Source organism: Paractinoplanes durhamensis (genome assembly GCF_016862175.1).
GTDB classification, from domain to species: domain Bacteria; phylum Actinomycetota; class Actinomycetes; order Mycobacteriales; family Micromonosporaceae; genus Actinoplanes; species Actinoplanes durhamensis.
Genome location: NZ_BOML01000048.1, coordinates 56,652 through 113,672, shown reverse-complemented (window position 1 = coordinate 113,672; position 57,021 = coordinate 56,652). Strand labels below are relative to the sequence as shown.

At 70.4% G+C, this 57,021-nt stretch carries 52 protein-coding genes, 1 tRNA gene, 1 other RNA gene and 1 pseudogene (2 of these 55 running past the window's edge); 34 read left to right on the top strand and 21 right to left on the bottom strand.

Annotation, left to right across the window (positions count from 1 at the left end):
• Positions 1-670, bottom strand: partial view of a pyruvate dehydrogenase (acetyl-transferring), homodimeric type gene (gene aceE / locus Adu01nite_RS29620; protein WP_203731503.1) — the 5' portion only. 2,069 nt of this gene lie to the left of the window's left edge; the window shows 670 of its 2,739 coding nt (coding positions 1-670); its start codon is at positions 668-670; the stop codon falls past the left edge of the window.
• Positions 671-834: 164 nt separating this feature from the next.
• Positions 835-1,239: a YjbQ family protein gene (locus Adu01nite_RS29615; protein ID WP_203731501.1), complete on the bottom strand. Its 405-nt coding sequence runs from the start codon at positions 1,237-1,239 to the stop codon at positions 835-837.
• A gap of 232 nt (positions 1,240-1,471) precedes the next feature.
• On the opposite strand from Adu01nite_RS29615, the gene Adu01nite_RS29610 reads away from it, so the two are divergent.
• The 5 genes from Adu01nite_RS29610 (at position 1,472) to Adu01nite_RS29590 (ending at position 10,345) form a co-directional block, all read left to right on the top strand.
• On the top strand, positions 1,472-6,715 hold the full coding sequence (locus Adu01nite_RS29610; protein WP_203731499.1) for a fibronectin type III domain-containing protein: 5,244 nt from the start codon (positions 1,472-1,474) through the stop codon (positions 6,713-6,715).
• A gap of 217 nt (positions 6,716-6,932) precedes the next feature.
• Positions 6,933-9,203 (top strand): thiamine pyrophosphate-dependent enzyme, encoded by a 2,271-nt coding sequence (locus Adu01nite_RS29605; RefSeq protein ID WP_203731497.1) that lies wholly within the window; start codon positions 6,933-6,935, stop codon positions 9,201-9,203.
• 101 nt (positions 9,204-9,304) lie between these two features.
• A complete protein-coding gene (locus Adu01nite_RS29600) occupies positions 9,305-9,736 on the top strand; it encodes a DUF3052 domain-containing protein (protein ID WP_203731495.1) in 432 nt (143 codons plus the stop codon).
• Between the two features lie 61 nt (positions 9,737-9,797).
• Entirely contained in the window at positions 9,798-10,265 is a 468-nt protein-coding gene (locus Adu01nite_RS29595) for a peroxiredoxin (protein ID WP_203731493.1), read from the top strand.
• Between the two features lie 8 nt (positions 10,266-10,273).
• A tRNA-Val gene (locus Adu01nite_RS29590) sits at positions 10,274-10,345 on the top strand.
• A gap of 62 nt (positions 10,346-10,407) precedes the next feature.
• On the opposite strand, the gene Adu01nite_RS29585 is transcribed toward Adu01nite_RS29590, so the two are convergent.
• Entirely contained in the window at positions 10,408-10,668 is a 261-nt protein-coding gene (locus Adu01nite_RS29585; protein ID WP_203731491.1) for a hypothetical protein, read from the bottom strand.
• Between the two features lie 71 nt (positions 10,669-10,739).
• Positions 10,740-11,255 (bottom strand): ribonuclease FAU-1 family protein, encoded by a 516-nt coding sequence (locus Adu01nite_RS29580; protein WP_239132783.1) that lies wholly within the window; start codon positions 11,253-11,255, stop codon positions 10,740-10,742.
• Positions 11,256-11,513: 258 nt separating this feature from the next.
• Here Adu01nite_RS29580 and Adu01nite_RS29575 point away from each other — a divergent pair, with 258 nt between their 5' ends.
• Together Adu01nite_RS29575 and Adu01nite_RS29570 are read left to right on the top strand one after the other, a co-directional pair.
• Positions 11,514-12,371: a hypothetical protein gene (locus Adu01nite_RS29575; protein WP_203731489.1), complete on the top strand. Its 858-nt coding sequence runs from the start codon at positions 11,514-11,516 to the stop codon at positions 12,369-12,371.
• The gene (locus Adu01nite_RS29570; protein WP_203731488.1) at positions 12,368-12,964 is read left to right on the top strand and encodes a helix-turn-helix domain-containing protein; all 597 of its coding nucleotides are present in this window, start codon (positions 12,368-12,370) and stop codon (positions 12,962-12,964) included. Before Adu01nite_RS29575 ends, Adu01nite_RS29570 begins: the two co-directional genes overlap by 4 nt.
• Before the next feature lie 187 nt (positions 12,965-13,151).
• Here the strand turns inward: Adu01nite_RS29570 and Adu01nite_RS29565 are convergent, their stop codons facing one another.
• Positions 13,152-13,799 carry a bifunctional DNA primase/polymerase gene (locus Adu01nite_RS29565; protein ID WP_203731486.1) on the bottom strand — a complete coding sequence of 216 codons (648 nt, stop codon included), beginning with the start codon at positions 13,797-13,799 and terminating at the stop codon, positions 13,152-13,154.
• 252 nt (positions 13,800-14,051) lie between these two features.
• Here Adu01nite_RS29565 and Adu01nite_RS29560 point away from each other — a divergent pair, with 252 nt between their 5' ends.
• From Adu01nite_RS29560 to Adu01nite_RS29530, 7 genes are all read left to right on the top strand, one after another.
• Positions 14,052-15,281: a helix-turn-helix domain-containing protein gene (locus Adu01nite_RS29560; RefSeq protein ID WP_203731484.1), complete on the top strand. Its 1,230-nt coding sequence runs from the start codon at positions 14,052-14,054 to the stop codon at positions 15,279-15,281.
• Between the two features lie 91 nt (positions 15,282-15,372).
• Entirely contained in the window at positions 15,373-15,957 is a 585-nt protein-coding gene (locus Adu01nite_RS29555; protein WP_203731483.1) for a flavoprotein, read from the top strand.
• Between the two features lie 19 nt (positions 15,958-15,976).
• Positions 15,977-16,819: a Nif3-like dinuclear metal center hexameric protein gene (locus tag Adu01nite_RS29550; protein ID WP_203731481.1), complete on the top strand. Its 843-nt coding sequence runs from the start codon at positions 15,977-15,979 to the stop codon at positions 16,817-16,819.
• A complete protein-coding gene (locus tag Adu01nite_RS29545) occupies positions 16,816-17,550 on the top strand; it encodes a zinc ribbon domain-containing protein (RefSeq protein WP_203731479.1) in 735 nt (244 codons plus the stop codon). Before Adu01nite_RS29550 ends, Adu01nite_RS29545 begins: the two co-directional genes overlap by 4 nt.
• Positions 17,547-18,650 carry a bifunctional RNase H/acid phosphatase gene (locus Adu01nite_RS29540; RefSeq protein WP_203731477.1) on the top strand — a complete coding sequence of 368 codons (1,104 nt, stop codon included), beginning with the start codon at positions 17,547-17,549 and terminating at the stop codon, positions 18,648-18,650. Before Adu01nite_RS29545 ends, Adu01nite_RS29540 begins: the two co-directional genes overlap by 4 nt.
• Before the next feature lie 127 nt (positions 18,651-18,777).
• Complete coding sequence (locus tag Adu01nite_RS29535; RefSeq protein WP_203731475.1) at positions 18,778-19,587, top strand: polysaccharide deacetylase family protein; 810 nt, start codon at positions 18,778-18,780, stop codon at positions 19,585-19,587.
• Positions 19,588-19,590: 3 nt separating this feature from the next.
• Positions 19,591-20,421: a 1-aminocyclopropane-1-carboxylate deaminase/D-cysteine desulfhydrase gene (locus tag Adu01nite_RS29530; protein ID WP_203731473.1), complete on the top strand. Its 831-nt coding sequence runs from the start codon at positions 19,591-19,593 to the stop codon at positions 20,419-20,421.
• Here the strand turns inward: Adu01nite_RS29530 and Adu01nite_RS29525 are convergent.
• Positions 20,418-20,993: a TetR/AcrR family transcriptional regulator gene (locus Adu01nite_RS29525; protein ID WP_203731471.1), complete on the bottom strand. Its 576-nt coding sequence runs from the start codon at positions 20,991-20,993 to the stop codon at positions 20,418-20,420. The two genes, Adu01nite_RS29530 and Adu01nite_RS29525, sit on opposite strands and share 4 nt — an antisense overlap.
• A 46-nt stretch (positions 20,994-21,039) precedes the next feature.
• On the opposite strand from Adu01nite_RS29525, the gene Adu01nite_RS29520 reads away from it, so the two are divergent.
• The 5 genes from Adu01nite_RS29520 to Adu01nite_RS29500 all read left to right on the top strand — a co-directional run bounded on the left by Adu01nite_RS29520 (position 21,040) and on the right by Adu01nite_RS29500 (position 24,628).
• Positions 21,040-22,209: an MFS transporter gene (locus Adu01nite_RS29520; RefSeq protein ID WP_203731469.1), complete on the top strand. Its 1,170-nt coding sequence runs from the start codon at positions 21,040-21,042 to the stop codon at positions 22,207-22,209.
• A 9-nt stretch (positions 22,210-22,218) separates the two neighbouring features.
• Positions 22,219-22,674, top strand: coding sequence for a MarR family winged helix-turn-helix transcriptional regulator (locus Adu01nite_RS29515; RefSeq protein WP_203731467.1), 456 nt, complete (start codon positions 22,219-22,221; stop codon positions 22,672-22,674).
• Between the two features lie 24 nt (positions 22,675-22,698).
• Complete coding sequence (locus tag Adu01nite_RS29510) at positions 22,699-23,457, top strand: hypothetical protein (protein ID WP_203731465.1); 759 nt, start codon at positions 22,699-22,701, stop codon at positions 23,455-23,457.
• Positions 23,458-23,467: 10 nt separating this feature from the next.
• Complete coding sequence (locus Adu01nite_RS29505; protein WP_203731464.1) at positions 23,468-24,028, top strand: GNAT family N-acetyltransferase; 561 nt, start codon at positions 23,468-23,470, stop codon at positions 24,026-24,028.
• 93 nt (positions 24,029-24,121) lie between these two features.
• Complete coding sequence (locus tag Adu01nite_RS29500) at positions 24,122-24,628, top strand: hypothetical protein (protein ID WP_203731462.1); 507 nt, start codon at positions 24,122-24,124, stop codon at positions 24,626-24,628.
• A 181-nt stretch (positions 24,629-24,809) separates the two neighbouring features.
• On the opposite strand, the gene mctP is transcribed toward Adu01nite_RS29500, so the two are convergent.
• The 4 genes and pseudogenes from mctP to Adu01nite_RS49175 all read right to left on the bottom strand — a co-directional run.
• A complete protein-coding gene (mctP, locus tag Adu01nite_RS29495) occupies positions 24,810-26,453 on the bottom strand; it encodes a monocarboxylate uptake permease MctP (RefSeq protein WP_203731461.1) in 1,644 nt (547 codons plus the stop codon).
• Between the two features lie 4 nt (positions 26,454-26,457).
• The gene (locus Adu01nite_RS29490; protein WP_203731459.1) at positions 26,458-26,682 is read right to left on the bottom strand and encodes a DUF3311 domain-containing protein; all 225 of its coding nucleotides are present in this window, start codon (positions 26,680-26,682) and stop codon (positions 26,458-26,460) included.
• A 158-nt stretch (positions 26,683-26,840) separates the two neighbouring features.
• The gene (locus tag Adu01nite_RS29485) at positions 26,841-28,121 is read right to left on the bottom strand and encodes a glycoside hydrolase family 18 protein (RefSeq protein ID WP_203731457.1); all 1,281 of its coding nucleotides are present in this window, start codon (positions 28,119-28,121) and stop codon (positions 26,841-26,843) included.
• A gap of 49 nt (positions 28,122-28,170) precedes the next feature.
• Positions 28,171-28,353: pseudogene (locus Adu01nite_RS49175) on the bottom strand (tetratricopeptide repeat protein); the annotation flags it as partial.
• 41 nt (positions 28,354-28,394) lie between these two features.
• Here Adu01nite_RS49175 and Adu01nite_RS29480 point away from each other — a divergent pair.
• From Adu01nite_RS29480 to Adu01nite_RS29465, 4 genes are all read left to right on the top strand, one after another.
• Positions 28,395-29,342, top strand: a complete 948-nt coding sequence (locus Adu01nite_RS29480) for an aliphatic sulfonate ABC transporter substrate-binding protein (RefSeq protein WP_203731456.1) — start codon at positions 28,395-28,397, stop codon at positions 29,340-29,342.
• Positions 29,339-30,154, top strand: coding sequence for an ABC transporter permease (locus Adu01nite_RS29475; protein WP_203731454.1), 816 nt, complete (start codon positions 29,339-29,341; stop codon positions 30,152-30,154). Before Adu01nite_RS29480 ends, Adu01nite_RS29475 begins: the two co-directional genes overlap by 4 nt.
• Before the next feature lie 125 nt (positions 30,155-30,279).
• Positions 30,280-31,770 (top strand): GGDEF domain-containing protein, encoded by a 1,491-nt coding sequence (locus tag Adu01nite_RS29470; RefSeq protein WP_203731452.1) that lies wholly within the window; start codon positions 30,280-30,282, stop codon positions 31,768-31,770.
• 56 nt (positions 31,771-31,826) lie between these two features.
• On the top strand, positions 31,827-33,317 hold the full coding sequence (locus Adu01nite_RS29465; protein WP_203731450.1) for a flavin monoamine oxidase family protein: 1,491 nt from the start codon (positions 31,827-31,829) through the stop codon (positions 33,315-33,317).
• A gap of 1 nt (position 33,318) precedes the next feature.
• On the opposite strand, the gene Adu01nite_RS29460 is transcribed toward Adu01nite_RS29465, so the two are convergent.
• The 3 genes from Adu01nite_RS29460 to rnpB all read right to left on the bottom strand — a co-directional run bounded on the left by Adu01nite_RS29460 (position 33,319) and on the right by rnpB (position 35,630).
• Positions 33,319-34,146 carry a hypothetical protein gene (locus tag Adu01nite_RS29460; RefSeq protein ID WP_203731448.1) on the bottom strand — a complete coding sequence of 276 codons (828 nt, stop codon included), beginning with the start codon at positions 34,144-34,146 and terminating at the stop codon, positions 33,319-33,321.
• Positions 34,147-34,149: 3 nt separating this feature from the next.
• The gene (locus Adu01nite_RS29455; RefSeq protein WP_307836658.1) at positions 34,150-34,644 is read right to left on the bottom strand and encodes a SigE family RNA polymerase sigma factor; all 495 of its coding nucleotides are present in this window, start codon (positions 34,642-34,644) and stop codon (positions 34,150-34,152) included.
• A gap of 583 nt (positions 34,645-35,227) precedes the next feature.
• Positions 35,228-35,630, bottom strand: an RNA gene (gene rnpB, locus Adu01nite_RS29450) — RNase P RNA component class A.
• A gap of 52 nt (positions 35,631-35,682) precedes the next feature.
• On the opposite strand from rnpB, the gene Adu01nite_RS29445 reads away from it, so the two are divergent.
• Positions 35,683-36,447: a sulfite exporter TauE/SafE family protein gene (locus Adu01nite_RS29445; protein ID WP_203731445.1), complete on the top strand. Its 765-nt coding sequence runs from the start codon at positions 35,683-35,685 to the stop codon at positions 36,445-36,447.
• 241 nt (positions 36,448-36,688) lie between these two features.
• On the opposite strand, the gene Adu01nite_RS29440 is transcribed toward Adu01nite_RS29445, so the two are convergent.
• From Adu01nite_RS29440 to Adu01nite_RS29430, 3 genes are all read right to left on the bottom strand, one after another.
• Positions 36,689-37,609 (bottom strand): threonine/serine dehydratase, encoded by a 921-nt coding sequence (locus tag Adu01nite_RS29440; protein WP_203731443.1) that lies wholly within the window; start codon positions 37,607-37,609, stop codon positions 36,689-36,691.
• Between the two features lie 9 nt (positions 37,610-37,618).
• A complete protein-coding gene (locus tag Adu01nite_RS29435) occupies positions 37,619-38,677 on the bottom strand; it encodes a type I glyceraldehyde-3-phosphate dehydrogenase (RefSeq protein ID WP_203731441.1) in 1,059 nt (352 codons plus the stop codon).
• A 389-nt stretch (positions 38,678-39,066) separates the two neighbouring features.
• A complete protein-coding gene (locus Adu01nite_RS29430; RefSeq protein WP_203731439.1) occupies positions 39,067-40,263 on the bottom strand; it encodes an MFS transporter in 1,197 nt (398 codons plus the stop codon).
• 82 nt (positions 40,264-40,345) lie between these two features.
• On the opposite strand from Adu01nite_RS29430, the gene Adu01nite_RS29425 reads away from it, so the two are divergent.
• Genes Adu01nite_RS29425 through Adu01nite_RS48570 form a run of 4 tightly spaced genes read left to right on the top strand, consistent with a single transcriptional unit; the run spans position 40,346 to position 43,741 of the window.
• Positions 40,346-41,230 (top strand): LysR family transcriptional regulator, encoded by an 885-nt coding sequence (locus Adu01nite_RS29425; RefSeq protein ID WP_203731437.1) that lies wholly within the window; start codon positions 40,346-40,348, stop codon positions 41,228-41,230.
• Between the two features lie 50 nt (positions 41,231-41,280).
• Positions 41,281-42,429: an ABC transporter permease gene (locus Adu01nite_RS29420; protein ID WP_239132781.1), complete on the top strand. Its 1,149-nt coding sequence runs from the start codon at positions 41,281-41,283 to the stop codon at positions 42,427-42,429.
• Positions 42,430-42,460: 31 nt separating this feature from the next.
• Positions 42,461-43,069, top strand: a complete 609-nt coding sequence (locus Adu01nite_RS29415) for a GTP cyclohydrolase II (RefSeq protein ID WP_203731435.1) — start codon at positions 42,461-42,463, stop codon at positions 43,067-43,069.
• Positions 43,070-43,117: 48 nt separating this feature from the next.
• Positions 43,118-43,741, top strand: coding sequence for a M15 family metallopeptidase (locus tag Adu01nite_RS48570; RefSeq protein WP_203731433.1), 624 nt, complete (start codon positions 43,118-43,120; stop codon positions 43,739-43,741).
• On the opposite strand, the gene Adu01nite_RS29405 is transcribed toward Adu01nite_RS48570, so the two are convergent.
• On the bottom strand, positions 43,731-44,528 hold the full coding sequence (locus tag Adu01nite_RS29405) for a class I SAM-dependent methyltransferase (RefSeq protein ID WP_203731432.1): 798 nt from the start codon (positions 44,526-44,528) through the stop codon (positions 43,731-43,733). The genes Adu01nite_RS48570 and Adu01nite_RS29405 overlap by 11 nt on opposite strands.
• A gap of 112 nt (positions 44,529-44,640) precedes the next feature.
• On the opposite strand from Adu01nite_RS29405, the gene Adu01nite_RS29400 reads away from it, so the two are divergent.
• Positions 44,641-45,666 carry an aspartate-semialdehyde dehydrogenase gene (locus Adu01nite_RS29400; protein WP_203731430.1) on the top strand — a complete coding sequence of 342 codons (1,026 nt, stop codon included), beginning with the start codon at positions 44,641-44,643 and terminating at the stop codon, positions 45,664-45,666.
• 27 nt (positions 45,667-45,693) lie between these two features.
• Here the strand turns inward: Adu01nite_RS29400 and Adu01nite_RS29395 are convergent, their stop codons facing one another.
• The gene (locus Adu01nite_RS29395; protein WP_203731428.1) at positions 45,694-46,470 is read right to left on the bottom strand and encodes a hypothetical protein; all 777 of its coding nucleotides are present in this window, start codon (positions 46,468-46,470) and stop codon (positions 45,694-45,696) included.
• Positions 46,471-46,945: 475 nt separating this feature from the next.
• On the opposite strand from Adu01nite_RS29395, the gene Adu01nite_RS29390 reads away from it, so the two are divergent.
• Positions 46,946-49,150, top strand: a complete 2,205-nt coding sequence (locus Adu01nite_RS29390; RefSeq protein ID WP_203731426.1) for a hypothetical protein — start codon at positions 46,946-46,948, stop codon at positions 49,148-49,150.
• 241 nt (positions 49,151-49,391) lie between these two features.
• Complete coding sequence (locus tag Adu01nite_RS29385; RefSeq protein ID WP_203731424.1) at positions 49,392-50,810, top strand: RNB domain-containing ribonuclease; 1,419 nt, start codon at positions 49,392-49,394, stop codon at positions 50,808-50,810.
• Positions 50,811-50,962: 152 nt separating this feature from the next.
• On the opposite strand, the gene Adu01nite_RS29380 is transcribed toward Adu01nite_RS29385, so the two are convergent.
• Together Adu01nite_RS29380 and Adu01nite_RS29375 are read right to left on the bottom strand one after the other, a co-directional pair.
• Positions 50,963-51,388: a DUF350 domain-containing protein gene (locus Adu01nite_RS29380; RefSeq protein ID WP_203731422.1), complete on the bottom strand. Its 426-nt coding sequence runs from the start codon at positions 51,386-51,388 to the stop codon at positions 50,963-50,965.
• Positions 51,389-51,443: 55 nt separating this feature from the next.
• A complete protein-coding gene (locus Adu01nite_RS29375) occupies positions 51,444-52,796 on the bottom strand; it encodes a glutamine synthetase family protein (RefSeq protein ID WP_203731420.1) in 1,353 nt (450 codons plus the stop codon).
• Positions 52,797-52,930: 134 nt separating this feature from the next.
• On the opposite strand from Adu01nite_RS29375, the gene Adu01nite_RS29370 reads away from it, so the two are divergent.
• Positions 52,931-54,712 (top strand): NAD+ synthase, encoded by a 1,782-nt coding sequence (locus tag Adu01nite_RS29370; RefSeq protein ID WP_203731418.1) that lies wholly within the window; start codon positions 52,931-52,933, stop codon positions 54,710-54,712.
• Between the two features lie 101 nt (positions 54,713-54,813).
• Complete coding sequence (gene panB, locus Adu01nite_RS29365; protein ID WP_203731416.1) at positions 54,814-55,644, top strand: 3-methyl-2-oxobutanoate hydroxymethyltransferase; 831 nt, start codon at positions 54,814-54,816, stop codon at positions 55,642-55,644.
• 154 nt (positions 55,645-55,798) lie between these two features.
• Here the strand turns inward: panB and Adu01nite_RS29360 are convergent, their stop codons facing one another.
• The gene (locus Adu01nite_RS29360) at positions 55,799-56,953 is read right to left on the bottom strand and encodes a low temperature requirement protein A (RefSeq protein WP_203731414.1); all 1,155 of its coding nucleotides are present in this window, start codon (positions 56,951-56,953) and stop codon (positions 55,799-55,801) included.
• A gap of 48 nt (positions 56,954-57,001) precedes the next feature.
• Here Adu01nite_RS29360 and Adu01nite_RS29355 point away from each other — a divergent pair, with 48 nt between their 5' ends.
• Positions 57,002-57,021: the beginning of a helix-turn-helix transcriptional regulator gene (locus Adu01nite_RS29355; RefSeq protein WP_203731412.1), read on the top strand. Its footprint extends 676 nt past the window's final position; the window shows 20 of its 696 coding nt (coding positions 1-20); it begins with the start codon at positions 57,002-57,004; its stop codon lies beyond the right edge, outside the window.

The following is a 57,021-nucleotide window of genomic DNA, read 5'->3' as shown; positions in this document are numbered from 1 at the left end:
AGCGGTTGTAGCGCGCCTGGTAGATCGCGTTCAGCGGGCCGAGGCCCATGCTGACCGTCGGGAACTCCCAGAAGTTCGGCATCAGCCGGGGGTGCGGGTACGACGGGAGGCCGCCGCCCGGGTGGGACAGCTCCTGACGGAAACCGTCCAGCTCATGGGTGCTCAGCCGGCCCTCGAGGAAGGCGCGAGCATACATGCCGGGGGAGGCGTGGCCCTGATAGAAGATGTGGTCGCCGCCGCCGGGGTGGTCCTTGCCGCGGAAGAAGTGGTTCATGCCGACCTCGTAGAGGCTGGCGCTCGACGCGTAGGTCGAGATGTGGCCACCGACCCCGATTTCCGGGCGCTGCGCACGGTGCACCAGCATCGCCGCGTTCCACCGGATGTACGCCCGGATGCGGCGCTCGACGAACTCGTCGCCGGGGAACCAGGGTTCCTGCTCCGGCGGGATCGTGTTGATGTAATCCGTGGAGGTCAGCGGGGGCACGCCGACCTGTCGCTCCCGGGCCCGCTCGAGCAGGCGCAACATAACGTAACGGGCTCTCTTGGCGCCGCGTTCGTCGATGACTCCGTCGAGGGACTCGACCCACTCGTTTGTTTCCTCAGGGTCGATGTCCGGAAGCTGGCTCGGCAGGCCATCGCTGATTACCGGGCGCTTGCGCTCCGTGGCCACAGGCAATCCTCTTGATCGGGTGGAAGGAACCGGGCGGCTCATTGTGTGAGTCGCTCGGAGTTGACTCCATCCTGCCCCCTCGCGGTGGGCATCGTCACGCGTACCCGGGGTGTCCGCGATCCGGGACACACGTACTGAGCAGTAACTTTCGGCGCATCGATGAATCAGCCGGCGATGAAGCTGAACCTCACCTGGCGGGTCGGGTTGTCGCCGTTGGGGTCGACCAGGCAGATGGACTGCCAGGTCCCGAGCGCTATGCGGCCGTCGATCACGGGGAGTGTCGCGTACGGCGGGATCCAGGCCGGGAGCACATGGTCGCGGCCGTGCCCGCGGGAACCGTGCCGGTGCCGCCACTTGTCCTCGGCCGGCAGCAGGTCGTCGATCGCGGTCAGCAGATCGTCGTCGGAGCCGGCTCCGGTCTCGATGATCGCGAGGCCGGCCGTGGCGTGCGGGACGAAGACGTGCAGCAGTCCGTCCGCTTCGGACCGCACGAAGTCGGCGGCCTCGGCCGTGATGTCGCGGACGACCGGCGACCCGCCGGTCCGGACGGTGATCACTTCGGTGCGCATGGGCCGAGTCTGCCAGCCGCATTAGCACACAGGTCCGGGCGGGCGGCACCCCATTAGCCGGTTCGAGCCTGATTTACCCCTGAAATGGCTACCTTGTGGGGGAATCAGTCTTGCCCGGGCCGTCAGGTCTTCGGGACTAACCGCGGGGGTGGAAGTAGTGCAAGTAGTAGCGCCGCAACAGCGGCGAAAAGTCTCCAGGTGGGCAACAGCGGCTGCGGGCGGCCTGCTGGCGGTGGCCGGGGTTCTGGCGAACCCCAGCCCCGCGGCGGCCGCGGCGCCCGGAACGCCGACCGCCGCCAACGCGGTCGCCGGACGCCGCGCGATCCTGGTGTCCTGGACCGCGCCGGCCGGCGGGGCCGGCCACTACGTCGCCGCGGCCGGTGGCCAGACCTGCGCCACGGCCTCGACCAGCTGTTCGATCCCCAATCTCACCGCGAACCAGGCGTACACCCCGACGGTCATGGCCTGTACGAGCGCGACGCTCACCGACAACACCGAGTGCTCGGCCGCGGTCAACGCCACGTCGGCCACGCCCGGCCCGCCCGGAACTCCGGGTGCGCCGACCGTCGCCTTCAACGGCGACCCCACCAAGGTGACGCTGAAGTGGACCGCGCCGGATCCCGGCGCCGGTATCGACTCGTACCGGATCACCGCGTCGCCGTCGGACGGGCTCACCGGGTCGTGCGGCTCGCTCGTGTCCGCGACCACCTGTGATTTCGCCGGTCTGACCGCCGAGTCGTCGTACACGTTCAAGGTGACCGCGATCGGTGTGAACACCAGCGCGGGAACCACCGGAACGTCCGCGGCGGGGGCCTCCTCGGTGGCCAAGGTCGCCGGTAAGCCGCACACGCCGGCCAAGCCGGCCGTGGCCCGGGCCGGCGACAACGCCGTCACGGTGAGCTGGAGCAAGCCCTCGGGCAACCAGGCGCTCTCCGGTTACATGGTGACCACGGCGACGACCAACGGCGCGAAGCTGCCGACCGTGTCGACGTGTATCCCCGGCCCGGCCGACACCGAGTGTGTCGTCGGCGGGCTCGATCTCGGCGGGTCCTACACCTTCACGGTCACCGCCAACGGGGAGAACCCGGGCGGCGGCTCGTCCGAGCCCAGCCCGGTCTCGGATGCGATCGTCCCCGGCAAGCCGGGCACGGTTGCCATGCCGACCGTGGAACTCGGTGCCGTCGCCGGTGCCGTCACGGTCTACTGGGACGCGCCCGAGGGCGGCACCGTGGCGAGCTACACGGTGAGCTCCCAGCGGACCGACAACGGCGCGGCGCTGCCGGACTGCACCACGACCACCAAGACCAGCTGCGACTTCACCGGTCTGGTGAACGGCAAGGCCTACCAGTTCCAGGTGAAGGCGACCAACGCCGCCGGCACGACCACCTCGGAATGGAGCGCTGCGATCGTCTCGCAGCTGCCGGACAAGCCGGCCACGCCGACCGCCGCGCTGGGTGACGCCACCGGCAAGGTGGTCCTCAGCTGGGCCGCGAACAGCACCGGTGGGCCGGTCATCTTCTACCGGGTGACCGCGACGCCGGCGACCGGCACCAAGTACGGCACCAACGCCGCCGGGTGTGGCTTCAACCTGACCACCCCGAGCTGCACGATCACCGACCTGGACCCGGCCGTGTCCTACACGTTCAAGGTGACCGCCGTCGGTGACCTGGGATCGGTGGACTCGGACGCCAGCACGGCGATCATCCCGAACAAGCCCGGCGTCCCGACGACGGTGGCCGTGGCCCTGGGCGGCATGCCCACCGATGCGGACGTCACCTGGGCCGCCCCGGCGGCCGGTGCCGGTGCCGTGGCGAGCTACACGGTGACCGCGACCCCGTCCGACGGCAGCGCCGCGGTCGTGGGCTGCCCGGCGACGTCGTCGGCCACCACGACCTGCTCGTTCAGCGGCGCGACCGCGCTGGACCCGGCCAAGTCGTACACGTTCAAGGTGACGGCCAAGAACACCGCCGGCACCACGGACGCCACCGCGACGCCGCTGGCGTCGGACGTTCCGAGCGCGCCGCTGACGCCCAGCGTCGCCCTGCAGGCCGACACGCCGGGCGCGGTGGATGTGACCTGGACCGCGTCGGCCTCCGGCACGGTCACGCGTTACATCGTCAAGGCCACCCCGACGGACACGAGCACGGCACCCGCCGACTGCAAGACCGACGGGGTCACCCTGACCTGCGCCTTCACCACCCTGGACACGTCGAAGAAGTACACGTTCACGGTGCGGGCGGAGAACATGCTCGGTGGCACGAGCGCGGCCCCGACGGCCGCGGTGCAGCCGGACAAGCCGGGCGTGCCGACGTCGGTGTCGGCTGCCGCCTCCGCCGAGAACCAGGCGACGGTGACCTGGCTCGCGCCGATCACGGGCGGGGCGGTGGAGACCTACACGGTGACCGCCGTCGACTCCGGCGACGACGAGACCGTAGGCTGCGACGCGGTGTCGGCGGCCACGCTGACCTGCATCATCGCGGGCCTGGACCCGGGCGAGCTGTACACCTTCCGGGTCGACGCGACCAACAACTCCGGCATCAATTCGGCCGGCACCACCACGGCGATCCTGCTCGACAAGCCGGCCGCGCCGGGCGGCGTGACGGCCGTGCTGGGCGACGCGCCGGGCAAGGTGACGGTCAGCTGGACCGCGCCGGCCGACGCGGCGGTGACCGGCTACGAGGTGAAACCGGCCTCCACCGACGGCACCGCGGCGATCCCGACGACCTGCGCGACGGTGGCGGCGACCGCCCTGTCCTGCACGTTGACCGGGCTGAAGCTGACCGCGCCCTACACCTTCACCGTCGTGGCGACGAACAGCGTGGGCGCCGATGAATCGGGCCCGACGACCGCGATCGTTCCCGACAAGCCGGGCGCGCCGGCCACCGTCACGGCGGTCCGGGGCAACGCGGACGGCAAGGTGACGGTCAACTGGACCGCGCCGGGCTCCGGTGGCGCCGTGGCGACCTACACGGCCACCGCCACCCCGTCCGACGGCACTACCGCGACGGTCGGCTGCGACAAGGTCTCCTCGGCCACGCTGACCTGTGACTTCACCGGTCTGGTGACGACCAGGTCGTACATCTTCAAGGTCGAGGCGACCAACAATGCCGGCGGCATGTCGCTGGCCACCACCACGGCCCTGATCCCCAGCAAGCCCGACAAGCCGGCCAACGTGGTCGTCTCCGTGGGCTCGCCGGGCTCGGCCACCGTGACCTGGGGCGCGCCGACCGGCGCGAACCTCACCACCGGCTGGGTCGTCACGCCGACCTCGTCGGACGGCGGAGCCACGCCGAACCCGGCGACCTGCCCGGTGGCCGCGTCGGCCGACCGGACCTGCACGTTCACCGGGCTGACCACGACCGCCTCGTACACGTTCGTCGTTCAGGCGACCAACGAGGCCGGCTCCACCAACTCGGACACGACCGCTGCGGTCGTGGCGAACAAGCCGAACCCGCCCGCCGCACCGACCACCGAGGTCACCGCGGGGGACACGGTCCGGGTGACCTGGCTGCCGCCGTCCAGCGGCGGTCCGGTCTCGAAGTACAGCGTGAACGCCTACACGACCGGCGCGCCGGACACTGCCATCACGTCGCCGGCGTGCACCGACGTCACCGAGCTCACCTGTGACTTCGGTCAGCTGCTCGAGACGAACACGTACACGTTCCGGGTGGTTGCGAGTGGCACCGGCGGTGACACGCCGGGTGACCGTAGCAAGACCGTCACCACGGCCGGTCCGCCCAAGCCGGCTGCTCCCACCGTGGAGCTGAGCGGCACGAACGCAGTGAAGGTCACCTGGGTCGCGCCGACCGGCGCCGGTCCGGTGCGGAGCTACTCCGTCACCGCCTCGCCGGACATGAGCGCGCCGGCCCGTTGCACCAGCGTGCGCGTGCTGACGTGTGTCTTCGACCGGCTGCGCAGTGGCACGGCGTACACCTTCCAGGTGCTCGCCAACGGCACGGCCGACCGCTCCACCGCGAGTGACGCGTCCGTGTCGATCATCCCGGGCCCGCCCGGGATGATCGCGGCGCCGACCGTCGCGGCCACCAGCACCGCCGGTCAGGTGACCGTCAGCTGGGTCAAGCCGGCGACCGGTGGCGCCATCACCGGCTACAAGGTGCTGTCCAACCCGGGCGGCCTCGACTGCGCGGTGCCGGCCTCCGACACCGCCACCTCATGTGTGGTGTCCGGTCTTGACGCCAAGACCAGCTACACCTTCCAGGTCAAGGCCATCGGCAAGACCGGCGGCGGCGACTCGGAGTTCAGCCCGGCATCCGTGGCCATCGTGCCCGGTGCGCCGGCCGTCCCGACCGACGTCGTGGTGTCGGGCGGCGATCGTCAGATCGACGTGTCGTGGACCGCGCCGACGGACGTCACGCGGGTCGACCACTACAGGGCGGTGACCACGCCGGGGGGCTTCTCCTGCGAGACCACCATCAGCACCGACACCGAGTGCCTCATCAACGGCGTGTCGAACCTCGCGGTCTACACCGTGACGGTGAGCGCGGTCGCGAAGGACGGCACCCTCTCGCCGGCGAGCGTCTCCTCGCCGCGGGTGCGGCCCACCGCCGGACGGCCGGGCAGCCCGACCGCCGTGGCGGCGACCGTCGGTGACGGTCAGGCCGTGGTGACCTGGACGGCGCCGGCCATGGTCGGCAACGGCATCGCCCGGTACGTGGTCACCGCGGTCAACACGGCCGGCGATCGGAAGATCTGCATCACGCCGACCGGCACGCCGACGACCTGCACCGTCACCGGCCTCACCAACGGCGCCGCCTACACGGTGACCGTGGCGAGTATCGGCCTGGGGGCCAGCGGCTACTCGGACGCCAGCACGCCGATCACGGTCACCCCGAAGGCGCCGCCGGCCGTGCCGAGCGGCGTCACCGTGGTCGCGGGCGTCAAGGCCCTGACCGTGTCCTGGAAGGCGGCCACCTCCACCGAGGGGCTGGCCGGCTACACGGCCACCGCCACCAACGGCGCCACGTCACCGGCCTGCACCGCGGTGGCGACCGCCACCTCCTGTGCGATCACGGTCGCCGCGGCGGGCCCCTACACGGTGTCCGTGGTGGCGCGGGGGACGACGACCGGGCTCAACTCGGCGCCGAGCACCCCGATCGAGGCAACCGCCCTGACCGCGGTCGCGCCGGCGCAAGCGACCACGCTGCCGACCAGCGGGGGCACGCTGACCCTGTCGTCCAGCACTGTCAAGGTGGGCGGCACGGTCACGGTCACCGGCATCGGGCTCGCCCCGTACTCGGGGGTCAGCTTCGCCGTCTACACCCCGACGCTGACCCGGGTGACGACGACCGCGGTCACCGACTCGAAGGGTGGGTTCACCGTCGAGGTGGCGCTCCCGTCCACGGTCACGGCCGGGTCGAGGACGCTCGTGGCGGCCGCGCAGACGTCGGCCACCAGCACCACCACCAAGTATCTGACCGGCGCCATCACGGTGTCCGCGCCTCCGAGCACGCAGTAGGGAGGCAGATCTGACGGCGGGCCGGAAGGGGCAACCCTTCCGGCCCGTCACGTATACAGATCCAGGATCAGGAACGCCGTCGCCACCAGCGTCATCCACAGCATTGCCTGCAGCAGCGCCCGCAGGGCCACCCGCATCGTCATGTCGCGAGTAGAGCAAAGACCCCGGCGCCGTGCCCCGGAAACCGTGACGGATCAGTCTCGCGACACTCTCCGGCATGGCGGGCCTAGCGGCCTTCCGCGATGCTGGGCTGGTGACCACCCCGCAGAACCTCGACGAGCGTTTCCGCGACGCGATCTCGGCGCTGCAGCCGCCCGACAACCGACGGCCGGCCGAGGACGCCGTCCGCGACGGCGTCACCCTGACCGGGGCACGCGCACTCGAGCTGTTCGACGCCCAGTTGGCCAGCCGCCACCTCGACCTGGCCGCCCGCTGGTTGCGCAGCTTCAACGAGGGTTTTTACACCATCGGCTCGTCCGGCCACGAGGGCAACGCCGCGGTCGCCGCCGCCCTGCTGCCCACCGACCCGGCGCTGCTGCACTACCGTTCGGCCGCGTTCTTCTGCGCCCGCGCCAAGAGCCTCGCCGACGCCGCCCGGGACGTTCTGCGCGGCGTCGTGGCCAGCGCGCACGAGCCGATCGCCGGCGGCCGGCACAAGGTGTTCGGCAGCGCCGACCTGCACATCATCCCGACCACCTCGACGATCGCCTCGCACCTGCCGCGCGCCGTCGGGCTCGCGTTCTCGCTGGCCCGGACGCGTGCGGATCGCCGCTGGCCGGCCGACGCGATCGTGGTCGCCACCTTCGGCGACGCCTCGGCCAACCACGCCTCGGCCACCGCGGCGCTGAACGCCGCCGGCTGGTTCGAGCATTCGGACGTACGGCTACCGCTGCTCCTGGTGTGCGAGGACAACGGGCTGGGCGTCAGCGTGCCCACGCCGGACGGCTGGCTGGCCGCGATGCTGTCGTCCCGCCCCGGCCTGCGCTACTCGGCGGCCGACGGCTGCGACCTGGCCGCCACCTACGACGCCGCGGCCGAGGCGGCCGGCTTCGTGCGCCGCGAGCGCCGCCCGGCCGTGCTGCACCTGTCCACGGTGCGGCTGATGGGGCACGCCGGCGCCGACGCCGAGGTGGCCTACCGCTCCACCGAGGCGATCAACCGGGACCTCGAGCGCGATCCGGTGATCGGCACCGCCCGGATGCTGATCGAGGCCGGCCTGCTCAGCCCGGAGGAGGTCGTCACCCGCTACGACGAGATCGGCTGGCAGGTCCGCAAGGTCGCCGAGGAGGTGCTCGGCGAGCCCAAGCTGTCCTCGGTCGCCGAGATCGTCGGCCCGCTGGCCCCGCGCCGGCCGCTGCGGGTCGCCCACGAGATCACCGAGGTCGCCACCCGGGCGATCGGGCCCGGCGCGGCCGCCCGGCTGCAGGCCTTCGACGGCAAGCTGCCGGAGCAGGGCGGGCCGCTCACCCTCGCGCAGACGATCAACGCGACGCTCACCGACGCGCTGCTCGCCGACCCGGGTGCGCTGGTGTTCGGCGAGGACGTGGCCCGCAAGGGCGGCGTCTACGGCGTCACCAAGAAGCTCCACGAGCGCTTCGGGCCCGATCGGGTCTTCGACACCCTGCTCGACGAGACCACCATCCTCGGGCTGGCCCTGGGCGCCGGCCTGGACGGGCTGCTGCCGATCCCGGAGATCCAGTACCTGGCGTACCTGCACAACGCCGAGGACCAGCTGCGCGGCGAGGCCGCCACGATGTCGTTCTTCTCGTCCGGGGCCTACCGCAACCCGATGGTGGTGCGGATCGCCGGCCTCGCCTACCAGCAGGCCTTCGGCGGGCACTTCCACAACGACAACTCGGTGGCCGTCCTGCGCGACATCCCGGGCCTGGTGGTCGCCGTGCCGTCCCGGCCCGCCGACGCCGCCCCGATGCTGCGCACCTGCCTGGCCTCGGCCGCGGCGGACGGCAGCGTCTGCGTCTTCCTCGAGCCGATCGCGCTCTACCACACCCGCGACCTCTACGAGCAGGGTGACAACGAATGGCTCTCGCCGTACGCCGGGCCGGTCTCCTGGTCGGGGGAGCACGCTCCGGTCGGCCGGGCCCGCACCTACCCGGTCGGTAACGCCGCCGACCTGACCATCGTCACCTTCGGCAACGGCGTCCGGCTCTCCCTGCGGGTCGCCGCCCGGCTGGCCGAGCAGGGGTACGGATCCCGCGTGGTGGACCTTCGCTGGCTCAGCCCGCTGCCGGCCGCCGATCTGGTCCGGGAGGCCTCCGCGACCGGCCGGGTCCTGATCGTCGACGAGACACGTCGGTCCGGCGGGGTCGGTGAGGGTATTCTCGCGGCCCTGGTGGACGGCGGTTTCGTCGGTTCCGCACGGCGGATCGCATCGGCGGACTCGCTGATTCCGCTGGGACCGGCCGCACAACACGTGTTGGTAGGAGAGGATGCCATCACACAGGGTGCCCATGCCCTGCTGGCACGGTAAATTGCCACACACTCGGTGCGCCACTTGCGCACGGGGCGACAAGTGTGTGGACTACCCCCAGGTTTTAGGCAATTTCATTCTTGGCTAGGAGGACTTAGACAGTGAGCGCGACCGCTGGTCAGGCCGACGGCGTACGCAGCCTGGCGGACCGGTTCGGCTTCGAGCCGAACATGGTGGTCATGGAGATGGGCTACGACGACGATGTCGACGAAGACCTCCGTGACGCCCTGACCGAACGCGTTGGCGAGTTGGTCGACGAAGACACCGACGAGGTCGTCGATTCGGTGCTGTTGTGGTACCGAGACGGCGATGGTGACCTTTTCGAACTGCTCACCGATGCCCTTGGCCCTCTCGCCGAAAACGGCGTGGTGTGGCTGCTGACCCCCAAGGCCGGCCGTGACGGCCATGTCGAACCGAGCGAGGTCAGCGAGTCCGCCCCTACGGCGGGTCTGCAGCAGACCTCGACGGTCAACGCCGGCAAGGACTGGACGGGTGCTCGGCTCGTCTCCCCCAGGGGTGCCAAGAAGAAGTAGCTCGCTGTGACCTCCGTGCCGGCCGGCGTCCGTTGGCGCCGGTCCGGTTAAGGTTGTGCCCATGCCGCTGCCGGTGGGTGCTTCCGCGCCCGACTTCACCCTCAAAGATCAGAACAATCAAGTGGTACGCCTGAGCGGCTTTCAGCAGCGTAAGGCGGTCCTCCTGGTGTTCTACCCGCTGACTTTCACGGGAACCTGCCAGGGTGAACTGACCGGTATTCGGGACAACATCGACCGCTACGCCACCGGCGACCTCCAGGTCCTGGCGGTGAGCGTCGATTCCGTCTACAGCCACAAGGTCTGGTCGCTCCAGGAGAGCTTCGACTTCCCCCTGCTGGCCGATTTCTGGCCGCACGGGGAGGTGGCCAGCAGCTACGAGGTCTTCAACTCCGAAGCAGGCTTCGCCAACCGGGGCACTTTCCTCATCGACAAGACGGGCGTGATCCGTTTTTCCGAGGAGGCAGGCCCTGGCGAGGCCCGAGACCGGACGGCCTGGGACGCAGCCATCGCCGCCTTGCCGGTAGAGTGACCAATCACGGGCGCGTAGCTCAGTGGGAGAGCACTCGCCTTACAAGCGAGGGGTCGTAGGTTCGAAACCTACCGCGCCCACCGGCCCGGAGGCCCCCTGTCCGCGGAACACGCGGCTCAGGGGGCCTTTCCGCGCCCGGGTCTCAGTGGGGTGGTGGGGGCTGGGTCATGGCTATCAGGCCGGCCAGGGTTGAGGTCAGGACGGCGGTGACGTTGATCAGGTCGCCGGGGGAGAGACCGGCGCTGAGCTCGCTGATCACCTGGCCGTCGCGATCGCTGCTCACGATGCACAGGTCGATGCGGCAATCGTCGGCCGGGAACGCGGTCACCTGGTAGTCGGTGCCGCCCACCATGAGCCGGCGGTCGAGGGTGATGGGGGACAGCTGGAGCGCGGTGTCATTCATGGGAGCGACTTTAGGGTCACCCTCTGACAGTTTCGGGGCCGGCGGAGACGGCCGGCCCGGCCACCCCTCGCCTACGCGCGGCCCACCTGGGCGAGCCACTTGCGGTAGTGGTCGGTGAACGGCTCCTCGTTCTTGCTGAGGGCCTCGTGCAGCTCGGTCACGGCGCGCAGCGCACCCTCGACGATCTCGTCGGGGTAGCCGAGCGAGACCCGGTGCTCGGCGAACTCGTCCTCGTCCTCGACCTCCACCCGGCCGTCGGCGCGATAGCGGACCAGGTCGATGTCGAGGTCGACCACGGTGATCTCGGCCGGCCCGGTCCACTCGGCCGGGGTGGTGACGTCGCAATACATGTCGCGGACGTCCGGCTCGGCCAGGCACATCGCCATCCACCAGCCCTCGGCCGGGATCAGCCGCACCGCGTCGGCCCGGGTGAGACCGGTCGGCCGGCTGCCGTAGTGGTAACTGACCACGCTCCCACGCGGGGTGGCGAGCCACGTGCCGTACGCATCCTCGCCGAGCAGCTGCGCGGTGACCTGGCGATGCGGCGAACCGTCGAACTTGCGGAGGACCAGATCGACGGCAGTCACCCGGAGAGGCTACATCGATCATCATCGGCGGACATGCCCGCGGCGACATGGTCGGCAAGCGTTGCCGCATCGTTCACCGGAGCGGCAACCGGGAAGCAACACGGGAACCTTCAACTCGCCCCCGCCGGGAACCGATTCCTCTTGGTGCCGGCGGGGAGCACCCACCGGTGGGCGGGCCCCGGTCGGACATCCCCTCGGCGATCGGGCCCGCCCAGAAAACCCGGCAACGGGTAACTCGCGAAGCGGAGGGGTTTCGAGGTGGCGGAGCTGCACATCGGCGCGGATGCCGAGAAGACGGTGGTCTCGGCGTACCCGCTGAAGACCCGGACCGGCCGCGCCCGCCGCAACCGCACCGGAACCGTGACCGAATTCCTCCCGGTCACCCCGAGCGGGCGAAGCCGCGAGGTCCGCGTGACGTTCCTCGCCCGGGTCAGCCTTCCGCTGCTGCTCGTCTCGACGTTGATGTTCGCCGCCGGCGTGCCCGCGCTGCTGCTGGCCGGAATCATCCTCACCACCCTCGGCCTGGCCGGCTGGGACGACCGCCGCCGCGCGCAACGGACCACCTTCGCGATCCCGCGGACGGAGGGTGCCCGCGTCCTGCGTACCCCCGAGGAGCGTGCCGCCTACGGCCGTGCCCTCGCCGTCGCCCGCCGGATCCGCCGCGCCTGGCCGGCGCTTCCCGGCATGATCGACCCAGCGGAAGCCGACCGCACCCTCACCCATGCTCTCGACGATCTGGCATCGTTGCTGGTCCGGCGGCAGGAGATCCGCCGGCTGCGAGCCGGCCTCGATGGCGTACGGGTCGGCGACGTTCCCGCCGAGAGCCCGGCCGCGCTCGCCCTCGCCGAACAGCGGGAGCGCACCGAGGAGCTGTGGCTGACCTCCGCCGGGCAGGCGAACCGCATCCTGCGCAGCATCGAGGAGACCGCCCTGGCCGGCGAGACGTTCGTCCGCGAGCAGCGGATCGGCGCGACCGCCCGGCAGGCCGGGCTGGCGCTGGCCCGGCTCACCACCGGCGCGCCGCCCGCCGAGTCCGCGCCCGAGCTGGCCGATCGCACCGCCGTGGTGCTCGGTGCCTACCGGGAGCTCGCCGCTGCCGCATCATTGGTGCCGTGACGACCGATGACGTGCTCCGCGAGGTCGGCCCCCGGCTGAGGGCGCTGCGCCGCCGATCGGGGATCACGCTCGCCGCACTGGCCGAGACCACCGGGATCTCGGTCAGCACCCTGTCCCGCCTCGAGTCGGGGCAGCGCAAGGCCACCCTGGAGCTGCTGCTGCCGCTGGCCCAGGCCCACCGGGTGCCGCTGGACGAGCTGGTCGGCGCGCCGCCGACCGGGGACCCCCGGGTCTACGCCCGGCCGATCAAGCGGTTCGGCCAGCTGATCCTGCCGCTGAGCCGCAATCCGGGCGGGCCGCAGGCGTTCAAGCACGTGATCGCGGCGGGCGAGCGGCAGGAGCCGGAGCCGAAGACGCACGAGGGCTACGAGTGGCTCTACGTGCTGACCGGCCGGCTCCGGCTGATCCTCGGCCCGCACGACCTGATCCTGCCGGCCGGCGAGGCCGCCGAGTTCGACACCCGGGTGCCGCACTGGTTCGGCGCCGCCGGCGGCGAGCCGGTCGAGTTCCTCACGATCTTCGACAGCCAGGGTGCCCGGATCCATGTCCGGGCCCGCCCGTCAGCTCCGCCGGGGGGTTCCGGGGGGACGTGATCCGGTCGGGCGGGATCCGCGTGGCCGGGTGCCGGCCCCTCGATCACGCAGGTTCATTCCATTGAGTGACTCGACCGTCACCCATAATGCAACTACGTTGTCTGTCGACATGCGTGCCCCCGCCGATGCCCATGAACCGTCCGCTACCTGCGCTAACGATCCGGCGGTCGGTCGGACATCACTGTCCTCAGGCGGCCCGGCGGCTCGTCGACAACTGTCGCGGCACGATCAGCCGGGGCTCGCGGACGGTCCCGATCGCCTCGGCGAGCAGGCCCTGCACCAGCTCGGGCGCCGGCAGCATCCACTGTGTCTGCTCGGGCGACACGGCCCAGCGCACCGGGCCCTCCGGCATCCGGGTGGGCGGGGCCGGGATCCACGAGCCGCGGCCGTGCCGCACCACGTCCATCCGGCGGTCCAGCTCCGCGCGCAGTGGCAGGCCCGGCCGCACCAGGAACATCCAGCGGCCGGCCGCGGTCACCGCGACCGGGCCGGCGCCGGCCCGGTGCAGTCGGGTCGCGCCGAAGACGCGCAGGCCGAGCGAGGCCGGCACCTCGAGCGCGTCGAACCGCCGGCCGGTGGCCAGCAGTACGGCGTAGGGCCGGTGCCGCCACCAGCGGTGCACCAGGCCGGGGTCGGTGGAGGCGCTGTCCTCCCAGGACTCCATGGCCGGGTGGCCGGCCATGATCGGGCAGCCGGGCCGTCCACAGGCGAACCGGTGACCGGTCAGGAAGGCGCCGGGCGTCACCGCCCAGCCGTGCGCCGCGAAACGCACCGCATGACGGCGCATTCGCAACCGGTCAAGTGGGACAAACGGTCGATCGGTGGTCCACTGCATGGCTCCACTACCCCCGGTCTTGGAGGAAATCCGGGTGGACCGTCGGCCATATCAGTCGTCGGCACCGTATCCAAGCCCGACACACCTCGTTGGGCCATCAGATCCACCCTTTGCAAGTTGCACTGAAAACTACGAGCATCGGTGAGCAGGCGATCACACACGCTGTGCGACGCACGTGCGGGTGAACGGGTCAGGCTGCAAATGACACAAGGGCTCGCCGGCGGGGGTCGCCGGGGAGTCGGGGGAGGCACCGTGGACGAGCTGCCGATCGGCCGCCGCGTCGCCTATTGGCGCGGTCGACGAAAGATGTCCCAGCAGGTCTTCGCGGACCGGTTGGGAAAGTCCAAGAGCTGGGTCGACAAGGTGGAGCGCGGGGTCCGCCGACTTGACAAGTTCTCCGTCGTCTACGAGATCGCCGACGTACTCCAGGTCGATGTCCAGCTGTTGCTGGGCAAGGACGTGGAACGCCGGCCGGAAACGCAGAACTGCATCGATCAGGTGGAAGTTGAGGAGATTCGCGCCGCTCTGGAGCGTTATGACCAGATGAGCGCTTTCTTCCAGGCTGTGCCTAACTCGCCACCACTGTCGGAAATGCGCAAAGCGGTCAGCCATGCCTGGCTGACCTACCAGCACGCCAAGTACGGCGTTCTGGCCCGGACCCTGCCCAAGCTTCTGCGCGACGCGCAGGCCGCGGACAGCGCCCACGCCACCACGGCGGAGGCCAAGGACGCGGCGCACCTGCTCGGGCAGGTCTACCAGATCGCCTCCTCGGCACTGCGCAAGGTCGGCGAGCACGAGTTGTCCTGGCTTGCCGCCGACCGCTCCATCGCGGTCTCCCAGCGGGCCGGCGACCAGCTGCTCGCCGGGCTGGCCAGCTACCGGGTCGGCAGTGCGCTGCTGGCGCTCGGCCGGGTCCGTCCCGCGCTCGAGGTCAACGTCAACATCGCCAACCGGCTCGCACCGAGCCGCGAGCAGACGCAGGCCGACCGGCTCTCGGTCTACGGCATGCTGCTGCTCAACGGGGCCATGGCCGCGGCCCGCATCGGCGACAGCGCGACCGTGCGCGACCTGCTCTGCGGCGCCGAACAGGCGTCCCTGGAGCTGGGCGGCGACTTCAACTACTACTGGACCAGCTTCGGCCCGACCAACGTGCAGCTGCATCGCTGCGCCACGGCGGTCGAGCTGGGCGACGGCCGCACCGCGGTGGACACCCACGAGCGGGTTCTCGACCCGGTCGGGTTCAACGCGATGCTGCCGGAACGGCGGGCACACCACTTCCTGGACATCGCCCGTGGCTACACCCAGATCGGCAACATCGAGAAGGCCAGCGAGATGCTCCTCGAGGGCGACCGGCTCGCCCCGTCGGAGATCCGCTGCCGCCCGCTCGCCCACGAGGTTCTTTCCGACGTACTCCGCCGGACGCGGGGCACGCCGCCGGCTCCGATAGCGGAGTTGGCCGAGCAGATGGGAGTCGGCGTATGAGTGGAGCGGGGAGGCTACGGGCCGCGGCCACGACGGCGAATGATCGCCGAGTCGCGGAACGCAGGCCAGCTCGGCGGTGGGTCCGCCCGTGATGACCGGTAATCCCTCTTCAGGCGTGCTGTACATCCTGGTCTGTGGCTCGCCCATCGCCCGTGATGTCGGCATCCTGGTCGGCCTGGCCCAGCAAGAAGGCTGGGAGGTGTGTGTGATCACGACTCCCGACGGGCGCAAGTTCGTCGACGTGGCCGCGCTTCAGGCACAGACCGGACATCCGGTACGTACCTACTACAAGAGTCCCGGCGATCCGGACATGCTGCCCGCCGCCGATGCGATGATCGTCGCGCCGGCCACGGTCAACACGGTCAACAAGTGGGCCGCCGGGATCACCGACACGCTCGTCCTCGGCCTGCTGGTCGAGGGCTACGGCTACGGCGTGCCGACGGCCGTCGTCCCGTACACCAACAAGGTGATGGCCCTGCACCCCGCGCTGCATGACAGCCTGGCCAAGCTCCGCGACTGGGGGGTGCACGTCCTCTACGGCGAGGATGTGTGCCGGTTGGGCGGCCCCGGCCAGACGGATCGCTACCGCGGGCAGTTCCCATGGCGGCGGGCGCTGCAGGCGGTCAGCAACCCGGTGACGATGACAAGCCGAGTCGAGCCGGGCATGGCCACCTAGCCCGATAGAGTTGTCGGCCGTGACCGACAACGCCGCACCACCCACCGTCCTGGACGTGGTGAACGCCCTGGACCGGCGCTATCCCCGGGACTGGGCGGAGTCCTGGGACAGGGTGGGCCTGGTGCTCGGCGCGTTGGAACACCCGGTGGCCCGGGTCCTGTGCGTGGTCGACTGCGTCCCCGAGACGGTCGACCAGGCCCTCGCCGTGGGCGCCGACCTGATCGTGGCGCACCACCCGCTGCTGCTGAAGCCGGTGTCGACGATCGCCCCCGACACGTACAAGGGGCGCATCATCCACCGGCTCATCCGCGGTGACGTCGCTCTCTACACGGCGCACACGAACGCGGACGTGGCCAACCCGGGCGTCTCCGACGCGCTCGCCGCCCGCCTCGGCCTGGAGGACCTGCGGCCGCTGGTGCCGTCGGGCGAGGGCGGTCGTGGCATCGGCCGGATCGGCACCCTCCCCGAGCCGATGGACCTGGCCGAGTTCACCGGCTTCGCGGCGAACCGCCTGCCGGCCACCACCGCCGGGATCCGGGCGGCCGGCGACCCGGCCCGGCCGGTCCGGACCGTCGCGGTCTGCGGTGGCGCCGGCGACTCGTTCCTCCCCGATGCGACGCGAGCGGGCGTCGACGCGTACCTTTGCGCCGACCTGCGCCATCACCCGGCCAGTGAGCATCTCGCCGAGGACGGCCCCGCTCTGCTCGACGTCGCCCACTGGGCGACCGAGCGGCCCTGGCTGGACGAGGTGGCCGGGTGGTTGCGCGGCGAACTCGGTGTCGCGGTCACGGTGTCCGACGTGGACACCGACCCATGGACCGTTCATGCTTTCAGTTCCTCGGAGAAGGAGACCCAGCCGTGAAGGCCGCCCCGGAAGCCCAGCGTCGCCTGCTTGACCTGCAGGCCGTCGACACCGCCCTGGCCCAGCTGGCCCACCGGCGCAAGTCCCTGCCCGAGTTCGCCGAGATCGACACGGTGTCCCGGGAGCTGTCCGCGCTCGAGGACGAACGGGTCCGCGCGCAGGTCGCCGTCGACGACATCGACCGCGACATCAGCCGCTTCGAGAAGGACATCGAGCAGGTCCGCCAGCGCAAGGACCGGGACCAGAAGCGGCTCGACGCGGGCGGCGCGGTCCGCGAGATCGAGGGCCTGCAGCACGAGCTGGCCACCCTCAACCGGCGGCAGTCGGAGCTGGAGGACGCCGAGCTCGAGCTGATGGAGCAGCGGGAGACCGCCGAGGCCACGCTCAACGAGGTCCGCGGCCGCCTGACGTCCGCCGTCGAGCGCCGCGCGGCCGCCGAGCGCCGCCGCGACGAGGCCCTCGCCGACATCGTCAAGGAGGAGGAGTTCAAGTCGGCCAGCCGCGGCCCGCTCGCCGCCGACCTCCCGGCCGACCTGGTCACTCTCTACGACAAGATCCGCACCGACTCGGGCCTGGGCGCGGCGCTGTTCCGCTCGGGCCGCTGCGGCGGCTGCCGCATCGAGCTCTACGGCGCCGACCTCAACCGGGTCAAGACGGCCCCGGCCGACGACGTGGTCCGCTGCGAGGAGTGCCGCCGCATCATGGTGCGCACGGCGGAGTCCGGGCTGTGAGAGTCGCGATCGAGGCCGACGGCGGCTCCCGGGGAAATCCCGGCCCGTCCGGCTACGGCGCGGTGGTCCGGGCCCACCCGACCGGCGAGATCCTGCTGGAGCGGTACGGCTCGATCGGCGTCACCACCAACAACGTCGCCGAGTACACCGGCCTGATCGAGGGCCTGAAGGCGGCGTCCGAGCTGAACGCCACCGAGGTCGACGTCCGGATGGACTCGAAGCTGGTGATCGAGCAGATGTCCGGCCGCTGGCAGATCAAGCACCCCGGCCTGCGCCCGCTCGCGGCGACGGCGGCGGAGCTGGTCACCCGCTTCGAGAAGGTCACCTTCGAGTGGATCCCGCGGGAGCGCAACAAGGCCGCCGACGCCCTGGCCAACCGGGCCATGGACGAGGCGACCGGCAAGGTTCCGCGCTCGGCTCCCGAGGTCTCGGTGGCCGAGGACGCGGTCACCCCGGCCTCCTGGGCGCCGCCGTCGCTGGACAATGCCACCCGGATCATCCTGGTCCGGCACGGCGAGACGGCGCTGACCGCGCAGGGCCGCTACTCGGGCCGCGGTGACGTGCCGCTCTCCGACGAGGGCCAGGCCCAGGCGATGGCGGCCGGCGGCCGGGTCGCCGGCATCAGCCGCGACGTCACGGCCGTGCTGAGCTCACCCCTGGCCCGGTGTACGCGGACGGCCGAGCTGATCGCGGCCGAGGTCGGCGGGGTCGGCGTCACCGTGGTCCCCGACCTGATCGAGTGCGACTTCGGTGACTGGGAGGGCCTGACCTTCGCCGAGGTGCAGCAGCGCTGGCCGGACGAGATGCGCTCGTGGCTGTCCTCCCCGGCGGTGGCGCCGCCGGGTGGCGAGTCGTTCAAGGCGGTCTCGAAGCGTGTTCGGGGAGTCATGGCGACGGTCAAGGAGTCGTACCCGAGCGGGGTCGTGGTCCTGGTCTCGCACGTCTCGCCGATCAAGCTGATCCTGAAGGACGCGCTGGCGGCGTCGGACGCTTTCCTGCACCGCATGTTCCTGGACGCCGCCGGCGTCTCCACGATGGACGTGTGGCCGGACGGAAACATCGCGGTCCGCTCCGTGAACGAGACGTCCCACCTGCGCTGATCGCGGCCGGCTATGTCTTTCGGCCGATAGTGGTCGATCTCTTTCCGACCTCGGCGGGATGTTTGACCTTGCACTAATCAGTCACCGTAGGCGTTCTGACGCGAACACGGGGGACTGACATGGGGCTATGCGGAAGCTGAGCCGGCGGGGGCTGCTTCGCGGGGCGGGGCTGGCGGCGGCCGGGGCGGCGCTGGGGGCCGTCGGGGTGACCGAGGTGCCGCGGTGGTGCGGGTGGGATCATCCGCCGTTGAGTGGGGGATATGCGTCCGCGGCCGACAATCAGGACGCGGTCGGGTCGTCGTCGGTCAGCGTGCGGTATTTCGTGGAGACGAGCCGGCCGCTGGTGGCGCTGACGTTCGACGACGGGCCGGCGCCGAAATACACGCCGCTGTTCCTGGATGCGCTGGCGGACGCCGGGATCCCGGCGACCTTCTTCATGGTCGGGCGCAATGTCCGGGACAACTACGGACTGGTCAAGGACCGGCTGGCCGGCCACGAGGTGGGCAACCACACGTGGGCGCACCGCGACCTGGCGACGATGGACCTGCCGGCAATCCAGGACGATCTTCGGCGTACGCACGAGGTCATTCAGGAAAAGCTGGGGCGTACGCCGACCCTGGTGCGCCCGCCGTTCGGCCATTTCGGCGGTTCCACCGTGCTGGCCGCCGACTCGATGGCGTACGACCTGATTCTCTGGGACCGCCAGATGCACGAGCGGCGCTTCAAGGACGACCCGGCCGGCCAGGCCCGCGACATCGTGGACACGGTCCGCCCGGGCTCGATCATCCTGGCCCACGACGCCGGCGACCAGCGCCGACTGGTCGCGTTGAAGGCGCTGCGCGACATCGTGAGCGGCGTCAAGGCACGCGGTTTCGAGTTCGTCACCGTGTCGGATCTGATCGCGGACGGGGCCCGGCCCTCGGGCGAGGGACACTGAGGTGTGGATCTCCGGCTGCCGTCGCCGCTGCGGCGACTCGATGACGAGCGGCTCGGTGGGGTCACCCTTTTCCTGAAGCGGGACGACCTGATCCACCCGGATTTTCCGGGGAACAAGTGGCGGAAGCTGAAATACAACCTGCAGGCGGCCCGGGACGAAAACCACAGGACGCTGCTGACGTTCGGTGGTGCTTTCTCCAATCACCTGCAGGCGACGGCCGCGGCCGGGCACCATTTCGGCTTCCGGACGATCGGGATCGTGCGGGGTGAGGAGCACACTCCGCTCAATCCGGTGCTGGCGCGGGCCCGGGCTCTCGGGATGACTCTCGCCTACGTCGACCGGGCAAGATATCGCGATAAAAATGGCATTCAGGCTGAACTGCGCGAGCGGTACGGCGATTTCCATCTGATCCCGGAAGGTGGCGCCAATCGGCACGCGCTGCGGGGCTGCGCCGAACTCGTCGCCGAGATCGATCGGGACTTCGACGTTCTCTGCTTCTCCAGCGGCACGGGCGCGACCCTGGCCGGTGCCGCCACGGCCCTGGGCGAACATCAGCGGGCCGTCGGCTTCTCGGCGCTCAAGGGTGACTTCCTGGACGGCGAGGTGCGGCGACTGCAGGCGGAATACGGCCGGGCCACCGGGAACTGGGCGATCGACGGCCGCTTCCACTTCGGCGGCTTCGCCAAACGCGACAAAACCCTCACCGACTTCGTCGACGATTTCCGCGCGCGGCACGGGATCGCGCTCGACCCCGTCTACGAGGGCAAGATGATGTACGCGATCCTCGCCGGCCGGGTCTTTCCGCCGGGGACGACGCTGGTCGCGGTGATCTAGACGGTCAGCTGGGTTCGCAGGTGGGCGTCGATGGTGGCGGCCATGTCGACCGACGTGTCGTCGAGCAGCCACTGGAGCTGCAGCCCGTCCATCAGCGCGACCAGCTCACGAGCCGCCGCCGCCGGGTCCACCCCCGGCCGCAGGTCACCGGCGCAGAGCGCCTCCGCGTACGCCGTCTCCAGGCCCCGCACCAGCGCCCGGTACCGGTCGACGAAGAACGAGTGCGCCGGATGGTCGGCCGCCGTCGCCTCGGCCGACAGGACGGTGAACAGCTCGACGATGCCGCGCCGGGAGGCGTTCAGCGCCACCAGATCGACCAGCCGGCGCAGGACGGCCGCCCCGCGCGGGTTGCCCGCGGTGATCCGCTCCTGGTCGACCTCGTCGCGCAGCTCGAGCACCGCCAGCAGCAGCGACTCCTTGGTCGGGAAGTGGTGCAACAGCCCTGGATGGGAGATGTCGCACCGGGCCGCGATCTCGCGCAGCGACGTGCCCCGGTAACCGGCCTCGCCGAACAGCGCGGTCGCCTGATCGAGGATGTCCCGCCGCTTGGCGCGGCCTTTCGCGTAGCCCACCGGTAAATACTTACCAACTGGTCGGGATTCGTCTAGCGTCGATGCCATGGCCGTCACCCACCTCACTCCCGGCCCGACCCTGCGCCGGGCCCGGATCGCCACTTCCACGATCTTCGCGGTTCATGGCGCGGTGACCGGGACATTTGCCTCGCGTGTCCCCTGGGTGGCCGACCATGTCGGCACGGGTGCCGGCGGCCTGGGCCTGGCGCTGCTGATGCCGGGGCTCGGTGCGCTGCTCGCGATGCCGGTCTCCGGGCGGCTCGCGCACTGCTTCGACCTGCGGATGCTCATCCGGGTGCTGATCGTCGCGTGGGCCGCGGCCCTGATGCTGCCGGCGCTGCCGACGTCGCTGCCGCTGCTCTGCGTGACCCTGGTCGCCTACGGCGCGACCGCCGGGCTCGCCGACGTGGCGATGAACGCGCACGCCGTGGTGGTCGAGGAGGGTTACGGCCGGTCGGTGATGTCCGGCTTCCACGGCTGGTGGAGCCTCGGCGGCCTGGCCGGTTCGGTCGGCGGCGTGTTCGCGGCCCGCGCCGGGCTGGGCGCGCCGCTGCACTTCGCGCTGACCACGGCCGCGCTCGTCGTGATCGCGATCGCGGTGTCGTTCGGGCTGCTGGCGCATCGGCCCGAGCCGACCCTGGACGAGCCGCCCGCGTTCTCGCTTCCGTCGCTCGAGGTGCTGCCGATCGGCCTGATCGGGCTGTGCGCGGTCTTCGCCGAGGGCGCCAGCCTCGACTGGTCCGCGGTCTACGTGCGCGACCTGCTGGGCAGCCCGGCCTCGACCGCCGCGGCGACCGTCTCGATCTTCTCGGTCTGCATGGCGGTGGCCCGGTTCGGCGGCGACTGGGTGGTGCGCCGGCTCGGCCCGGTGATGGCGGTCCGGCTGTCCGGTGTGCTGGCCACCGTCGGTGCGCTGATCGTGGTGCTGGCCACGCCGGCCGCGCTGGTGATCGCCGGGTTCGGCCTGCTCGGCATCGGCATCGCGGTGGTGGTGCCGCTGGTCTTCGCGGCGGCCGGGCGGCTGCCGGGTCACCCGGGGCGCAACATCGCCGGGGTGGCCGGGATCGCGTACGGTAGTGGCCTGATCGCGCCGGGCATCATCGGCGGCATCGCGCACGTGTCCAGCCTCACGGTCTCGTTCATCGTGATCGTGGGCCTCGTCGCGATCATGGGCCTGGGTGCCACCGTTCTCCGGCCGCGCCGGGAGTCGCTGTAACATACAACTGTGAGTGACGACGCGGTGCTGGGCACGATCGAGACGCAGGTGGCGATGCTGATGCGGCTCGGCGAGGCCACCCGCCGCTCCACCGGGGTGCAGCCGCACCGGGCCCTCGACCGGGCCGCCTACGTGATCCTGCGCCAGCTCCAGCAGGACGGCCCGCTCAACGTCTCGGTCCTCGCCGCGGCGCTCAACCTCGACGGCTCCACCGTCACCCGTCAGGTCACCGCCCTGCAGAACGACGGGCTGGTCGACCGCGAGCCCGATCCGAAGGACGGCCGGGGCACGGTCATCGCGGCCACCCCGCTCGGGCTGACGCAGGTGGAGCAAGTGCGACAAGCACGCAAGATTTTGTACGGGACGGTGCTCGCGAAATACACCGACGAGGAGAAGTCGGCCCTGGCCGCCACGCTGGAACGCTTCACCGGGGCGCTCGCCGACCACATGCGGACCCGGGTGTAGCCGAAGCGCCATCGGGGAACTTCCATGCCCGTGAAAGCGCTGACCCGCCGGATGTCACGGCCCGCCCTGACCCTCGCCATCGCCCTGGCCGGCGTGCTGATCGTCGGCCTGGCCGCGATCCTGATCGGGCTGTCCTGGTCGGGCCGGGATGGGTCGGGCCGGGACGGGGGCGGCCCCACCACCGTGACCGGCCCGGTGGACGGCGCCCGGAACGCCACGTTCGAGCTGCTCGACGGCGCCACCTCGGTGCGGGTGCGGGCCGGCTCGCTCGGCGACGACCTCTACCGGGTCACCGTGCCCGACGGCGGCGGCTTCGTCCCGCACGCCGACCGCGACGACGACGTGGTGCGGCTGCACCTGAAGCCCGGCCCGGAGCAGGGTTCCGGCATCGTCGACGTCGTCCTCAACGCCGGCGTCGGCTGGACCGTGCGGCTGGACGGCGGCACCCGGGACGCCTCGGTCGACCTGAGCGGCGGCCTCGCCGACGGCGTGCAGCTGGCCGGTGGGTCGAGCCGCCTCGACATCGCGCTGCCGAAGCCGGGCAAGCCGGTCGCGGTGGAGATGACCGGCGGTGTCGACCAGTTCCGGGTGCGGCTGGCCGCGGGCACTCCGACCCGGGTGCAGGTCGGCTCGGGTGCCGGGCAGGTCGTCCTGGACGGGCAGACCCACCAGGGCATCGGGGCCGGGCAGAACTTCACCGCGAACGGCTGGCAGGACGGCGCGGCCGGGGTCGACGTGCAGGCCCGGGCCGGGGTGGGTGCCCTCATGGTGGGCACGCAGTAACTTCGGCTGCATGATTCCGACGACCAACGCGCTCACCGGCGCGCGGATCCGTTTCCGTGAGCTGCGCGAGGTGGACCTGGCCGACCTGGTGACCTGGTGGCAGGACCCGGATGTGCTGATCTCGCAGACCAACGGGCCGCTGCATCCGCGGCCGGCCGACGCGATCGCCGAGCAGTTCCGTGCCTGGAACCGCAACCAGGGCACCGACGCCGGGTTCATCGTGGTGACCCGGGACGGCGGCACGATGCTCGGGCACGTCTCGCTCTGGGGCGCCGATGTGCACAACCGGACGGCCACCTTCGCGATCATCATCGGGCCGCCGCATCAGGGACAGGGGTACGGCGGGGAGGCGACCCGGCTGATGGTGCGGTACGGATTTACCGAGCTGAATCTGCACCGGATCCAGTTGAGCGTCCTCGGCTACAACGAGCGGGCCCTGCACACGTACGCGAAGGCCGGTTTCACCGATGAGGGCCGCGACCGGGAAGCGGTGTTCCGCGGCGGCCGCTGGCACGACCAGGTGCGCATGGGAATCCTCGACCACGAATGGCACTCCGGTAATCCGGAGTAGATCACCCGTTCGCTGGACCCGCCGATTTCCACGGTGGACCTACTGTGGTGCACATCCCGGTCGAGGAGGTGCTCGCAGATGCAGGTTCCGCGCATGCGATTCCCGATCTTCGTCTCTTCGCCCAGCCCGGAGAACCTGAGCCCGGAGCAGACGGCGAGCGCCGAAATCATTCTCCGGTTGGTGAAGCGGCATCAGCTCGAATGGCGGGCCCTCGGCCGCAGCGACTATCCGAACGACCTGCCGCTCAAAGAGGTGCTGCGGATGGTGCGGCACTGTGCGGGCGGCATCATCCTCGGGTTCGAGCAATACCGGATGACGGCCGGCCAGGTCCGCCGGGGAAGCAGCCGGGCGAAGACGGCGGACATGTCGTTCCCGACGCCGTGGAACCAGCTCGAGGCGGGCATTCTCTACGGCGCCGGCCTCCCGCTGATGATCTTCCGGGAGCCGGCGGTCGAGGGCGGCGTCTTCGACGAGGGCAACACCGAGGTGTTCATTCATGAGATGCCGACCACGACGATGTCGAGGCGGTCGCTCGGCGACCTGAATGTGGTGTTCCAGAACTGGGTCGCGAAGGTGCAGCAGTACTACTACGGCGATTGATTTCATCCGGCCCGGCGGCCGGGGACGGCCGTGCTCCGCACCTGGCCGGTCCCTGGGGCGGGTTCGCGCGAGTGCGGTTGGCCCGCCCCGAGGGAGCGTATTCATAAGAAGCGCGGGAAAGGCGAGAACGCCGCACCGAAGAGGGGTGCGGCGTTCTCTGACCCGGGAGCGGGCCAGGCATTTAGGTGGACGACACCGTGTCGACCGTCGTGGGGGTCTTCTCGATGCGGGGGTCGCCCTCGTCGGCGAAATAGTCGTCCGGGGTGGTGCCGTCGACGCCTTCCGGGGTCTTCATGGTGCGCAGGAAGAACGTCGCCAGGACGGCCACGATCAGGTTGACCGCGACCGCGACGAAACCGACGTAGATGGTCTTCTTGGTGTCGAAGCCGAATTCCGACAGCGGGAATGCGGAACCGCCGAAGTGGGCGCGTTTGGTGACCGCGTTCGGGATCTGCCAGAGCATCCAGAGGGCGAGGCCCATGCCGGCCGCCCAGCCGGTGATCAGCGCGCCGCGGTGCAGCCATCGGGTGTAGAGACCGATTGCCACCGCCGGGGCCGTCTGCAGGATGATGACGCCGCCGATGAGTTGCAGGTCGATGGAGAATTGCGGGTCGAGGAAGACGATGAACGCGACCGCACCCACCTTGACCACCAGCGACGCGATCTTCGAGACCTGCGCCTCCTGAGCGTGGGTGGCATCGCGCTTCAGGTATTCCTTGTAGATGTTGCGGGTGAAGAGATTGGCCGCGGCGATCGACATGATGGCGGCCGGAACCAGTGCGCCGATACCGATCGCGGCGAACGCGACGCCGGCGAACCAGGACGGGAATTTCTGGTCGAACAGCAACGGCACCACGGTGTTGCTGTCGAGCGTTCCCTCTTTCGCACCGGGCAGTGGCTTGATGCCGGCCGAGATGGCCATGTAGCCGAGCAGCGCGATCAGGCCGAGCAGGAAACTGTAGGCCGGCAGCGCCGACATGTTCCGCTTGATGACGTTGCGGTTCTTGCTGGCCAGCACGCCGGTGATGCTGTGCGGGTAGAGGAACAGCGCGAGCGCCGAGCCCAGCGCCAGCGTGATGTATTGAATCTGATTGTTGGCGTTGAGCAGAATGCCGTCGTTGGGCGCCGGTGTGCCCTGGAATTTCTTGTCGGCCGCGGCGAAGATGTCGCCCCAGCCGCCCAGCTTGTAGGGCAGATAGATGACCGCCACGATGATGACGATGTAGATCAGCGTGTCTTTCACGAACGCGATCAGCGCGGGTGCGCGCAAGCCTGACTGATAGGTGTAGGCGGCGAGGATCGCGAACGCGATGATGATCGGCGCGTGCCGGGCGAGCATGCTGTCGCCGGTGACACCCATCGTTTTCAGGACCGCCTCGATGCCCACCAGCTGCAGGGCGATGTAGGGCATCGTGGCGACGATGCCGGTGATCGCGACGAGCAGGGCGAGCGTCGGCGAATCGAAACGGGTGCGCACGAAATCGGCGGGCGTGACGAAACCGTGCCGGTGCGACACCGACCAGAGCCTGATCAGAATCAGGAAGAACAGCGGATAGATGATCACGGTGTAGGGCACCGCGAAGAAGCCGGCGGCACCGGCCCCGAAGATCAGCGCGGGGACCGCGACGAACGTGTACGCCGTGTAGAGGTCGCCGCCGACGAGGAACCAGGTGATCCACCCGCCGAAGCTGCGCCCGCCCAGCCCCCACTCGTCGAGGTGGGCCATGTCCTTGGGTGCCCGCCACCGCGCCGCGACGAAGCCGATCGCGCTGACCAGCAGGAACAGGAACGAGAAGACGATGATCTCGGTGATGTGATCGCTCATCGGGTCACCGCCGGGTCATCCGGTAGACCACCGACGTGGTGGCCACGCCGACGAGGATGAACAGGAACTGCAGCCAGTAGAACGCCGGGAAGCCCCACAGCCGCGGCGAGTCGTGGTTGAACAGCGGGGTCAGCAGCGGCACCACGATGGGGATGACGAGCAGCCAGTTCCACGGGCTGCGATCGCTGCGGGCCGGTGTGCTCGGCACCGGAGATTCGGTCTCGGCCATCAGCCGCACCTCCTCGCTTGTCTCGGGCCGCAGGTGCGGCCGCAGGCCGCGCGCGCGGTCCACAACGAAGCTAACGATGCAGACCGGAGTCAGTCGATCACTGTGCGCCGAACGGGCGAGGCGGTGCGCTTAACGGCACCGCCACGCCCGCGAAACAATTACCTCAGACCGGACGAGATCGTTTTCGTGAGCGACGCGTTGTCGTCGTCCCCGTCGAGTGACCACATCATCGCCCCGCCGAGCCCCTTCGCCCGGATGTAGAGCGTCTTCTGCAGCATCTGCGCCGGGTCGTCGTAGGTCCAGAAGGTGGTGCCGTCGAACAGCCACGAGTTACCGGCCCGGACGTCCCGGTAGACCTGGAAGCCGGGCAGGTTCTTGACCGTCTTGTAGTCCTCGGTGCCGTCCGCGAAGACCCCCTTCGCCGGCCCGGTCGCGGTGGCGAACCGGCCGTTCCCGCCGCTGGTGATCCCGGTCCACCCCTGGCTGTAGTAGGGGAGACCCAGCACGAGCTCGCGCTTCGGCGCCCCCGCCGTCACCCAGGCGTTGATCGCGTTGTCCGCCGAGAAGTCCGGGTTGTCCGGCGCACCCTTCGGCACGAAGATCGACGACTGCTGGTTGGCCCGCAGCTCCCACGAGCCGTGGAAGTCGTAGCCCTGCACGGTGCCGAAGTCGAGGTACTTGAAGATCTTGTTGCCCTCGAACCCGGCGTCGATCTTCGCGGGCGAGGCCGGCAGGAACGCGGTCAGGTCGTAGTGCCGGCGCGAGCTCCGGCCGAGTTTGTCGAGCTGCGCCCGGAACTCGGCCGCGAGCAGCGTGAAGTTGTGCTTGTCCTCGGGCCGGATCACGTTGCCGGCGTTGCCGTCCGACCCCGGCCACTCCCAGTCGAGGTCGATGCCGTCGAAGATCCCGGCGCCGGCACCGGCCGGCAGGTCCGGCAGGTTCCCCTTGATCCAGAGATCGACACAGGAGCTGACGAGTTTCTTGCGCGAGGCGTCGGTCAGGGCCGCGTCGGAGAAGTACGCCGATCCGGTCCACCCGCCGAGCGAGATCAGCACCCGCAGCTTCGGGTTCTCGGCCTTGAGCTCGGCGAGCTGGTGCAGGTTCCCGGCGAGGGGCTGCCCGGCCACGTCCCCGACGCCGTCCACGCTGTTCGCGTCGGAGAAGGACGTCTGCCAGTCCGCCCACGGGTCGGCGGAGGCGCACACGCCGGCACTGGTGACCGGCCCGAACGCGTAGTTGAGGTGGGTCAGCTTCGCGGCGGCGCCGGAGCTCTGCACCTTGGCGAGCGGGAACCCGCGGCCGTAGATCCCCCACTGGGTGAAGTACCCGACCTTGACGTAGGACTTGCCGTGCGCCTGCGCTGCGCCGGCCGGCGCAGCCGCTATCAGCGTCACGGCCGCGGCCGCCACGGCGACGAGGCGGCGGGTGATAACGCGCATGAGCCCTCCAGGGGCGTAAACGTTGAAGAAAGTTTCCTAATTGAGGAAGCTAAACGTCTACACCCGACCAAGGCAATGGCGTCAACGGTCGGAACTGGAGATCGAACTGCCGCCGGAGAGCGTCCGCCTCGTCGTGCCGCCCGAACTTCCTGAGATAGCCCGAGACGCTGTTGGCCGAGCCCAGGGTGGCGGGGTGCTCCTCGCCGAGCACCCGCCGTCGCCGGGCCACGGAAGTCTATCCATATTTCCCATCGGCTATATAGAGTACGAGCCATGCGCCGTACCCTCGTAATCGCAGCTGTCCTGACGCTTGCCGCAGCCGCCGCGCTCAGCGGATGCGGCAATGATGATGACCAAGCCGCCGCCGGTGGTGGCACCCTTCGGATCGGATATCAGCGATTCGGGGGATTGAGCCTGGTCAAAGCCCGTAATGATGCCCCCGGTGTCACCTGGTCGCTCTTCGAGAGCGGGCCGGCACTTACTGAAGCGATCAAGGCGGGTGCGATCGACATCGGGCAGACCGGAGAAGCGCCGCCGATCTTCGCGGCCGCCGCCAAGACGCCGTTCCGGATCGCCGCGGTCAGTCAGCCGTCGCCGCAGAGCGAGGCGGTGCTGGTCAAGAAGGCTCGCGGCTTCAAGACCTTCGCCGATCTCAAGGGCAGGACGATCGCCTTGAACAAGGGCTCCAACGTGCACTGGCTGCTGGTCCGGCTTCTCGCGGCCAACCATCTGACGCTCAGCGACGTCAATGTCAAATATCTCAAGCCGGCCGAGGGGCGGCCCGCCTTCGACAACGACCAGATCGACGCGTGGATCATCTGGGATCCGTATTTCGCGCTCGCCGAGCGGCCGGACGTGCAGATCCTCGCGGACGCGACCGGGGTGGCCGACAATCGCGAGTACATCCTGGTGGCCAAGGATGCGGCCGACGCGAAGACCGAGCAGATCAAGAGCTTTCTGACGACGTACGAAAAAACGACGGCCTGGGGGATCGCCAACCCGGACGAACGCGCCAAGGTCCTGGCCCCGGAATTGAAGATCGATGAGCCGACCACCAAGCGTGCCCTGGCCCGCGCCGCGCAACCGGTCGCGCCGCTGACCGATGAGATCGGCACCGAGCTGCAGGCGATCGCCGACGGCTTCACCGAGCTGAAGCTCATCCCGGTCAAGGTGGACGCGCACGAGCTGATCGACGCGCGCTTCGCCGGGGCCGTGCAATGACGCTGGTGGCGGTGCCGGCCGAGGTGACCTCGGCCGCCCCGCCGCCGACCGTGCGGAGGCGGCGCTGGCGGCGGCTGGTCAGCCCGGTGGTGATCCTCGCGCTCTGGGAGGCCGCGGCTCAGGCCGGGCTGATCTCGGCGGAGAAGCTCCCGGCGCCGAGCGTGGTCCTGCGGACCGGCTGGCGGCTGGCCGCCGACGGCACCCTCGGCCACCACCTGTTCGACTCGCTGACCAGAGCGGCGCTCGGCCTGCTGATCGGCGGCAGCCTGGCCCTGGTGCTCGGTTCGCTGGCCGGCCTGCTGCGCGTCGGCGACGACGCGATCGACCCGCCGGTGCAGATCGCCCGGATGCTCCCGCACCTGGCGCTGGTCCCGCTGCTGATCATCTGGGTCGGCATCGGTGAGTCGATGAAGATCACGCTGGTCGCGCTGGGTGCGTTCTTCCCGCTCTACTTCAACGTGTACGCCGGGATCCGCGACATCGACGAGCGACTTGTCGAGCTGGCCCGCACCTACGGGCTCGGCACCTGGGCCCGGTTACGGCATGTGGTGCTGCCCGGCGCGATGCCGTCGCTGTTTCTGGGTCTGCGGCTGGCGATCGGCGCGGCCTGGCTGAGCCTGGTGGTCGGCGAGCAGACCAACACCCAGAACGGTATCGGCTTCCTGATGATGGAGGCCCGCGAGTTCAGCCAGACCGACGTGGTGCTCTTAGGATTGTTTATTTATGGAGCGCTAGGATTGCTGTCCGACGTGCTTCTGCGGGTCGCGGAGCGCCGCGTTCTGTCCTGGCGCCGGGGCCTGCAAGCAACGTAGTCTGCTTATAGCAGACAGTGATGTTTCTGGTTATAGACCAACGTCTATATGTTTGACCTATTTATCCAGATCAACATGACCGTATGGTTGTCCAGCAATGGTCCTTTCTGGACCAAGGTTGTGCTGTGCATTCCACCATTCCGGTAGTTTCGGTCAACCGAACGGCGCCATCGGCGTCGGTGTCGGCCTGGTTCGCGGTGCTGGGCTTCGCGGCGGTCATCGGGTTTCTCCTGTTGCCGTACGCGGGGCTCGGCGGCGACGGGCAGAACTTCTACTACACGGGAATCAGTGCCGCCGCGACGTGGGCGGTCTTTGCCGGGGCCCGGCGCGTGCGCCAGTCCCGGCGGCTGCCCTGGCTGCTCCTCGGCGCCGGGCAGTTCTGCTACACCATCGGTGATGTCGCCTACTACATCTCCCACGCGATCTACGACAGTGACGCGTTCCCGGCCCCGGCCGACCTGTTCTACCTGCTGCAATACCCGCTGGTGTGCGCGGCGCTGGTCCTGCTGGTGCGCCGGCGGACCCCGTCCTGGGACACCGCGACCCTGCTCGACGCGGCGATCCTGGCCATCGGCCTCGGCATGCTCTGGTGGGTCTACCTGATCGGCCCGATGGCCACCGACGTCGACGGGTCGGAGTCGCTCGCCAGCAACGTGGTCTCCATCGCCTACCCGGTGATGGACCTGATCGTGCTGGCCACCGCCATCCGGCTGGCCGTCGGGTCCGGTGCCCGCTCGACGGCGTTCCGCCTGCTCCTGGCCAGCCTGCTCGCCATGCTGGTGGCCGACATGGTCTACGGGCTGCAGACCGCCGCCGACACCTACCGCGACGGCGGCGTGCCGGACGTGCTCTGGCTGTGCGAATACGTGCTGCTCGGCGCGGCCGCCCTGCACCCGAGCATGCGGACGCTGGACCACCGGGCCAAGGTGGCGCTGCCCAACGTGACCGTGGGCCGCCTGATCATGCTGGCGGTCGCCGCCCTGCTCCCGCTGGTCGTGCTCTACGAGCGGTACACGCCGAGCGTCCTGCTGTTCGGGGTCTGCCTGTTCACCCTGGTGATCGTCCGGATGTGGATGGTCCTCGGCATCCAGCAGCGCCTCGCGATCGTCGACGAGCTCACCGGTTTGAAGGCCCGCGGCGTACTCCTCTCGCACCTTGACCTTGAAGTCGAAAGAGGACGGCGGCAACGGTACGACGTCGGGGTGATCCTGCTCGACGTCGACCAGTTCCGGCTGATCGTGCAGATCCACGGCCAGCCCGGCGGGCACGAGGTGCTCACCGAGCTGTCCGACCGGCTGGTCCGCCTGTGCGGGGACGCCGCGGTCCTGGGCCGGGTCGGCGACAACATGTTCGCCGCCGTCCTGCCCGGCTACGACGGCACCGACCTGGTGCAGGCCGCGGGCCGGGTCCGCGAGGTCGTCGAGAAGAAGAAGTTCGCGGTCGGCGACCAGGAGGAGTTCCGGGTCACCGTGTCGGTCGGCGTGGCCGGCCTGTTCCGCGACGGCACCAGCCCCACCGAGCTGATCGAGCACGCCGAGATGGCCCTGCGCCGTGCCAAGTCGGCCGGCCGCAACCGCGTCTACAGCCCCGACGGCCCGGTCGAACAGCGGCGGTAACCGCTCTCACCTTTTGTCCGCCATGTGGGATCACCCTGCTCAAAATAAGGACATCGATGTCTCGCACCCCCCTCCTCCGCACCCTGCGGCGTGCCGCCGTCTCCCGTCGCACCCTGCTCAAGAGCTCGGCGGCCGCCCTCGGACTGACCGCCGCGGGCCTTTCCGCCGCCCGACCGGCCCGCGCCGACTCGGCCGCCCGCATCGTCGTGATCGGCGCCGGCCTGGCCGGCCTGACCGCGGCCTACGAGCTCGGCAAGGCCGGCTACCGGGCCACCGTCATCGAGGCCGCCGACCGGATCGGCGGCCGCTGCTACACCGACCGCTCCAGCTTCGGCGGCCAGATCGCCGAGTTCGGCGGCGAGCTCATCGACACCGGCCACGAGGCGATCCTCGGCCTGATCGACGAGCTGGGCCTGTCGACGACCAACCTGATCGAGGCGGAACCGGCCGGCTCCGAGCCGCTCTACCACTTCGGCGGCGTCCCGTGGTCGTACGCGGACGCCCAGAACGACCTGGCGATCGTCGCGGAACGCGCCGCCGCCGACGCGGAAGCCGCAGGCTTCCCCACCACCTACTACAGCTCCACCCGCGCGGGCCGGGCGCTGGACGCGATGTCGGTCGACGATTGGATCAAAACCCGGGTGCCGGGCGGCCTCAGTTCGAAGGCGGGCAAGCTGCTGGCCACGGCCTACACGATTGAGTACGGGGCGGACAGCAGCGAACAGTCCGCCCTGAACCTGGTCTACCTCTTCGGCTACCAGGAATCCGACGACGTCAGCCTCTTCGGGCCGTCCGACGAGACGTTCCACGTGACCGGCGGCAACGACCGGATCGTCAGCAAACTGGCCGCGAAGCTGTCCGGCCAGATCACCACCGGCACTGCCCTGCGCGCCCTGGCCCGCACGAGCAGCGGCCGCTGGCAGGTCACCGCCGGAACGTCCACCACGATCACCGCCGACCGGGTGATCCTGGCCCTGCCGTTCAGCACGCTGCGCGACGTGGACCTGACGAAAGCAGGCTTCCCGGCCCGCAAGCTCACCGCCATCAACACCAGCAAGATGGGCACGAACAGCAAGCTGCACCTGCAGTTCAACCAGCGAGTCTGGAACGACCTGGGCTGCAACGGCGAGGTCTTCACCGACCTCGGTTTCCAGAACTCCTGGGACGTGACCCGCGGCCAGTCCGGCTCGTCCGGCATCCTGGTCAACTTCACCGGCGGCGCAGCCGGTGCCGACTTCGCGTCGCAGAGCACCACGAAGTACGCCCAGCGCTTCCTGGCCCAGGCCGAGCCGGCCCTGCCCGGCCTGACCAAGGCCTGGAACGGCAAGGCCACGCTGGCGTACTGGACCGCCTACCCGTGGACGCGCGGTTCGTACTCGTATTACGCCCCCGGTCAGTACACGACCATCACCGGGGTGGAGGAGCAAGCCGTGAACGGCTGCCACTTCGCCGGCGAGCACACGTCGCTGGAGTACCAGGGCTACATGAACGGCGCGGTCGAGACCGGCCAGCGAGCAGCCCAGGAAATCATCGACGACCTGGCCTGATCTACGGGAACAGATAGAGCTCGGGGGAGAGCGCCAACTGCACGGCCTGATCAGCGGAGAGGACCGGCTCCGGTCGAGTAGCGACCGGAGCCGCACCGTCCTTCTCCTGCCGATCGGTGTTCGAGACCTGCACGTAGATCTCGCTGTGCCCGCGGTAGACCCGGACCACCCAGTTTTTTGGTTCCCCGGCCGGGGTCCCGTCCGGCTCGGTGCCCAGCAGCACGGTGGATCCCTTCGGCCCGCTCATCACGGTGCATTTCGCCACCGTGTCCCCGCGGCATTCGGCCTCGGCCTGCGCCGCCACCGACTCGTCGACCACCCCGACGTTGACCGTCAGATCGCCGACTCCTTTGGCGTCGCGGATCAGGGCCAGCGCGTCCACCCGGTTACCCCACGGCGGCTGGCCACCGAGGTTGAACCCCATCAGGGGCCCGGCCTGCGCGCCCGGCACCTGGGCATAGGTCGCGGTCGGGAGCAGCCGTGGCACCTCGGCGTTGAGATAACAGGTCACGCTCGTGGTCGCCCAGGCCACCAGGTTGGGCGATAGGGGTTGGTCACCCGCGATCACGCCGGCCGGCCGGGCGCCTGGCGGGACGGGGCAGGGGTCGGCCGCCATGTACTCCGGCCCGTCCGGACTGCCGCCCCACACCCCGACCGCGGCGACGCCGGCCAGCACGGCCGCAAGCCCCGCCCCGGCGACGCCGGCCAGCCGCCGGGCCCGCCGCGACCGTCGTCCGGCCTTCAGAACCCCATCGGCGGTGAGCCCCATCGCCGGCTCACCATCAGTGACGTACGCCTTGAGCGCCTCTTGCACGTCAGCTTCCTGCATCGCCTACTCCTCGTTGGCGAGCGCGGCGCCCTGAAGCGCCCCACGCATGGATTGAATGGCTCGCGAGGTCTGGCTCTTGACGGTGCCCTCGCTGATCCCAAGAAGGGCGGCCACCTCAGCCACCGGCAGATCCTCCAGATACCGAAGCACCACCGCGGCCCGCTGCCTCGGCGCCAGCTCAGCGAGTGCCCGCCGCACCGCCAGCCCGTCAGCCGGATCGCTGCCCACGGCCCGCTCAGGCAGGTCAGCCATCAGCGACTCCCGCCGCCGAGCCCGCCGATGCGACAGAAACGCGTTGACCACCACCTGCCGGGCATAGGCGTCGACCGTCTCGCCGCGAATGCTGGGCCAGCGCCGATACAGCCGCACAAAGGCAAGCTGCACAAGATCCTCAGCGGTGTGCCAGTCCCCGCACAGCGAGTAGGCAAGCCGCCGCAGCGGTTGCGCACGCGCGGCGAAATACTCGACAAACTGCGCTTCCCAGTCAGCCCGAACCACCACGCCCCCTTTCGATCGACACCCCATCTACTCCGCAGGAGGCCAGAAGGTTGCATGGGAGGTTGCCATGCTCTGGAAGTCGACGGCCGAAAGGATTGGTTTCGCGCGCCCGCGATGGCAGATCGAGGCGGTGTCACCCTGCGTTTGGTGTGGCTGCGGTGGCCGGGCGCCGGCACCTCCAGCGGGCGGGAACTGGCCGCGTAGTTCTCGTTCGAGGTGGCCCGCCGCGGCTATGCGGTCGGCTCCACATTCCTGAACGCGGTGCTGCCGCCCAGGTCCGGCCCAACCGCGATGTCCCGGTCGCCATGGGCCTGCAGAGACACCCAGGCCAGCGACTACGGTTTCCACGCCATGGCCGTAGCCGCACCGACCGGCCAGGCAGGCGTGGCCCGGCCGGGCGTGGCCTGCGCGAGGGGATGCCCGCTCAGGTAGGCGAGCCTCTCGCCTTGAAGATCGGTCCCGGGCCGTCCCTGGGCCCGTCTGGGCCGTGGCCGGGCCGTCAAACGACGACCGGCATCGACCAGAACTAACGGTCGAAACGCCGGGTGGGCGAGGGTGTAAAGCGCCGTGCTCAGGAAGGTGACGGACGAGTCGGCCTGTACGCCGGATTCTGTGCCCGGGACTCTCGTCGCCGGGGGCGGTCATCCATCTCGGCCCAACGTTGCCGTTGGGCTCTTGCGGCCTACCCGCAGGCTTGGGCGAGCAGCCCTCAAGCGCCTGCGCCGGTCGCCTTTCGGCGGCCTTTCTTGGCCTTGCTCCGGGTGGGGTTTACCTAGCCACCCCGGTCGCCCGGGGTGCTGGTGAGCTCTTACCTCACCGTTTCACCCTTACCGGCACCACACCGAAGCGTGGGCCGGCGGTCTGTTCTCTGTGGCACTTTCCCGCGGGTCGCCCCGGGTTGCCGTTAACAACCACCCTGCTCTTCGGAGTCCGGACGTTCCTCGGTGACGCCACTAGGGCGCCGACGCGACCGCCCGGCCGACTCGTCCGTCGGGGGCAATCTTACTGGGACGCCGTACGCGTAGATTCACTGGCGCCATGGATTTCACGCACATGCTTCTGCTGATCGTCGCCGGGGTCGCTGCCGGCGGGGTCAACGCGATCGCCGGCGGCGGGTCGCTGATCACGTTTCCCAGCCTGATCGCCACCGGGCTGCCGTCCGTCGACGCCAACGTCACCAACTCCGTGTCGGTCTTTCCGGGCTACGTGTCCAGCGTCGTCGGGAGTCGGGCGGATCTTGCGGGGCAGGGGCGGCGGCTGCGGGGCATCCTGCCGACCAGCGTGGCCGGGTCGATCCTGGGCTGCGTGTTGCTGCTGGTCACGCCGGCCCGGGCGTTCGAGCTCATCGTGCCGTTCTTGGTGCTCGGGGCGGCTGCGACGCTCGCCTTTCAGGAGCGGCTGCGCGGGTTCGTCGGGCATCCTCGGCACATGTCGGCCGGGCGGGCGGCGCTCACCCTGCAGGTGGTGGTGTTCGTGGGGGCGATCTACGGCGGCTACTTCGGGGCGGCTCTCGGGGTCATGTATGTGGCGGCTCTTGCCCTGATCCTCGATGAGCCGCTCAACCGGATCAACGCGCTGAAGAACGTGCTGTCGGCGACGGTGGGGCTGGTCACGGTGGTCGTCTTCGCGCTGTTCGGGCCGGTGCACTGGGGCGCGGTCCTCACCTTGGCGCCGGCGACGATCGTGGGGGGATATGTGGGAGCGCGGCTGGCCCGCCGCCTGCCGTCCCGGGTTCTCAAGACGATCATCGTCACGTTCGGCACGGTGATCGGCCTGATCCTGCTCTACCGGGCGATCAGGTAGAGCGCGAGGATTTTCGGCGGCCTTTGACCCTCCGGCGCCGGCCGATGCCCGCGGCCCGCTTCAGATCTTGAAGATCTGCTGCACCGTCGGCGACGGAACTCAACAAGATCCAGCGGAGCCGAGCTACCCCGCCGGATATATACGGCATTTCGTGTCAGTCGGCGAGACGCGGTATGCGATGTTGAAGCACCGCCCGGCCCCAGTAAAGCTGCACGATAAGAGGCGAGGGGCCTGGCGTTGCTCAGGCCAGGTCGCCCGGGTTGGTGTTGGCGCCGCACAGCAGCACCACCACCCGCTCGTCCGCGGCCGGCAGGTAAGCCCCCGACGTGATCGCCGCGTGCGCCGCCGCCGTGCCGTGCTCGACCACCAGGCGGTAGTCGTCCCAGAGCCGGCGCCGGGCGTCGATGATGGCCTTGTCGTCGACCAGCACCGACGAGACGCCGGCATCCCTGGCCAGCTCGAAGGCGAGCCGGCCGGCCCGCCGAGCCCCCAGTGAGTCGGCGGCCACCCCGGAGACCGGGACGTCGACCGGGCGGCCGGCCCGCAGCGCGTCGTGCAGGGCGGCCGATGTCGTCGGCTCGACCGCGATCACCCGGGCCCGGTCGCGGACCGCGGCGATCACGCCGCCGATCAGGCCGCCGCCGCCGACCGCGACCAGCACCGTGTCGAAGCCGGCCTCCAGCTGTTCGATCAGCTCCAGGCCGAGGGTGCCGTTGCCGGCGATCATGTCGGCGTTGTCGTACGCGTGGCAGATGAGTGCCCCGGTCTCGGCCGAGCGGATGGCGGCAGCGGCGGCCGCCTCCGCGTACTCGTTGCCGATCTGGGTGACCCGGGCGCCGTACTTCCGGAGCTTCGCCACCTTGACCGCGGGCGCGGTCTGCGGCACGTACACCTCGGCGGGAACGCTCAGCTCGCGGGCCGCGTACGCCGCCGCCAGGCCCGCGTTGCCGCCCGACGCCGTGACGATGCCGGTGGCCGGCAGGTCGCCGCGGGACGCGGCGGCGAGGATCTGGTTGAACATGCCGCGGGTCTTGAAGCTGCCGGCGTGCTGGGTGTGCTCGAGCTTGAACCAGAGCTGCCGGTCGGCGCGGAGGACCGGGGTGCGCCGGACCCGCTCGCCGAGGCGAATGGCCGCCGCCCGCACGTCATCCTTGTCAATCATCAGCCGACTTTAGGCGATGCTCCAGGTCATCCGGCGGGATGTGGCGGGTGAGCGTTCTCCCACCAGCCTCGCCAGGTCGAGCAGGCGGTTGGAGAAACCCCACTCGTTGTCGAACCAACCCCGCACCTTCACGCCGCCGTCGGCGGTGGTCTGCGTGCCGGACGGGTCGAACAGGCAGGACGCCGGGTTGTTCTTGACGTCGACCGAGACGGTCGGGTCGGGGTCGTAGGCGAGGATGCCGCGCATCGGGCCGCCGGCCGCCTCGGCCATCGCGCGGTTGACCTCCTCGACGCTGACCGGGCGGGCGGTCTGGCCGGAGAGCTCGGCCAGCGAGCCGATCGGGGTGGGCACGCAGTAGTAGCTGAACCGCATCTCGCCGATCTCCGGCAGCGCCACCCGCACCAGGTCACCGACCACGTGGTTGTGCGGGATGATGCTCTCGCCGGCGGCCCGGCCCAGCCGCGGGTCGTCGCGGGAGGTGCCGATCACCGAGTCCTGCGAGCGCTGCCAGCCCTGGGTGGCCAGCACCACCGACGTGTTGACCGAGCGCAGCCCGAACCGGTCGAGCAGCACCTTGGCCATCGTGGTGAGCGCGTTGACGCCGCACGAACCGGGAGAGACCACGTCGTGCAGGGCCGGGTCGTAGACGTGGTGGTTGGCGCCGTAGACGAGGAACGCGTCGGGGTCGTCGGCCGACGCACTGATCACCACCTTGCGGGCGCCGCCGTGGGTGATGTGGGTGCGGGCGGTGCTGCCGGCCCGGAACCGGCCGGTGGCCTCGATGACGACGTCGACTCCGGCGTCCGCCCACGGGATGCGTTCCGGCTGCGCATGATGGAAGACGCGGATCGCGTGGTCGTTGACGACGAGGTGATCGGTGCGGGCCGTGACGGTGCCGGGAAATGCGCCGCGAATGCTGTCGCGGCGGAGACCGTAAGCCATTTTTTCGGTCGAGGCAAGGTCATTCACGGCGGCAATGGATATTCCGGATTCACCGGCCGCGGCTACTATCCGCGTGACGCTGCGGCCGATCCGTCCTAATCCGTTAATGCCGATCGTGACAGTCATCGAAGGCTCCTCGGCCGTTTGTGATCCTTGCTCCGCGTGCCGTCGAGCAGGGTCCAGCAACCCCGGATTCCACCCGCCGTCACGCCCCCGACACTATGAGTCGTGCAACTTGCACGTCAACGCAGGGCGCGTCACAGGAGCACCCGTGATCCACATTAGAGCAGCTCGGACGCGCTTCGGTGGGTGAACGGGGACGATCGGGCTTTGCTGTCACCTGATGCGGCACCGCTGGAAACAGTGATTCCCTCGTAGTTGGCGCCTGCGTCTTCCGGATCAGTCATGCGTTTTCCGGCCAGGTGTGCCATCTTTCTCCGAGAATTCCAAGCCGGACGACGCTGGTCGGTATTCCGCTACCGATCAGCGTCGTGGTGGCAATCACTTTCATTTTTTCAAGAACGGCGGAATCGATCGAGAACTGCGATAGCGGCGAGCAGCGTCAGCAGGAACCCGGTGAACCAGAGCATCGCCGTGGTGGCCGGAACGGTTCGCGTCGCGACACCCAGGCCGAGCACCGGGCCGACCAGTCCGAGGTAGGCGATGAGGAAGAGCCCGGCCAGCGATGCGCCCCGCTCGTGCGCGGCGGAGGCGGCGACCGTCGCCCCGACGGCCGACTTGAACACCACGCCGGCGCCCGCTCCGGCCAGCGCGCCGCCGGTCAGGAACAGCGCGAGCGAGGTGAGCTGGGTGGCGGCCGCGACGATCACGAGACCGGCGGCCAGGGTGAGCAGGCCGGCGCGCAGACGTGGCCGGAAGGCGGACTGGGCGGCGGCGCCCGCCGCGAAGACCAGGAACGTCACGGCGCCGGCCAGCAACCGGCCCGGGTGGTGCAGCGAGCCGGCCACGAAGCCCGGCGCGAGCGAGGTGAACAGGCCGAACACGGCGAAGGCGGCGAACGCGGCGGCGGCCGGGACGAGGGCACTGCCGGTCACCCGGACCCGCTGCGGCCGGTAGGGCGGCCGGACGGCCGGCGCGATCACCGTCTCGGGCACGGCGGCGACGGCGGCGACGCTCAGCGCCAGCAGGATCAGGAAGACGAGGTACGGCGTACGCAGGGGAGCCGGGGCGAACTGGGCCAGGGCGCCCGCGACCAGGGTGCCGGTGCCGAGCCCGCCGAGGTTGGCCGCGGCCGAGACGATCTCGAAGCGGGCGCGACCTGCTGACGGGCGGTGCGCGGTGTGCAGTTCGAGCAGGAACGCGGTCGCCGTGGCGGTGATCAGGCCGACCCCGAGGCCGGTCAGGAACCGGGCCAGGATCAGGCCGGGCAGCGCCGGCCAGGTGAGGAACAGCACGGCCGCGACGATCTCCAGGCCGAGCGCGGGGAGCAGGATCCGGCGCCGGCCGGCCCAGTCGGAGACGCGCCCGGCGAGCAGCAGGCTGACGATGACGCCGACCGCGTAGACCGCGAAGACGATCGTCACGGTGAACGAGGAGAAGCCGTCCTGCCGCTGGTAGAGCGGGTAGAGCGGGGCGGGCACGGTGGAGAACGCCAGCGACACCGCGAACACGGCGGCGATCAGCCAGAAGGCCACGCCGTGCCGGGCCGAGCCGCGCTGTTCCCGCTGAGACCGGGTGGCAAGCAATGTCATGGCTTGAGAGTGCGCCGACACAAGCATCTCGTCCAACGATGATTACTGCTGATCAGCATCACCGGATGAGATGATCGGCCGCGTGGAACTCCGTCACTTCGAGTACTTCGTGGCCGTCGCCGAGGAGCGCAGCTTCACCCGCGCCGCCGCCCGCCTGCACGTGGTCCAGTCCGGCGTCTCCTCGGTGATCAAAGCACTCGAGCGGGATCTCGGGGCCGACCTGCTGGAACGCAACTCGAAGCGGGTGGCCCTGACCGACGCCGGGGAGGCGCTGCTGCCCCGGGCCCGGGCCGCCCTCGACGCCGCCCAGGCGGCCCGGGACGTGGTCGCCGAGGTGCGCGGCGGCCTGCGCGGCACGCTGCGGATCGGCACCCTCACCTCGGTCGGCCTGATCGACGTGCCGGTCCTGCTCGGCACCTTCCACCGCACCCACCCGGGGGTGATGCTGCAGCTCACCGTGTCGCCGCGCGGCTCGGTCGGGCTGCTCGACGCGCTCGCCGACGGCTCGCTCGACCTGGCCCTGGTGTCGGTGCCGGGCCGCCCGCCGGCCGGCATCCAGGTGCGGCAGGTGGCCTGGCGGCGGCTCGACCTGGTGCTGCCGGAGGGGCACCGGCTGGCCGACGCCGACGAGGTGACCATCGCCGACCTGGCCGACGAGTTGTTCGTGGACTTCCCGGAGGGCTACGGCAACCGGGTGGTGGTGGACCGGGCGTTCGCGGCGGCCGGGATCCGGCGGCGGGTCGGCGTCGAGGTGATCGACATCGGGAGCGGCGCCAGCTTCGTACGGGAAGGACTGGGTATTGCCGTTCTGCCGCCGTTCGCCGTACCGGATCGCCGGGGTCTGATCTTGAAAAGCGTGACCGGCGCCGACCTGGACTGGCCCCTCGGGGTTGCGGTCTCCGCCGTGCGGGCGCCGAGCGCGGCCGCGCGAGCACTTCTCGCCCTGATCGGCGAAACGGCCGCATGATGCGCTTTAGTCCGTAATGCTCGGGATGGCGGTAGAGAGCGGAGGCGGCTGTGACGCAGGAGGCAGTAAACCCGAAGGACGGGCCGGTCGAGTCAGTGATGGCGTTCCGGCGCTTCGCGCTGGCCGTGTGCCTGATCGGCGTGCTCGTGCAGCTCGGGCTGACCGCCTACTACCTCGGCATGGGCCACAAGGCGCAGCCGCACCACCTGCCGGTCGGGCTGGTCTCGCCGGCCGCCAAGCGGACCGCGGTGATCACCCTGCTGTCCGAGAACGAATATTTCAAGGTCACCGACTACGCCACCGCCGACGACCTGGTCATCGCGATCAAGCGCCGGGACGTGTACGGCGGCGTCGACATCACCGCGAGCAAGCCGCATCTGTATGTGGCCGGCGCGGCCGGGACCGCGGCCGCCAGCCTGCTGAAGAGCACCTACACCTCGGTCGTCCAGCAGCAGACCGAGGCGGCCCTCGACGAGGCGGCCGCGGCCGGCGACACCATGACGGTCAGCGCGGCCAAGGATCTGAACACACCGCCGACCGTCACCGACGTGGTGCCGCTGCCCAGCGACGACGTCAACGGCGTCTCGCTCGGCTTCCTCACCCAGGCTCTCGCCCTCGGCGGCACGATCGCCTCGATGGGCCTCGGCCGGCTGATCCCGCGGGCCCGCCGCTCCTGGCGCCGCGGCATCGCGCACGTCTCCATCCTGATCGTCTACGCGGTCGCCTCGGCCGCCGTCATCCTCTGGTCGATGACCTGGTTCGGGGTGGGGGAGACCGCCGACCGGGGCGAGATGCTCGGCATCTTCTCGCTGATCTCGCTGGCCATCACCGCGTCGACGGCCGGTTCGGTCGCCCTCTTCGGCCCGGCCGGGGCGCTGCTCGGCGCCCTCTACTTCACCCTCGGCACGGTCATCTCCGGGGCCAGCATCCTGCCCGAGTTCCTGCCGTCCTTCGGCAAGCATCTCGGCGAGAACCTGCCGACCGGGGCCGGCGTGCAGGCGGTCCGCGACGACCTCTACTTCCCGGCCGCCCCGATCGACCAGCACCTGCTGGTCCTCGGCCTGTACGCGGGCATCGGCGCGCTGATCGTGCTGGTCACCAACATGCTGCCGAACCGGAGGAACCGCACCTCCGAGGTCGACCTCGATCTGGCCTCGCGGCTCGAGGGCGCGGAGCGACGCGAACCGGTGAACATCTAAAGGTCCGGCTCCGGCGGCCGATCGAACGGTCATGTCCGTCGCCATTCGCACCTCGGTCACCGTCCCGCTGCGCTTCCCCGACGGCTACGAGGCGGTCGCGCAGGTGACCACGTTCACCGGCCTCGCCGACGGCAAGGAGCACCTGGCTCTCCAGTTCGGGCCGGCCACCGAGACCCCGCTCGTCCGCCTGCACTCCGAGTGCCTCACCGGCGACGTCTTCGGGTCACAGCGCTGCGACTGCGGTCCGCAGCTGCGCGAGGCGGCCGAGCGGATCTCGCAGACCGGCGGCTACCTGCTCTACCTGCGGCAGGAGGGGCGGGGGATCGGGCTCTACGCGAAGCTCGATGCCTACGCACTGCAGGACGCCGGGCTCGACACCTACGAGGCGAATCGGGCGCTCGGTCATCTCGATGACGAACGGGACTACACCGCGGCGGCGCAGATGCTGTCGGTGCTCGGCGCCACCACGGTGGACCTGCTGACCAACAACCCCGATAAACCTCACCAATTGCGTACGCACGGGATGGCGATCCGGGAGGTGCTTCCGACCCGGGTGTACGCGTCCGCGGCGAACGTCCGTTATCTACAGGCCAAGGTCGAGCACACCCGGCACACCATCGATCTGCCCCTGGCCGGGTGAGTTGCGGATTCCGGCTCAGAAATCTCCGCTCCCGCCGAACGGGAATGCGTGGGAATCGAGGGAGTGAACTCGCGGATCGCGGACATCCAGAGCCGGATCATCGCACTGCAGACCCAGAAGGCAGCGCCCACCACGACCCCGGGCCGGCAGACCACCGCGGCCGGCGGGGCGGGCGGGAACGATTTCGCCAGCTACCTGTCCCAGGCGGTCGGGCAGACCACCGGCTCCGGGCGTACCTATCAACTGAACGCCAAGGGCATCCCGACCGAGCTGACCGCCTACGGCAACGGGAAGATCCCGGCCAACGCGCTCCAGCAGGTCGGCGACACCCGGCACAAGCTGTGGGCGCCGGCCGCCGAGAAGCTGACCCAGATGATCGCGGACGCCAGGAAGGACGGCGTCAAGATCGGGATCACCGACTCGTACCGCCCGTACGCCGAGCAGGTCGACCTGGCCAAGCGCAAAGGTCTCTACTCCCAGGGCGGGCTGGCGGCCAAGCCCGGCACCAGCGAACACGGCTGGGGCATGGCCACCGACCTCGACATGGACTCCAAAGCCCTGGCCTGGGTGCGGCAGAACGCCGACAAGTACGGCTTCTACAACACCGCGGCCCGGGAGAGCTGGCACTGGGGCTTCAAACCGGAGAAGGTCCCGGGCCTGGTCACTTCGTAGCGACCAGTTCCGCGTGCAGCAACGACAACCAGCCGTCCTGGTCGGCCGCCCACGCGCGCCAGCCGTCCGAGATCCGTTGCAGATCCTCCTGCGTGGCGGCGCCGGTCTGCAGCGCGGTCGCCGCCATGTCCGACTTCAGCACCCGGTCGGCCCACATGCCGCCCCACCAGTCCCGGTCCTCCTGGTTGGCGAAGCACCAGGTGCTCGACGTCGCGGTGATCTCGGTGAATCCGGCCGCGCGACCCCAGGAGAGCAGTCGCCGGCCCGCGTCCGGTTCGCCGCCGTTGCGGCGGGCCACCCGCTGGTAGAGATCCAGCCACTCACTCAGCTCGGGCAGCTGCGGGAACCAGGTGAACGCCGCGTAGTCGCTGTCGCGCACCGCGACGAGGCCGCCCGGCTTGGTGACCCGGCGCATCTCGCGCAGCGCGGCCACCGGGTCGGTCACGTGCTGCAGCACCTGATGCGCGTGCACCACGTCGAACGTGTCGTCGGCGAAGTCGAGCGTGTGCACGTCGCCGACCGCGAAGGCGACGTTGGTCAGGCCGCGCCGGGCGATCTCGGCGCGGGCCAGGTCGAGGGCGGCCGCGGTGACCTCCAGGGCGGTGACCCGGCCCGGTGTGACGATGGTCGCCAGGTCGGCGGTGATGGTGCCGGGACCGCAGCCGACGTCGAGCACCGAAACTCCGGAATTCAGCCGCGGCAACAGGTAGCCCGCCGAATTCTCTGCGGTGCGCCAGCGGTGTGAGCGCAAGACCGACTCGTGATGTCCGTGCGTGTAGGTCGCCATGCCTCCGAAGCTAGCCCCGCCGTCCTAATATACGGAACAAAAATCCCATTATTTGGTACGCGGTGGATTATGCGATTTCTTCGCGGGCAGTTCAGGCCGTACTTTTGTCGGCATGAGGATCGGCATTGTGGGGGCGACGGGACAGGTCGGCAGCGTTATGCGCCGGATCCTGGCCGAGCGCCAGTTCCCTGTCAGCGAGCTCCGGCTCTTCGCCTCCGCGCGCAGCGCGGGCCGCACCCTTCCGTGGGGCGATGGCGAGGTGACCGTCGAGGATGCCGAGGCCGCAGACTTCGCCGGTCTCGACATCGTGCTGTTCTCGGCCGGCAAGGGCAGCTCCAAGTCGCTCGCGCCGCGGGTCGCCGAAGCCGGGGCGGTCGTGATCGACAACTCGTCGGCCTGGCGGATGGACCCGGACGTTCCGCTCGTCGTCTCCGAGGTCAACCCGGACGCCGCGCGCAACCGCCCGAAGGGCATCATCGCCAACCCGAACTGCACCACCATGGCCGCGATGCCGGTGCTGCGCCCGCTGCACGACGAGGCCGGCCTGACCGCGCTGATCGCCACCACCTACCAGGCCGTCTCCGGTGCCGGGCTGGCCGGCGTGAGCGAGCTCGACGAGCAGATCAAGAAGGTGGCCGACCGTGCCACCGAGCTGACCCACAACGGTGCCGCCGTCGAGTTCCCGGCGCCCCGTTCGTTCAGCAAGACGATCGCCTTCAACGTGCTGCCGCTGGCCGGTTCCATCGTCGACGACGGCAGCGCCGAGACCGACGAGGAGCAGAAGCTCCGCAACGAGAGCCGCAAGATTCTCGACCTCCCCGGGCTGCTGGTCTCCGGCACCTGTGTGCGGGTGCCGGTCTTCACCGGTCACTCGTTGCAGCTCAACGCCCGGTTCGCCCGGCCGCTGTCGCCGGCCCGGGCCCGCGAGCTGCTCGCGACCGCGCCCGGCGTCGAGCTGTCCGACGTGCCGACCCCGCTCGAGGCGGCCGGTCGCGACCCGTCCTATGTCGGCCGGATCCGCGCCGACGAGACGGTGGAGAACGGACTCGCGCTGTTCGTCTCCAACGACAATCTGCGCAAGGGCGCGGCCCTCAACGCCGTCCAGGTCGCCGAGTTGGTCGCCGCCGAACTTCGCTGATCGTCATTTCGAATTCCGCCCCGGCCGTCACTCGGCCGGGGCGGTTTTTGTGGATTTCCTGACGAATCCAATGTGGAAATTTAGGACTTTTTGCCCGAATCGGTGGCGGATGGTCGGTTTGAGGTGCACAGTGATTGCATGAACGACAGTGGGCCCGGCGGAGGCGGCTACTTCTGGTGCCTTCGTGACAGCCGTGTCGAGACCGGCGACGACCTGTGTCCCGCCCAGTACCGGCTCGGCCCCTACGCCACGGCTGACGAAGCGACGCGGGCACTCGAAACCGTCGAGAAGCGCAATGCCGAGTGGGACGCCGCGGATGCCCGCTGGACCGGGGAGGAAAGCTGACACCGGCTTAGCGACCCCCTGTGTCCAAGCCGGAATTCGTAGTCTCCATGCGGAGACGAGCCCGCAGTCATTCGCAAGGAGGAACACCCAGATGGCCGCTGCCAAAAAGGCTCCGACCAGAGCTTCAACTTCCGGAAAGCCCGCGCGGGCAAACGCCGCGGGAACGAAGGTCGCGGCCGCGACCTCCCGGACCACGAAGACCACGACGGTACGCACGACGACCACGACCCGGCCCGTGGTGCCCAAGCCCACCACCCCGAACCGGACGGCGTCGACGGCCCGGTCCGCCGTGAAGCCGGCCCCCGCTTCGGCTGCGGCGTCAGCGAAATCGACGACGACGAAGCGGTCCGAAATTTCGCGAAAAAGGGGGACAGCGGCGAGTGTGAAGGCCGGTCTCGCGGGCAAGACCGCGGCGCGTACGGCCGCCGGGCGGGCCGCTGCCAAGCCGACCACTGCCAAGCAGACCACCGTCGCCAAGGCCGGCGTCGCACAAACCGTCGCGCGGACCGCTTCCGCGCGGGCCACGGTTGCGCAGGCCACGGTTGCGCAGGCCGCCGCCGCCGCTAAGCCGGCCGCTGCGGGTCGCACGGTCGCCAAGCAGGCCACCGCCGGACGCACCGTGGCCGGCCTGGCCGCCGCCGGCCGTAAGGTCGCCGGGGCGGCTGCTGCCGGACGGACGATCGCCAAGCAGGCGACCGGCGGACGCGCGGCTGCGGGGACCGCGGCTGCGGGGACCGCGGCTGCCGCCGGACGTGGGACTGCGGGGAAGGTGACCGCGGGCGGGCGCACGGCGGTCGATACGACGAGTGCCGCTGGGCGTTCTGCGGCTGGGCGTTCTGCGGCTGGGCGTACCGCGGCTGGGCGTACCGCAGTGGGGAAGGCGACCGTTACGCGGGCCGGGGCGGCCAAGCCGGCGCCGAAGCCGGCTCGTCCGATGAAGCCGACCACGGCCAAGCCGGCGCCGAAGCCGGCTCGTCCGATGAAGCCGACCACGGCCAAGCCGACCGCGCCGAAGCCGGCCGCTGCGTCGGCGTCCCGGAGCGGTGCGGTCCGGACGAACTCGGCTCGGGGTGCCGGGATGAAGGTCGCCTCGACGCGGACCGCCGGGGTCAAGACGGCGTCCGCCGGGCGGAGCGCTTCCGGTAAGAGCCGGCCGGTCACGCCGCGGCGTACGGCGGCGGCGATGAGCCCGATGCCGGGGATGACGACGGCGACGATTCCGGAGCCCACGCCCGCGGCCGATATGGACGATGACATGCCGCTCGCGCCGGCGCCGAAGATGTCCGAGGCGACCAGGTCGGGCATCGCACCGACCCGGAAGACCACCGGCCGGCGCGGCCGGGACACGGTCATGCCCGCGGTCATCGGGTCGATCAGCGGTATGCCGGTGATCACGCCCGAGGCGGGCAAGAATAGTACGGCCGCCAAGTCCACGGCCAAGACGGCTCGGACCGCCACGAAGACCGCGGCTAAGTCGGCCTCGCGGGCCACGACGGCCGCGGGTAAGGCGGTCAACGCCGCGCAGGAGGTTGCGCCGCGCACGGCGGCCGCGAAGAAGGCGGCCACCAAGGCGACCGCGGCCGCGAAGACAGCGGCGGCCCGTACCTCGGCGGCCCGTACCTCGGCCGGCCGTACCTCCGCGGCCCGTACCTCCGTGGCTCGGAGCGCGGCGGGTAAGACGACGACGGTGGCGAAGACGGCGGCCGGCACGGCCGGCACGACCGGCACTGCCGGCACGAAGGCGGTGGCGGCCCGGACCGCCGCCACGAAGACCGCGGTGGCCAAGACGGCCGCGGCGAAGACGGCCGCGGCGAAGACTGCCGCGGCGAAGACTGCCGCGGCGAAGAGCGCCGCGGCCACGACTGCGGCGAAGAAGGCGACAGTGGCCAAGACTGCGGCTGCCAACATGACCAAGAAGGCGCCTGCCACCAAGATGGCGGCCAAGAAGGCTCCGGCCAGTAAGGCCGCGAGCCGGGGGGCCGGCACGGCCCCGGCCAGGACGGCGGCCAAGAAGGCGCCGGCTACTGCTACCAAGGCGACGGCGGCCAGGGCCACCGCGGCCAAGGCCACCGCCAAGAAGGCGGCGACCAAGGCCACCGCTACCAAGGCGAACACTACTAAGGCCACCGCCATCAAGGCGACCGGGACCAAGGCGACCGGGACCAAGGCGACGGCGGCGCGGACGGTGGCCAAGACGGCCAGCCGGGCGGCCAAGGCCAGCGCGACCGCGGCCACCACCGCGACGATGGCGCGGTCGGCGGCGAAGACGGCCGTGTCCAAGACCGCCTCGGCCAACCGGAGTGCCGCGAAGGCGGCCGCCGGTAAGTCCGGGACGGCGACGGCCAACCGCACCGCGGCCAAGTCGGCCGGCGGGTCGGCGGCGTCCAGGACGGCGGCGGCGAACCGGGCGGCGGCCCGTGCGGCCAGTGGCTCGGCGAACGCCGGGACCGCGGCAGCCAACCGGGCCGCGGCCCGCTCGGCCGGCGGCTCGGCCAACGCGAAGACGGCGGCGGCGAACCGGGCCGCGGCCAAGTCGGCGACCGGCTCGGCGAACGCCCAGACCGCGGCGGCCAACCGCGCGGCGGCCCGCTCCGGCGCGACGGCGTCCAAGCTCGCCGCGGCCAACCGCACCGCGGCGAAGTCGGCCGGCGCTTCCGCCTCCAAGCTGGCCGCGGCCAACCGGAGTGCGGCGAAGTCGGCCGCGAGCCGGGCCGGCGCCGATGCAGCCACCAAGATCGCGATGCCGAGGGCGGCGAAGAGCATCGCCAAGGCGGCAGCCACCAAGGCGACCGCGGCGGAGAAGGCGGCGGCCAAGTCGGCTCCGGCCAAGAAGGCGACCGCCACCCCGACGGGCGCGACGAAGGCCACCGCGACGAAGGCCACCGCGACGAAGGCCACCGCGGCCGGTTCGATGGCGGGCAAGGCGGCCAACACGGCGACCCGGGCCGCCAAGACGACGGCCCGCGCCAAGGCGACAAACGTCGGCAAGGCGGCGACGACGACCAAGAACTCGGCCACCAACGCCGCCAAGGTGGCCACGGCCACCACGGCCGCCGCGGCCCGCAAGGCCGCGGCCGGCAACACCGCCGCGGCCCCGCGCAAGACCGCGGCCCGCAAGGCCACCGCAAAGCGCGCCTGACCGCAACACCCCATCCGATGGCCACGCCCTTCCGGCGTGGCCATCGGTGTATCCGGCGTAGCCGGGTGTGCGGCGAGGCCGGGCCCGGCCACGCGCCCAGGGGCTGCTGCCCAAGGGTTGCTCTTGTGCACATGCCGCGTGTGCGGCGTGGTCGGCCCAGCGACGGCTCCCTCGTGTGTGTGCCCGTCGTTGGCGTGGCCGGGTGCGTTTCGGGGTGGGGTGGGGCTGGTAGTAATGGGGCGTGCCGATCAAAAGGGTTTGGGCGCCGCAGATCGACTTCTCGGCGCTGCGGCGGGAGCTGCGGCTTCCCGGTGAGTTTCCGGCGGCGGTGATCGCCGAGGCCGAGGCTGCGGTGGGGGCGGATGCGGCGGCGCGGGTCGATCGGACGGACGTGCCGTTCGTGACCGTTGATCCGGCCTCCTCGCGGGACCTTGATCAGGCCATGCATCTTGAGCGGCTCGGTGGCGGCTATCGGGTGCGGTATGCGATTGCCGACGTTGCCTCGTTCGTCCGGCCGGACGGGGCGCTCGCGGCCGAGACCTGGGTTCGGGGGCAGACGATCTATCTGCCGGATGGGCGGATTCCGCTGCATCCGGAGGTGCTCAGTGAAGGGGCGGCCAGTCTGCTGCCGGATGTCGAGCGGCCGGCCGTGCTGTGGACCATCGACCTCGACGCCGACGGCGCGATCGTCGACGTCGGGCTGGAGCGGGCGCGGGTGCGCAGCCGGGCCAAGCTGGACTACGACGGGGTGCAGCGGCAGGTCGACGCCGGGACGGCGCCGGAACCGCTCGCGCTGCTGCCGGAGCTCGGGGCGCTGCTCGCCCGGCGGGCCGCCGACCGGGGCGCGGTCAACCTGCCGCTGCCCGAGCAGGAGGTCGAGCGGGACGGCGCCGGCTGGCGGCTGGTGCTGCGGGCGCCGCTCGCCGTCGAGGAGTACAACGCGCAGATCTCGCTGCTCACCGGCATGGCCGCGGCCGGGCTGATGCTGCGCGGCGGGGTCGGGCTGCTGCGCACCATGCCGGCGCCGAAGCCGGAAGCGGTGGCCAAGCTGCGCGCCGCCGCCGGGTCGCTCGGCGTCGGCTGGCCCGAGGGCGCCTCGGTCGGGGCGGTGGTCGCCGCGGTGGACCCGGCGACGCCGCGCGGTGCCGCCTTTCTCGACCAGGCCGCCGAGCTGCTGCGGGGCGCCGCCTACACGCCGTTCGACGGCACGCCGCCGGCCGAGACCGGGCACGGCGGGGTGGGCGCGCCGTACGCGCACGTGACGGCCCCGCTGCGGCGGCTGGCCGACCGTTACGCGACCGAGGTCTGCCTGGCCCTGGTGGCCGGTTCAGCGGTGCCGGAGTGGGCGCGGGAGGCGCTGCCCCGGCTGCCCAAGGCGATGGGCGACACCGACCGGCTGGCCGGCTCGGCGACCCGGGGCGCGATCGACCTGGCCGAGGCGGTGCTGCTGAACGGCCGGGTGGGCGAGACGTTCGAGGCGGGCGTGGTCGACCGCGACGACCCGGGCCGCAACCGCCCGCCGGGCGGCACGGTCGCCCTCGACGACCCGGCGGTGCGGGCCCGCTGCCTCGGCGACCTCCCACTGGGCGAACGCATCCGGGCCCGCCTGACGATCGCCGACCCGGCCACCCGCAAGGTCGAGTTCGAACACACCGCCTGAGACCGGGACCGGCGCGACCGGCCGGCCCCGCGCGTGGGCCGGCCTGCCCGGCCCACCAGGACCGCCCGGATGGTGGCGGCAGGGAGGGTGAGTGGGCAGCGCCCGGGCGCGGCGGCGGGGACCGGGCGTGACCTCGTACTCAGAAAAAGGTTTTAAGCGATGCAGGCGCAGATGATCAGCGCGGCGCCGAAGTGGGTGGCAGCCGAGACCATGGCGCCGCCGTGGCGGTCGGGGGTGCAGATGACCTCGCCGAGCTTGCCGGGGGTCATCCAGTCGAGCACCAGGAAGGCCAGGCCCATGATGGCGATGCCGACGATGCCGAAGATGACCGTCGAGGCCAGGCCGTCGGCGAACGAGTCGTAGCTGGTGAAGATGGCCGTGAAGACGATCAGGGCGATGCCCAGCTGGTTGGCCGCCAGCAGTAACGCGGCGTTCGGGTTGCGCTCGGACCAGATCAGGTCGCGGAGCTTGCCGGGGGTCAGGATGTCGATCAGAACGTAACCCAGGGCCATCAGGCCGATCCCGACCAGGCCGAACACGATGCTGCGGCCAGCACCTTCGAGCAGATCTTGCAGCACGGTCTCTCCTTCAGCGGGCAGTCAGGAGAGACCGTACAAGAAGATCTCCACAGGGTTACAGAGCGCCCAGATAACGTTGCCGCTCGTAGGGGGTGACCTCGCGCCGGTATTGCTCCCATTCGGCCTGCTTGTTCCGCAGGAAGAAGTCGAAGACGTGCTCGCCGAGGACCTCGGCGACCAGCTCGGACTTGCTCATCACGTCGATCGCCTCGGAGAGGTTTTCCGGCAGGGCGTCGTAGCCCATCGCCTTGCGCTCGGCCGGCGACATCGACCAGACGTCGTCCTCGGCGCCCGGCGGCAGCTCGTAGCCCTCCTCGATGCCCTTCATGCCGGCCCCGAGCATCACCGCGAAGGCCAGGTAGGGGTTGGTCGCCGAGTCGATCGAGCGGACCTCGACGCGGGCCGAGTTGGGCTTGCCGAACGCGGGCACCCGGACCAGGGCGGACCGGTTGAGGTGGCCCCAGCTGACGAACGCGGGGCTCTCGGTGATCGCGTTGGGCAGCTGGAGCGGGAACAGCCGCTTGTACGAGTTGACCCACTGGTTGGTCACCGCGGTGTATTCCCGGGCGTGCACCAGCAGGCCGGCGATGAACGCGCGGGCCGTCTTGGACAGCTTCTGCGGGTCGTCGGCGTCGAAGAACGCGTTGCGCTCGCCCTCGAACAGCGACAGGTGCGTGTGCATGCCGCTGCCGGGCTGGTCGGTGTAGGGCTTCGGCATGAAGGTCGCGCGCACCCCCTGGGAGAGCGCCACCTCCTTGACCACGTGCCGGAACGTCATGATGTTGTCGGCCGTGCTCAGCGCGTCGGCGTAGCGCAGGTCGATCTCCTGCTGGCCGGGGGCGACCTCGTGGTGGCTGAACTCGACCGAGATGCCGATCCGCTCGAGGGCGAGGACGGCCTGGCGGCGGAAGTCCCGCGCCACCGAGTGGGTGGTGTGGTCGAAGTAGCCGCCGGTGTCGACCGGGATCGGCAGCGAGCCGTCCAGCGGGCCGTCCTGGATCAGGAAGAACTCGACCTCGGGGTGGGTGTAGAAGGTGAAGCCCTTCTCGGCCGCCTTGGCCAGGGCGCGGCGCAGCACGTGCCGCGGGTCGGCCCAGGCGGCGCTGCCGTCGGGCAGCAGGATGTCGCAGAACATCCGGGCGCTCTCGCCGGAGACGCCGCCCTCGAACGGGAAGACCTGGAACGTGGTGGGGTCGGGCATGGCGACCATGTCCGACTCGTAGACCCGGGCGAAGCCCTCGATCGCCGAGCCGTCGATGCCCATGCCCTCCTCGAAGGCACTCTCGAGCTCGGCCGGCGCCACCGAGACGCTCTTCAGCGTGCCCAGCACATCGGTGAACCAGAGCCGGACAAAACGGATGTCGCGCTCCTCGAGAGTGCGAAGCACGAACTCCTGCTGTCGGTCCACGTTCACTCCTGGTAGTGGGGCCTTGACGGGCCAGTCTTCACTGGCGTCATTACGCCGAGATTACGCTGACCTGGGGTCCTTGCGGCGTCCCGGGGTCGCGATAGTCACGCCGTCCGTGGGGAAGAATAAGACGCATGCCCACGCTACGGATCGCCCTGGCCCAGGTGAACTCGACGGTTGGCGACATCGCCGGCAACGCGGCGGCGATTCGCCGCTGGTCCCGGGAGGCGGCCGACGCGGGGGCCCAACTGGTGGCCTTCCCGGAGATGATGCTGACCGGCTACCCGATCGAAGACCTGGTTTTCCGGGACTCATTCGTCGAAGCCTCGATCTCCGCCCTGACCGCGCTGGCGCAAGGTTTGGATCAAGACGGCCTCGGCGATCTGGCCGTGGTGGTCGGCTATGTCGACGCCGACGGACCGGCCGCGACCAGCTCGGACGCAACCCCTGGACATGGGCGCCGGGATGCCTCGGCGCTGCTGTTCGGCGGGGAGGTGGTGGCTCGCTACTACAAGCACCACCTGCCCAACTACGGCGTCTTCGACGAGGACCGGTACTTCGAGCCGGGCAACTCGCTGACCGTGGTGCGGTTCGGCGGGGTGGACATCGCGCTGACCGTCTGCGAGGACATCTGGCAGGCCGGAGGGCCGTTCACCGCGGCGCGGCGGGCCGGGGCGGGGCTGGTGCTCAACATCAACGCCTCGCCGTACGAGCTGAACAAGGACGACGTGCGGCTGCCGCTGGTGATGCGGCGGGCGGCCGAGGCCGGGGCGACGGTGGCCTACGTGAACGCGGTCGGCGCCCAGGACGAGCTGGTGTTCGACGGGGACTCGATGATCGTGACGGCCGGGGGCGATCTGCTGACCCGGGCCGGGCAGTTCACGTCGGAGCTGTTGATTCATGATCTGCCGTTGCCGGCGGCCGACGCGAAGCCGAATCGCGCGGAGAAGACCGGGGCCGCCCCGTTGCCGATCGTCGAGCAATGGATCGCCGACGACATGGAGATTGTCCGCATTTTTCTGGATAAAACGCCTAGGCCCTCGCACGGCGGGCGCCGCGACGGTGGCATCGCGGAGCGGGTCGTCGACGAGGCCGAGGTCTGGTCGGCCCTGGTGCTCGGCCTGCGCGACTATGTCAACAAAAATGGTTTCAGATCGGTCATTCTCGGGCTGTCCGGCGGGATCGACTCGGCGGTCGTCGCGGCGATCGCGGTCGACGCGCTCGGCGCGGAAAGGGTCTTCGGCGTCTCGATGCCCAGCGGCTACTCCTCGGGCCACTCCCGGGACGACGCGGCCGAGTTCGCCAAGCGCACCGGCGTCGACTACCGCACCGAAGCGATCCAGCCGATGGTCGACGCGTTCCTGGCCAACATGGCCCTCTCCGGCCTCGCGGTGGAGAACCTGCAGGCACGGGTGCGCGGCGTGATCCTGATGGCGCTGTCGAACCAGGAGGGCCACCTCGTCCTCACCACCGGCAACAAGAGTGAGCTCGCGGTCGGTTACTCGACGCTCTACGGCGACTCGGTGGGCGGCTTCAACCCGCTCAAGGACGTGCCCAAGACGATGGTGTGGCAGCTGGCCCGCTGGCGGAACACCCAGGGTGACGCCCCGATCCCGGAGAACTCGATCACCAAGGCGCCGAGCGCCGAGCTGCGGCCCGATCAGAAGGACTCCGACTCGCTGCCCGACTACGCGGTGCTCGACCCGATCATCAAGGGCTACGTCGACGACGACCTCGGGCGGGACGCGCTGATCGCCGCCGGCAACGACCCGGCCCTGGTCGACCGGGTGCTGCGGCTGGTCGACCTGGCCGAGTACAAGCGCCGGCAGTCGGCGCCCGGGCCCAAGATCTCCGGCAAGGCGTTCGGCCGCGATCGTCGCCTTCCGATTACCAACAGGTTTCGGGAAGGGATGTGAGAACCTCCACTTACCCCTGACTTCCGGCCCTTGCGCGGTGCGACCATTTACCGCACCCGGGGACCGCATCCGAGCGGCCTCGAGGGCAAAGGAGAAGGACGATGCAGGAGATTCCCACCCTGTACGGCGGTCCGGCCACCCGACGGGTCCGCACCCGCGACCTCATCGCCGCCAAGTCCCGCGGCGATCGCTGGCCGATGCTGACCTCCTACGACCAGTACACCGCGTCGATCTTCGACCAGAACGGCGTACCGGTCCTGCTGGTCGGTGACTCGGCGGCCAACAACGTGTTCGGCCACGAGACCACCCTGCCGATCACCGTCGACGAGCTGCTGCCGCTGGTCCGCGCGGTCGTCCGGGCCACCAAGACCGCGCTGGTGGTCGCCGACCTGCCGTTCGGCAGCTACGAGGAGGGCCCGACCCAGGCCCTGCGCACCGCCGTCCGGTTCATGAAGGAGGGCGGCGCGCACGCCGTCAAGCTCGAGGGCGGCCGCCGGGTGGCGCCGCAGATCGAGGCCCTCACCGGCGCCGGCATCCCGGTCATGGCGCACATCGGCTTCACCCCGCAGAGCGAGCACACGCTGGGCGGATACCGCGTCCAGGGCCGTGAGAACGAGGGCGCCGAGGTGCTGGCCGACGCCCGCGCGGTCACCGAGGCGGGCGCGTTCGCCGTCGTCCTGGAGATGGTCCCCGGCGAGGTCGCCAAGACCGTCACCAAGGAGCTGCCGATCCCCACGGTGGGCATCGGCGCGGGCCCCGACACCGACGCCCAGGTGCTGGTCTGGCAGGACATGGCCGGCATGCGCACCGGCCGGATGCCGCGCTTCGTGAAGCAGTACGCCGATTTGGCGGGCGCTCTGGGCGACGCGACGCGCCAGTTCGCGGCCGAGGTCCGCGGCGGCGAATTCCCCACGGCAGAACACACCTTTTAAACCTTTTTGAGTACGACGTCGCCCGGTCCCGTGTTTCACGGGCCGGGCGCTGCCGTCCCACCCTCCGTGCCGCCGCCATCCGGGCGGGCCCGGTGGGCCGGGCAGGCCGGCCCGGGCGGCGGGTCACGGCCGGTCCCGCCGGTTCCGCCGGGGTTCAGCTTTCGTGGGCGGTGCGGCCGAAGTCGCTGATCGCGGTGCCGCCGGAGCGGCGTATCTCCGGGATGTCCTCGATGATCGCGGTGGCGACCATGATGACCACCACCGCGGCCAGCTGGGCGATCGCCATCTGGTGGCCGAGCGGGATGGTGGCCGGCACGACCAGCGCGGCGACCAGGCGGTGGTAGACGCCGTGCAGGCCCAGCCGGGCCAGGAACGCCGCGTGGCCGAGCAGGTAGACCGCCACGCCGCCGCTCAGCGTCACCGCCTCGCCCCAGTGCAGGCCCTCGAACGCGTGCCCGACCGTGGTCTTGATGCCGACCGCGGTGATCACGATGCCGAGCAGGATCGGGTAGTGCGCGTAACCCCAGGCCTCCAGCGCCCGGCGCGCCCGGCGGGCCGGGTCGGTGATGGCGGCCAGGGCGTGGGCGGCCCGGGCGTCGTCGCCGGAGAAGTAGAACCACCACAGGTAGTACGCCACGCAGAGGGCGAGCACCGCGGTGAGGATCGCGCCGCCGCCCAGGTGCATGCCGTGGAAGCCGGCGCCGATCGACAGGATCGACTCACCGATCGCGATGATCACGACCAGCCCGTGGCGCTCGGCGAAGTGGCCGGCCGCGATCGTGTGCATCTCGGCGCGGTGCACGTAACCGCCGGTGATCTGCAGGATCGGGGCCAGCACCCAGAGCAGGTGCCGCCACGGCTCGTCGACCAGGCTGCCGCCGAGCACGAGCAGCGCGGCCACCAGGTTGAGCGGGGTGAGGATCTTCATCGCGTCGCGGGCGCCCGGCCCGGCCGTGCGGAACAGCACCGAGTGCACCACGTTGACGACCAGGTAGCTGACGCCGAACAGCCAGCCGTACTCGCCGAAGGCCTCCGGGATGGCGAGCGCCATGAGCAGGAAGCCGGCCATGCCGGTGAGCAGCAGCGTGCGGCGGGTAGTCGAGTTGGGCGCCACCGCGTTGGTCAGCCAGGCGTAACCCGAATACATCCACCAGACCACGGCCAGGATCAGCAGCACGTTGCCGAGGGTGCCGAAGGTGAGGTGCTCGGCGAGCGTCTCGGACAGCTGGGTGATGGTGAAGACGAAGACGAGATCGAAGAAGAGTTCCAGCGTCGACACCCGAGGGGCGGCGACCGAGGGCTCGGACATGGACGGCAGCTTAGAGTTTTGTCGTACCCCCGGCCTAGCGTGTTTTTCGTGAACCGGACCGATCGTCT

Bases quoted from the DNA above. Each gene is read 5' to 3' on its own strand.
- Adu01nite_RS29615 (WP_203731501.1), bottom strand. From the start codon at position 1,239: ATGCGCACCGAAGTGATCACCGTCCGGACCGGCGGGTCGCCGGTCGTC.
- Adu01nite_RS29605 (WP_203731497.1), top strand. From the start codon at position 6,933: ATGGCGGGCCTAGCGGCCTTCCGCGATGCTGGGCTGGTGACCACCCCG.
- Adu01nite_RS29595 (WP_203731493.1), top strand. From the start codon at position 9,798: ATGCCGCTGCCGGTGGGTGCTTCCGCGCCCGACTTCACCCTCAAAGAT.
- Adu01nite_RS29585 (WP_203731491.1), bottom strand. From the start codon at position 10,668: ATGAATGACACCGCGCTCCAGCTGTCCCCCATCACCCTCGACCGCCGG.
- Adu01nite_RS29565 (WP_203731486.1), bottom strand. From the start codon at position 13,799: ATGCAGTGGACCACCGATCGACCGTTTGTCCCACTTGACCGGTTGCGA.
- Adu01nite_RS29555 (WP_203731483.1), top strand. From the start codon at position 15,373: ATGACCGGTAATCCCTCTTCAGGCGTGCTGTACATCCTGGTCTGTGGC.
- Adu01nite_RS29535 (WP_203731475.1), top strand. From the start codon at position 18,778: ATGCGGAAGCTGAGCCGGCGGGGGCTGCTTCGCGGGGCGGGGCTGGCG.
- Adu01nite_RS29520 (WP_203731469.1), top strand. From the start codon at position 21,040: ATGGCCGTCACCCACCTCACTCCCGGCCCGACCCTGCGCCGGGCCCGG.
- Adu01nite_RS29510 (WP_203731465.1), top strand. From the start codon at position 22,699: ATGCCCGTGAAAGCGCTGACCCGCCGGATGTCACGGCCCGCCCTGACC.
- Adu01nite_RS29505 (WP_203731464.1), top strand. From the start codon at position 23,468: ATGATTCCGACGACCAACGCGCTCACCGGCGCGCGGATCCGTTTCCGT.
- Adu01nite_RS29500 (WP_203731462.1), top strand. From the start codon at position 24,122: ATGCGATTCCCGATCTTCGTCTCTTCGCCCAGCCCGGAGAACCTGAGC.
- mctP (WP_203731461.1), bottom strand. From the start codon at position 26,453: ATGAGCGATCACATCACCGAGATCATCGTCTTCTCGTTCCTGTTCCTG.
- Adu01nite_RS29490 (WP_203731459.1), bottom strand. From the start codon at position 26,682: ATGGCCGAGACCGAATCTCCGGTGCCGAGCACACCGGCCCGCAGCGAT.
- Adu01nite_RS29485 (WP_203731457.1), bottom strand. From the start codon at position 28,121: ATGCGCGTTATCACCCGCCGCCTCGTCGCCGTGGCGGCCGCGGCCGTG.
- Adu01nite_RS29480 (WP_203731456.1), top strand. From the start codon at position 28,395: ATGCGCCGTACCCTCGTAATCGCAGCTGTCCTGACGCTTGCCGCAGCC.
- Adu01nite_RS29475 (WP_203731454.1), top strand. From the start codon at position 29,339: ATGACGCTGGTGGCGGTGCCGGCCGAGGTGACCTCGGCCGCCCCGCCG.
- Adu01nite_RS29465 (WP_203731450.1), top strand. From the start codon at position 31,827: ATGTCTCGCACCCCCCTCCTCCGCACCCTGCGGCGTGCCGCCGTCTCC.
- Adu01nite_RS29460 (WP_203731448.1), bottom strand. From the start codon at position 34,146: ATGCAGGAAGCTGACGTGCAAGAGGCGCTCAAGGCGTACGTCACTGAT.
- Adu01nite_RS29445 (WP_203731445.1), top strand. From the start codon at position 35,683: ATGGATTTCACGCACATGCTTCTGCTGATCGTCGCCGGGGTCGCTGCC.
- Adu01nite_RS29440 (WP_203731443.1), bottom strand. From the start codon at position 37,609: ATGATTGACAAGGATGACGTGCGGGCGGCGGCCATTCGCCTCGGCGAG.
- Adu01nite_RS29435 (WP_203731441.1), bottom strand. From the start codon at position 38,677: ATGACTGTCACGATCGGCATTAACGGATTAGGACGGATCGGCCGCAGC.
- Adu01nite_RS29430 (WP_203731439.1), bottom strand. From the start codon at position 40,263: ATGACATTGCTTGCCACCCGGTCTCAGCGGGAACAGCGCGGCTCGGCC.
- Adu01nite_RS29415 (WP_203731435.1), top strand. From the start codon at position 42,461: ATGTCCGTCGCCATTCGCACCTCGGTCACCGTCCCGCTGCGCTTCCCC.
- Adu01nite_RS29405 (WP_203731432.1), bottom strand. From the start codon at position 44,528: ATGGCGACCTACACGCACGGACATCACGAGTCGGTCTTGCGCTCACAC.
- Adu01nite_RS29400 (WP_203731430.1), top strand. From the start codon at position 44,641: ATGAGGATCGGCATTGTGGGGGCGACGGGACAGGTCGGCAGCGTTATG.
- Adu01nite_RS29390 (WP_203731426.1), top strand. From the start codon at position 46,946: ATGAAGCCGACCACGGCCAAGCCGGCGCCGAAGCCGGCTCGTCCGATG.
- Adu01nite_RS29370 (WP_203731418.1), top strand. From the start codon at position 52,931: ATGCCCACGCTACGGATCGCCCTGGCCCAGGTGAACTCGACGGTTGGC.
- panB (WP_203731416.1), top strand. From the start codon at position 54,814: ATGCAGGAGATTCCCACCCTGTACGGCGGTCCGGCCACCCGACGGGTC.
- Adu01nite_RS29360 (WP_203731414.1), bottom strand. From the start codon at position 56,953: ATGTCCGAGCCCTCGGTCGCCGCCCCTCGGGTGTCGACGCTGGAACTC.